Source organism: Streptomyces sp. NPDC005963, assembly GCF_040638655.1.
Classification (GTDB): Bacteria; Actinomycetota; Actinomycetes; order Streptomycetales; family Streptomycetaceae; genus Streptomyces.
Window position 1 is genome coordinate 346,030 of record NZ_JBEXVD010000001.1, and the last position, 57,671, is coordinate 403,700.

The following is a 57,671-nucleotide window of genomic DNA, read 5'->3' on the forward strand; positions in this document are numbered from 1 at the left end:
CCCAGACGGCGGTCTTCCTCGGTTTGAAGGCTCGCACGCACCAGCTCGGCTCGGGCGGATGGGCGGGATTCAGGATGGGGTCTTTGATCGTTTCCAGCTTCTCGGCCAAGATCCCCAAGCTTGTGATGACCGGACCGAACACGACGGTCGCGGCGATGACCACGATCGCGATTCCCGCGGAGGCGAGTACCAGACCCGCCCAGAGCCAGTCCCTGTCGGAGCCCTCCACCCTTCCGATGTTGGTGAAGGGCAGGGAGCCGAAGATCAGCAGACCGAACGCGGCGAAGACGCTCAGGATCCACATGCAGGTCTTCTCATAGCTCTCGCGCGCCTTGCTCGCGACGCTGTTGAGGCCGCCGGGGTCCAGGCTCATGTCCGTGGCAACGGGCGGCTCGGACGGCACCGTCGGGGGCACGGACGATCCCTTGGCGTTGCCGTCGGACTTCTCGCCCACCACTTCTTCGACGGTAGCTTTGAGCATCTTCGCCAGCGTCTCGCTCACATCGGTCATGCCCTCGCCCATCTCTCACCCCTGTACCAGCCGGGGCTCCATACCTTTCACGGCGCAGCAGCCCCGTCCCGCGCCATCCACCGGCGTCACCCCTGTGCGCAGCGGACGGCCGGACGCACCCCGCTCCCACCGGCCGGAATGGCCGTAGGGCGCCGCTGCGGAGCAGCGGCGCCCTACGGCGTCAGATGTCGGCTTCAGGTGTCAGCCGTCAGGGGCGGTGCCCCTTCTGGGCGGGCTGCTCCTCCTGCCGTGCCCGGCGGGAGGAGATCAGGGCGTAGCAAGCGAGGAGCACGACGGTGAACGCGAGACCGATGCCGGCCGCCTGGCGCATGTCGGGGACCTCCACCGCGGTGGCGGCGACGGCGAGCACCCCGACCACGGCCACGACCGCCAGCTTGCCGCCCGCCGGGACGCTGAACCCGGTGAACTCGTCGGGGTTGGCCTTCCGGTGGCGCCGGAAGGCGATGTACGAGGCGAGGATCAGCAGCCACACCAGCAGGACGGCGAAGATGGCGATCGACATCATGATGTTGAAGAGGCCGCTGACGTCGTAGAAGGCGAGCAGGGCTGCGGCTGCGATGCCCAGGGACGAGACGGCCAGGGCGATCGCGGGAACGCCGCGCTTGCTCAGCTTGGCCGTCGGCGCCGGGGCCAGGCCGTCGTCGCCGAGCGAGTGCAGCAGCCGGGATGCGCCGTACAGGTGGGCGTTGGCGGCCGACATGGCCGCGATGAGCACGACCGCGTTGGTGAGGGTCGCCGCGGCCGGCACGCCGACCTCGGAGAAGACCCGCACGAAGGGGCTCGTCTCGACGCTGCCGTCGCCCGCCGCCAGCTTGCGCCACGGGATCAGTGCGAGGACCAGGGTAATGGCGAGGAGGTAGAAGAAGCTCAGCCGCCAGGCCAGCTGGCGCATCGCGGTGCGGATGGTGCGCTGCGGGTCGACCGCTTCCGCGGAGGCGATGGCGACGACCTCGAACCCGGCGTAGGCGAACATCACCACGGACATGGCCAGCCAGATGGAGTCCAGGCCGTGCGGCATGAAGCCGCCGTCGTCGGAGAGGTTGGCGAAGCCGGATGCCTCCGTGTCGGGCAGGCCGAAGAAGACCAGCAGCGCAGCGCACAGGATGAACGCGCAGAGCGCGACCACCTTGATGCTGGACAGCCAGAACTCCGTGGTACCGAAGGACTTCACGCTGATGATGTTGACCGCGAGGACGATCGCGGCGATCGCCAGGATCGCCACCGACATCGGCACCTCGGGCCACCACCAGCGGATGTAGAGCGCGGAGGCGACGACCTCCGTCCCGATGACGACGACGGCGCTGAACCAGTACAGGTACCGGCTGAGGAACCCGGCCCACGGACCGAGGTAGCGGTGGGCGATGGTGCCGAACGAGCCCTGGACCGGGTGGGCTGCGGACATCTCGCCGAGCAGGACGGCGATGATGGCGACCAGCACCGCGCCGATCGCATACGCGACGATCACGGCGGGGCCGGCCACGGATATCGCGGTGCTGGAGCCGAGGAAGAGGCCGGTGCCGAGCGCGGAGCCCAGCCCGATCATGGTGGTCTGTCGGTGGGTGAGGGAGCGGACCAGTCCTTCACCGGCGGGCGACGGTCTGGCGCCGTCGGCTTCGGGGGACGGGGTGGGCGGTGCGGAGTCGCTGGGTGCGGCCATGGCGGTGGTGCCCTTCTGGAATGTGACGAGGGTGGGAGAGGGGCAGCGACTCAGAACTCGCTGTTGCGGAACGGCTTGGCCGGTGCGTTCAGGTCCGGCTTGCCCAGGACCTTCGGCGAGGACAGTGCGTAGATGCCGTGGTTGGTCAGCGTCCATGCGATGTTGCGGTCCCACTCCACGTACACGCCGTGGGTCTGGTTACCGTACGCGTAGTCCGCGGTGGACGGGCCGTACGCCTTGGGAACGAAGTACGCGGATATCTCCGGCTTTGCCGGCTTGGAGACGTCGAAGAACTGGACGCCCGCGTTGTAGAAGCCGTAGCTCAGGACACCGGCGGTGTGTCGGCCCGGGTTGGTGTAGTAGCCGGTGCGCTTGGGGCCGAAGCTGCCGCGGCGCTGGCAGTAGTCGGTGATGCCGGCGGCCTTCGGCGGGGTCGGGCGGGGGAGGACACCGACGACGCGGGGCTTCTTCGGGTCCCGTGCGTCGATCTGGTAGATGTCCTTGTAGGGCTCGTAGCAGTCCTCGGTGAGCGGGTAGCCCGAGTAGTAGATCATTCCGGTCTTCTCGTACTGGGAGACGTCGATGTTGTCACCCTCGGTGCCCGCCACGGAGGCCGGGAGGTCCAGGTGGCTGACGGTCTTCATGTTCGAGGGGTTCGAGACGTCCAGTACCGTCAGGCCGTAGCCGCCCATCGCGGCGAAGGCGTAGCGTCCGCCCTTCTCGACGGGCTTGGGAAGGAAGAGCGGCATCCGGGCGCCCATCCAACTGGTCCGGTTCCCGCAGCGCGGGTTGTTCCGGTACGCGGCCTCCTCACCGGTCCGCTGGCCCGGCAGGTGCCAGGTGTCGAGGAGCTTCGGGCGGGCCGGGTTGGACATGTCCCAGGACTGGTAGCCCGCCGAGTGCAGATTGGTCGGGTACTCGGTCCCGGAGTAGGTGTCGTTCGGCGCCGTGGCGATGAACATGTACTTCTCGCCGGTCCAGTGCGGCACGTCGATCGAGCCGGAGCCCTGCTGTGCCTTGGCCGGATCGGTGTTCAGCGGGTTGGCCTGGGTGGAGTCGGTGGAAACCGTCGTCAGCAGCTTCCAGTCCTTCTTGCGGGGGCCGTCCAGGCGGAACACCTTGAAGCCCTTGAGCCCCGGCTTGGCCCGCAGCTTCGCGACGCCCTCCGGGTTGTTGTACTTGTCCTTGGGCGGGTGGTCGGAGAGTTCCGAGATCTGACGTCTGCTCTCGAAGCTCTGGACCATGACGTACGCGTTCAGCTTCTTGTTCCACTGGATGGTGGAGGCGCCCCAGTAGTCGTGCGCCGCCCAGTCGCCGTTCGCCCGGGTCTCGTCGCCGCCCACGTCCTTGCGGCTCATCCGCTCGACCACCCTGACCTTCTTGATGTCGGTGATGTCGTAGACGCGGCCGTCGGAGCGGCTGTACTGGAAGAGGTAGCGGCGGCCGTCGAAGTCGACGATGTTCTGCCAGGTGTGGAAGTAGTCGGGCGTGAAGTCAGCGCCCTCGTAGGCGGCCTCGACCTTCATGTTCTTGATGTACGAGCGGGTGTCGTACTTCTTGTTGCGGCCCGGGAAGGGGTGCTCGTTCTGCTCGTCGACCGGAGTGAGGGCGGGGTGCCGGAAGCTGCCGTCCAGTTGCATGCCGTACGAGCCGGGGTCGGCCGGCCCGGGGCGGCGGTCCTCGCAGGCGTCGAGGACGTTCGGGTCGGTGGCGGGGGTGGCCGTGGCTGCGGTGTCCGCCCCGGACACACCGGGAACGAGGAGGGTGGCCGTGGCGGCGGCAGCGACCACCGCGGCAAGGGCGGCATTTCTGCGGAGGGGACGCATCTAACGGTCCTTTCGGAGCAGGAAGGGAGCGGGACGTGCGGTGTGCCCCTGGGGACGGGCGGAGTGGGGCCGAATCAGGTGACGGTGGGGCGCTGCCGGAATTCGGGGCTACGGTGCTCGCCGTCGGTCACGACGGCGAGCAGTTCGCGGACGGCGTGCAGGACGTCGGCGTGGGTGACGTAGAGGGCGTTGAATCCGAAGCGGAGCAGGTCGGGGGCGCGCATGTCGCCGATCACTCCGCGGGCGGTGAGCGCGGCCACCAGCGGGTACGCCTCCGCGTGGCGCAGGGCGACCTGGCTGCTGCGGTGCGCCGGGTCGCGCGGGGTGGCCATGGTGAACCCGAGGCCGTCGAGGAGTTCGTCGGCGCACTCCTGGAAGAACCCGGTCAGGGAGAGGTTCTTCTCCCGTACGGCCGTCATCTCCACCCCGTCGAAGGCCGTCAGCGCGGCTTCCAGGGCGAGGAGTGACAGCAGTGGCGGGGTGCTGATCCGGGCCCGGCTGATGTCCGCGCCCGGGGTGTACGTACCGGCCATGGCGAACGGCTCCGCGTGTCCGTGCCAGCCGGTGAGGGGCTGGTCGAAGTCGGGCTGGTGCCGCCGGGCGACGTAGGCGTACGCGGGTGCCCCCGGGCCGCCGGAGAGGTACTTGTAGCCGCAGCCGACCGCGAAGTCCGCTTCGATGGCGTCGAGTTCGACGGGCAGGGCGCCCGCCGCGTGGCACAGGTCCCAGTGCATCAGGGCGCCGGCGGCGTGCGCGGCGGCGGTGAGCTCGGCCATGTCGTACAACTCGCCGGTGCGGTAGTCCACCGGGGCGTAGGCGGCGACGGCGACGTTCCCGGCTTCGGTGGCCAGCACGGCGGCGGCTTCGCGGGCCGGTACCCGGCGGACGTCGAGCCCGAGGAGTCGGCCCACCGAGTCGGCGATGTACTGGTCGGTCGGGAAGTGGTCGGGATCGGTCAGGAGCAGTCGGCGTCCGGGGCGCATCCGGGCGGCGGCGAGCAGGGTGTTGAACAGTTGGACGCTGGTGGAGTCCCCGACGACCGTCTGTCCGGGTGCCGCGCCGATCAGTCGGCCGAGCGCGTCGCCGGCCCGTGTCGGCGCCTCCCACCAGCCGTTGCCGTTCCAGGAACGGATCAGGTCGGTGCCCCACTGTCGGTGCACGGCGTCCTCGACGACCGCCGGGACGGCGGCGGGAAGGGCGCCCAGGGAGTTGCCGTCGAGGTACACGACCCCTTCGGGGAGGAGGAAGCGGGCGCGGACGTGGGCGAGGGGGTCGGCGGCGTCGAGCGCGGCGGCGCGTTCGGTCAGCATGGGGTGTCTCCGTCGTCGTGTGAGGGGGCGGTCCCGGCAGCGGGGGCGGCTTCGCGGTCCCTGGCGAGATCGAGCGCGATGTCCATGAGCAGGTCCTCCTGCCCGCCGACCAGCCGTCGCCGTCCCGCCTCGACCAGCAGGTCGCGGGTGTCGAGCCGATGGCGCAGGGCCGTGTTCTCCGCGTGCCGCAGGAAGCTGGAGTACACCCCGGCGTATCCGAGGGTGAGGGTCTCCCGGTCGACGCGCACGGGCCGGTCCTGCGTCGGCCGTACGAGTTCTTCGGCGGCGTCCATCAGCGGGAACAGCGTGCAACCGTGTTCCCAGCCCATGAGGTCGAACACCGCAACCGTCGGCTCCAACGGCGCGTTGCCGGCGCCGGCGCCCTGCCCGGCGAGGGAGGCGTCGACGCGGTACGCCCCGGCCTCCACCGCCACGATGCTGTTGGCCACGCCCAGACCGAGGTTGTGGTGGGCGTGGATGCCGATCTCGGTGGCCGGATCGAGGGCGTCGCGGTAGGCGCGGACCCGGTCCCGTACGCCGTCCATGGTCAGCCGGCCGCCGGAGTCGGTGACGTAGACGCAGTGTGCGCCGTACGACTCCATGAGGCGGGCCTGTGCGGCCAACTCGGTGGGCGGGGCCAGATGGGACATCATCAGGAAGCCCGACACGTCCATGTCCAGTTCACGGGCCAGGCCGATGTGCTGGGCCGAGATGTCCGCCTCGGTGCAGTGGGTGGCGACGCGGACGGAGGTGACGCCGAGGGAGTGGGCGCGGCGCAGGTCGTCGGCGGTGCCGATGCCGGGCAGCAGCAGGGTGGTGAGCCTGGCCCGGTCGAGCACGTCGGCCGCGGCCTCCAGCCACTCCCAGTCGGTGTGTGCCCCGGGGCCGTAGGTGACGGACGAGCCGGACAGGCCGTCGCCGTGGGCGACTTCGACGGCGTCGACACCGGCCGCTTCGAGGGCGGCGGCGATCGACCGGACCTGATCGAGGGTGTAGCGGTGCGACACGGCATGCATGCCGTCCCGCAGGGTGACGTCCTGGACGTAGACCTTGGTCATCGGACCCGGCTCCGTTCGGCCAGGCGCTCGGCGGTGCGCAGCGCGGCGGAGGTCATGATGTCGAGGTTTCCGGCGTAGGCCGGGAGGTAGTGGGCGGCGCCCTCGACTTCCAGGTAGACGGAGACGAGGAGTCGCCCGCCGCCGGCGAGTCCCGTCAGCGGGTCGTCGGGCGCCAGGGCACGGAACTGCGGCTCCTGCTTGAGCCGGTAGCCGGGCACATAGGCGGCGACGGAGTCGACCATCGCGTGGACGGATGCGGTCACCTGCTGGGTGTCGCAGTCGTCGACGACGCAGTGGACGGTGTCGCGCATCAACAGCGGCGGTTCGGCGGGGTTGAGCACGATGATCGCCTTGCCGCGGGCCGCGCCGCCCACCTGTTCGAGGGCGCGGGAGGTGGTCTCGGTGAACTCATCGATGTTGGCGCGGGTGCCCGGGCCGGCCGACCGGGAGGAGATCGAGGCGACGATCTCCGCATAGTGGACCGGTGCCACCGCCGATACGGCGGCGACGATCGGGACGGTGGCCTGTCCGCCGCAGGTGACCATGTTGACGTTGCGTGCGTCGAGGTGCTCGTCGAGGTTGACGGGCGGGACGACGTACGGGCCGATGGCTGCGGGGGTCAGGTCGACGATCGTCTTGCCGTACGGCGCGAGCGCTGCGGCGTTGCGGTGGTGGGCGGCGGCGGACGTGGCGTCGAAGACCACGTCGATCTCGTCGAACCCGTCGAGGGCCAGCAGCCCGGTCACTCCGTCAGCGCTGGTGGGCACGCCGAGGCGGCGGGCCCGTGCGAGCCCTTCCGACTGCGGGTCGATGCCGATCATCGCGGCTGCGGTGACGTTCCCCGACCCTCTGATGATCTTGATGAGGAGATCGGTGCCGATGTTGCCCGATCCGATCACGGCTGCCTTCATCGGACGGCCTCCTTCGAGAGCGGGGCCAGGCCGAAGAAGCGGACGGCGTTGCCGCCGAGGACGGCGGTCCGCTCCGCCGGGGAGAGTTCGCTCTCCCGGACCAGTCGGCCGATCTCCTCCTCGCCGAGCGGGAAGGGGTGGTCGGAGCCGAGCAGCACCTGTTCGGCGCCCATCACGTCCACGAGGAGCCGTAGCGCGCCGGGGTCGAAGACGGCCGAGTCGACCGAGAAGCGGTCGGTGTAGTGCGAGGGCGGGTGGGGGCTGTCGGCACGCACGAGGTCTCGGCGGTGCCAGGCGTTGTCGGCCCGTCCCAGGAGGTACGGGAAGCTGCCGCCGCCGTGGGCGAACATCAGCCGTAGCGACGCCGGGAGGCGTTCGAAGGCGCCGGACAGGATCAGCGACAGGATGGTCAGATGGGTCTCGCCGGCCATGCCCGCGAGCCACGCCAACATGTACCGGGAGAACCTCGGCCCGGACGGCAGGTCCCAGGGGTGGACCAGGACGGCCGCGTCCTCTTCGGCGCAGTGCGCGAGGAACTCGATCAGCGCTCCGTGGTCGAGGTCGTGATCGCCGAGGTGGTTGCCGATGTGGACGCCGTGGAAGCCCTGCCGCATCGCCTCGCTGAGCATCGCGCAGGCGGCTTCGGTGTCCTGGAGGGGCACCTGGCAGAGCGGGGCCAGCCGGTCCGGGGCGTGTGCGGCGTACCGCAGCAGATGTGCGTTGACGGTCCGACACCAGTCGGCGGCGCGCTCGGGTTCGAGGTCGTAGCCGAACAGCATGGGGGTGCTGGACAGCACCTGTACGTCCACGCCGAGCCGGTCCAGGTCGGCGACGCGTTCCGCCGGGTCCCACAGGGTGCGGCTCACCGGCCGGTACTCGGTGGCACCGGCCATCATCATTCCGGTGCCCGGTCCGTCCGTGGTGCGCAGCCAGGGGCCGTCGTCGGAGCCGGTGAGCAGCCGGGATTCGGCGCGGCCGATCTCCGGGAAGACGTGGGCGTGCACGTCGACGACGGTCACGCGCCGGCCTCCTCGTCGCGGCGGGTGCGTGGACGCAGTTGTTCGGGCCAGTCCCGGCCGGGGTGCACTGCGGTGCAGTTCGGGCAGGTGCGGGCGGCCGTGTCGGCGTAGAAGGCGCCGAACACCGGTGGCAGGTCGTCGACGATCGAGGTGAGCTGGACCTCGCTGCGGTGCACCAGGTGGTGGCACTCCATGCAGTACCACTCGAAGGCGTCGCGGTGTCCCTGCGGCCGGGCGAACTCGACGACGAGGCCGATGCTGTCCTCCTCCGGCCGCTGCGGGGAGTGCCGCAGGTGCGCCGGGGCGAGGAACACGTCTCCCTCACGGATGTGGATGTCGCGCGGCGGTCGGCCCTCCTCCTCCATGACGCGGAGCACCATGTCGCCCTTGAGCTGGTAGAAGAACTCCTCGATGGGGTCGTCGTGGAAGTCGGTGCGCCGGTTGGGGCCGCCCACGACCGTCACCATCAGATCGGCGTCCTGCCAGATCTGGACGTTGCCGACCGGCGGCTTGAGCAGGTGCCGGTTCTCCTCGATCCAGGACTGGAGGTTGAACGGTCTCATGGTCATCGGCGCTGTTCCTTGCTCTGGGGCAGATGAGCGCTCTGGAGAAGGCGGGCGCTCTCGGGGAGGTGGGCCACTCCGCTGATCTCGATCAGCAGGTGGGGGTGGGGCAACTGGTGGACGGCGACGGTGGTGCGGGTCGGCCCGTCCTCGTCGAAGTGCTCGGCGTAGACCTCGTTGTAGCCGCCGAAGTCGTTCATGCTGACGAGGTACGTGGTGACCGACACCAGGTCGTCGAGGCCGCCGCCGGCCGCGGCGAGCAACGTCGCGATGTTGTCGAGCACGGCCCGGGTCTGGGCGCGGATGTCGAGGTCCGTCACGCCCATCGGGTCGACGTTGGCTCCGACGAAGGTGCCGTCGGGGCGTCGGGAGCTCGTGCCGGATACGAAGACGAAGTCGCCTGCGCGACGCAGATGCGGGAAACGGCCGCGGGGCGGGGCGGCGCCGGGGACGATCATGCGCCCTCCTCGGTGGCGGTCCGTGCGGTGGTGGCGGTGAACTGGACGGCGCCGAGACCCGTGACCGTCGCCCGTACGTGTGTACCGGGGGGTAGTGGTACGGCGGCGGTCGCCGCGCCGGCGAGGATCACGGTGCCGGGCTCCAGCGGACCGCAGAGCCGGACCGCGGCTGCCAGGGCGCGCAGCGGGTGTCCGAGGATCGCCGCGGTGGAACCGGTCTCGGCCGGGCGTCCGTCGAGTTCCAGCAGGACGCCGAGGTTGCCCAGGTCGCTCGGTCCGCCCGGGGAACGCAACGCGCTCCAGGGCCCCACGACGTAGGCAGCGGCCGAGGTGTTGTCGGCGATCACCTCGGGCAGGGAGAACCGGAAGCCGTCGTACCGCGAGTCGATGACCTCAAGGGCGGGCGCCACCGCCGCAACGGCCGCCGTCGGATCGGCGCCCGGCCGCAGGGTGTCCCCCAGGAGGAACGCCACCTCCGGCTCGACCCGCGGATGGATCAGCCCCGAGAGGTCGTACTGTCCCCCGTCGGGGATCTCCATCCGGTCCGTCAGCCGTCCGTGGATCAGATCCGCAACGCCCATCTGCCGCATCTTGGCGAGGCTGGTGAATCCCAGCTTGACGCCGGTGAGCCGCTCGCCGCGGGCCAGCCGTCGCACGATCAGGGCGTCTTGGACGGCGTATGCCTCGGTGGTGTCCTCCAGGCCGGTGACACCCCCCGGGAGCGGGCGCGCGTTCAGCGCCGCACGGTCGAGGGACTCGGCGAGTGCCGTGATGGTCATCGGACCGCCCCTTCCGTGTCGAGGTGCCCGAAGGCCGCGCGCACCGAGCCGAGCCCGTCGACACGGGCCTCGAACACATCACCGGGCTCGACGGTGGCCATGGGCCCGAGCGCCCCGGTGAGCACGGTGTCCCCGGCCCGCAGCGGACTGCCGAGCCGTACGAGCGTGTCGGCCAGCCAGATGGCCGCGTGCAGTGGGTTTCCGAGGCAGGCGACGCCCGCACCGGTGGAGACGGGCTCGCCCCGGCGCTCCAACACCATGCCGGCGGTCCGCAGATCGAGTTCCCGCAGCAGCACGGGCCTGGTGCCCAACACGTACGCACCGCTGGAGGCGTTGTCGGCGATGGTGTCCACGGCCGAGATGTCCCAGTCGCGGATCCGGCTGCCGACCACCTCGATGGCGGGCAGTGCGAAGGCGGTCGCCCGGATCACGTCGGCCACGGTGTGCCGCTCGTGCAGGAGATCGCGTTCGAGGACCAGGGCGACTTCGGCCTCTGCCCTGGGCTGGAGCACCGAGCCCCACGGGATCTCGGCGCCATCCGGTACGGCGGTGTCGTCGATGAGGGCACCGAAGTCCGGTGTGTCGACGCCGAGTTGTCGCTGGACGGCGGTCGAGGTGAGGCCGATCTTCCAGCCGGTGATGCGGCGGCCCCGGGCCAGGCTCCGTTCGGTCAGGAGGGACTGGACGGCGTAGGCGGCCTCCAGGTCACCGGGCGGAAGGAGGTCGCGGACCGGTGCACACGGGACGCCTGTGCGGTGCGCCTCGTCGAGGCGCTCGGCGGCCCTCGTCACCGGGTCGCGCGGCGCGCCCGCCCTGTTCGCGGTGTCGTCCGTCGTACTCACAGCTTCACGCACACATTCATCGGTTCGGAGAAGAAGTCGAGGGAGTGGTCGCCGCCCTCACGGCCGATCCCGGACGCCTTCACACCGCCGAAGGGCGTACGGAGGTCACGCAGGTTCCAGGTGTTGACCCAGGCGGTGCCGACCTCCAGGGCGGGGGCGACACGGTGGGCGCGGCTCACGTCACCGGTCCACACCGTGGCGGCCAGTCCGTACGGGCTGGCGTTGGCGAGGGCCAACGCCTCGTCCTCGGTGTCGAAGGGCGCGAGGTGCACGACCGGGCCGAAGATCTCGTCCCGCACTGCCGGGTGGTCCTCCGGCAGTCCGGCCAGCACGGTGGGTTCCACCCAGAACCCGCCGTCCCGCTCGTCCCCGAAGCGCGGCACCCCGCCGCCCGCCAGGACGTCCCCGTCGGCGGCGGCCCGCTCCAGATGACCCAGCACCTTGTCCCGGTGGGCGGCGGAGACCATCGGGCCGTAGCCGGACAGTTCCTTCGCACCCGCGGCGAGCGCAGCCGCGAATGCGTCGAAAACAGACCGCTGCACGTACAGCCGCTCGGTGCACAGACAGACCTGCCCGCTGTGGGTGAAGGCGGAGCGGAGGGTGCCGGCGACGGCCTGCTCAAGATCCGCGTCGGCGAAGACGAGTCCGGCGTTCTTACCGCCCAGTTCGAAGGAGACCGGCGCCAACCGGTCCGCGGCCGCTCGCATGATCATCGATCCGGTGCGCGACTCGCCCGTGAAGGCGACGGCGTCCACCCCGGGGTGCTCGGTGAGCCACTGGCCGGCCGCGTCCGCGCCCGGGCCGTGCACGAGGTTGAAGACGCCCGGCGGAACCTCCGCCTCGGCCATCACCTCGGCCAGCAGACAGGCCGTGCCGGGGGTGAGTTCCGACGGCTTGGCCACCACCGTGTTGCCCGTCGCGAGGGCGGGCGCGACCTTCCAGGTGAGCAGGAGCAGCGGCAGGTTCCACGGCGAGATCACCGCGACGACGCCGAGCGGCTTGTGGACGGTGTAGTTCAGCGCGCCACGGCCGTCCGGGGTGGTGGTGTGCCAGGACCGTTCGCTGCGCCCGGCCAGGAGGTCCGCGTAGGAGCGAAAGTTGGCCACGGCCCGCGGGATGTCGACCGTCGAGGCCAACGCGCGCGGCTTGCCGGTGTCGGCGCATTCGGCTGTGACGAACTCATCGAAGCGCTGCTCGATCCCGTCGGCGATCCGGTGCAGCAACCGCGACCGCTCGGCCGGGCTCCATGCCGCCCACGGCCCGCGCAGCGCCTCCCGGGCTGCACGAACCGCCCGGTCGACCACCTCCCGGGACGCTTGCGGTACCTCGCCGGCGACGCGCCCGGTGACCGGGTCGACGAGCGGAAGCGGCACGCCGGACGCGTCGAACCCGCCTCCTACGTAATGCCGCACGGGTGAACTCACGCTGTAGACCTCCGTTACTGAGCCGGGGTATGTCCGAAAATCACCCCGGGGCGTGCCGGTATATTGCACCCACCCAGATATGCCGATCCAATGCCGATCGGCACGCGAGATATAGCAATCCTGGTATGGCACGGGCACACCGCCCCACCTCCCCGGAAGGAGCCCGCTGCGATGGACCTCCTGGACGGCCGGTTGAAGTTCCGACACCTGACCCTGCTCATCGCGGTGTACGAGCACGGGAGCGTCGTACGGGCCGCCGAATCGCTGCACCTCACCCAGCCCGCCGCGACCCGCACCCTCCACGAACTGGAAGCCATCGCCGACCTGCCGCTCTTCGTCCGCGTACCGCGGGGGATGCGGCCCACCGTCTACGGCGAAGCCCTGGCGGATCACGCCCGCGCCGTGGTCGCCGAAATACGCCGGGCCGGGGACCACCTCACCGGACTCCGTCAGGGCCTGGATGGCACGGTGACCGTGGGAACGCTGCTGGCCGGCGCCAATGTGCTCCTGCCCCGGGCGGTCGCAGGGCTCAAACGAGAACGCCCCCGGCTCACCGTGGTCGTACGGGAGGGAACCCCGGACGTCCTCCACCCGGCGCTGCTGGCGGGCGAACTGGACGTCATCGTGGGACGGGTGGGATCGACGCCCGCGGAAGGGGACGGGCTCCGGCAGCGGCGGCTGTACCGGGAGCCCATCCGGCTCGCCGTCCGCTCCGGCCACCCGCTCCTCGACGCCGTGGGCGTCACGCTCGCGGACACCCTCGGATTCCCCTGGATCCTGCCCGTCGAACAGACCGCTCTGCGCCAGGAACTCGGCGCCCTCTTCGTGGACCGGGGCCTCGCGCTGCCCGCGGACCGCGTCGAATGCACGTCCATCCTCACCATGCGGGCGCTGCTGCTCCAGACGGACATGGTGGCGCTCCTGCCCGAACTGGTCCTGCGCGAGGACGAGCACCTCGCCGCGCTACCGGTCGAACTCCCCTCGGTGGGACGCACGGTGGGCACCACGGAGGCGGCCCACCGCACGCGCACCCCGGCCCTCCAGGCGCTGCTCCACCACCTCGACCAGGAAGCGATCCTGCTGCGCGAGACGCTCGGCGGAACAGCGACGGCCCGTTAGACGAGAACCGGGCGGCCTGGGCGCATCGCGGCTTCAGGCGATGTGGACGCCGATGAGGCAGGTGTCGTCGTCGGTGTCCGACCGGCTGCGGTCGAGCAGGTCGTCGAGGCGCTGCTCAAGGGGCTGGTCGGGCCCGGTCGCAGAAGTGAGGAGTTGGGTCAGCGCGTCGTCGAGGGCGAGGTCCCTGCGTTCCACGAGTCCGTCCGAGTACATGAGCAGCGTGTCGCCCGCCTCCAGTTGCATCTGCTGCTCGCTGTAGGAGACGTCGGCCACGGCTCCGAGGAGGAGTCCCCGTCCCAGCGGGAACGACCTCGCCTTCTGGTTCCGGATCAGTACGGGAGGGAGGTGCCCCGCCCTGGCCCAGCGCAACACACGTGTGCGGCGGTCGTAGAGCCCGCAGACGGCGGTGGCGGTGATCTGTTGGTCGAGGTGGTGGGCGACGAGGTTCAGCCAGGTGAGGAGCTGCCCCGGACCGGCTCCGGTGACCGCGAGCCCCCGGAGCGCATTGCGCAGCACCACCATGCTGGTGGCGGCTCCGATGCCGTGTCCTGCGATGTCACCCACGCAGAGCAGGATCTGTCCGGAGGGCAGGACGACGCTGTCGTACCAGTCGCCACCGACGAGTGCGTCCGTCGCGGCGGGGCGGTAGCGCACCGCGACGCTCAGTCCGGTCAGATCGAGCGGTCCCCGCCTGGGAGGCATGATGGCGTGTTGGAGTTGCAGGGCGAGCCGGTTGCGTTCCTCGGATTCGGCCTCGCTGTGCGCGAGCCGGTCGCGGGTGGCGTGGAGGGCGACCTCGGTCCAGTGTTGGGATGAAATGTCCTGGTAGGCACCGCGTACCGTGCTGATCCGCTGTTCAGCGTCGAGAACCGGTTCCGCGATGACGCGGATGTGTCGGGTGATCCCGTCGGGACGCCGCAGCCTGAAGGTGACGGACGAGGGCCGCCGGTACTGGAAGACCGTGTGCAGCAGACGGTCGATGACGGCCGCGTCGTCCGGGTGGGCATGGGCGGCCAGGCCCCGCAGCGGCAGTGGCGCCGAGGTGGGCTTGCGGCCGTGGAGTTCGAACAACTGGCTGTTCCAGATGATCTCGCCCGTGGTCAGGTTCTCCTCGAACGCACCGATCCTGCCGAGGCGCTGGGCGTGCTGCAAGAGGCTCGCGAGCCTCGCGCTCTCGTCCTCGATCCGCCAGATGAGCACCAAAGCCCCGCCGTGGCGGCTGATGCTGACATCGGCGACCGCCATCAGGGCGACCTGGTCGACCAGGGCCGTGAGGTTCATGTTCCGGGCCCGGAAGGGCTCTCCGGTGGCATGGACCCGTTCGATCCTCCCGTAGAGGCCGTGCTCCTCGGCGGCCAGCGGGTACGCCTCCAACAGCAGGGCGCCCCGGACCTGGCCGGGTGGGCGGCCCGCGGGATCAGTGAACCGGCTGTTGACGTGTCGAATGCGGAAGTCGGTGAGGTGTCCTCGGGAGTCCAGATGGGGGGTGAGGATGAGCACCGGATCGCTGAGACCCTCCGCGAGCTCGATCAGCTCGGTGACGGCAGGGGGCGCGACCGCCGCCGACGTGGCGTGGACGGGCCGGGTCTCCAGGCTGTGGGCGCACAGTTGGGCGAGTGCCTCGATCTGGCGGATGATCTGCGGGGGCTGCGGTGACAGGGGTCCCGGCCAGCAGATTTCGAGTACGCCGTGCAGGCGTCCCCCGGTTCCGGCGGGCACGGCCATTCTGCCGCCCTCGGGCCACTCCGCCCGACCGAGGGAAGGGGTCGCCGCGTCCGTGAGGCTGCGGATGGTGATGAGCCTGCGTTCGTCCAGAGCACGACGGGCGAGGGTGGCGACACCGGGCGGGACGTGGTGCCAGCGGGCAGCCTCCTGCGGAGTGAAACCCGCGGAGCCACCGAGGGCGAACGATCCGTCTCCCTGTGCGGTCCATATCGCCACCGCGCACGCGCCCAGCGGACGCGCGGCGTTGTCGAGCAGCGCGTGCGCCATGGCCTGGGTGTCACCGGCGGCGAGGATGCCGCTCTCCGCCGTCCGCAGACGGACGGCGGCGGTGGGCGTCTCCCGGTCGGTTGATGAAGGGGCGGTGCGCTGGAGGAACTCGGCCGCGACCTGGCTGACGTGGTCGCGGGCGGCTTCGTTCACGATGTCCGCGGCGAGTTCCAGGAGGCCGAGGCCCGCGCGGTCGGCGAGGGCCGCCAGTTGGCGGGCTGCCTGGGCCGGTCCACAGCCGAGCCGCTCGATGAGGATGCCCTTCGCCATCTCCACCAGGGCGCGGCCGTCCGCCGCGGCATGAGCGGCCTGGACCTCACCCCTCAGCCGTTCCACCGTGGCCGCGAGTCTGCCGAGGGGCGAACCGACAGGGGGCGCCTTATCGGCCGTGGCGGTTTCCTCCCCGGATGCGGATGCGGATGCGGATGCGGATGCGGATGCGGATGCGGATGCGGATGCGGGGAGAACGCCCGGGTCGGCCGCCCGTTCCTGCGGGGCGGTTCTGCGGGGGCTGTCAGCAGTGCTCACCGTGGATGCCTGTTTTCTGGACGTCAGTCGTCATGGGGCTGGAGGGGGCGACTAGCTGCCCTTCTTCGGTCCGCGTGGGGAGAGCCACCGCCGGACGCAATCGATGAGGTCGTTCGCGTCCACCGGCTTGGTCACGTAGTCGCTCGCTCCCGATGCCAGACTCTTCTCCCGGTCGCCCGGCATCGCCTTGGCGGTGACCGCGATGATCGGCAGTTCGGCGTGGGCGGGCATCCGACGGATCTCCTCGGTCGCCGTGTAGCCGTCCATCTCGGGCATCATCACGTCCATCAGGATGAGATCGACCCGGGGATGTCGGGCCAGGGCCTCGATGCCCCTGCGGCCGTTCTCCGCGTGCACGACACGGATGCCGTGCAGTTCCAGGATGCCGCTGAGCGCATAGAGGTTGCGGGCGTCGTCATCGACGACGAGGACGGTGCGTTCGGCCAGCGACGCATCGACGGGTTGGGCCGCGAGTCGGCCCGCGTCCTCGGCACGGACCAGCGGCAGCACGCTGCCGGGCTGCTCGGCCGCCAGATGGAGCGCGATGCGCTCGCGCAACTCGTCCAGGCTGGAGAGCAGTTCCAGGGGCCGGCTCTCGGCCCTGCGCAGAAGTGCCTGTTCCTGTGCCGGGTTGAGGCGCCGGTTGTTGTGGGCGAGGACCGGCAGGGCGGTGAGCGCCGGGTCGCCGTCCATGTGTTCCAGGAACCGCAGCGCTGCACCGTCCGGCAGTTCGAGGTCGAGGACGACGCAGTGGACGGGCTCGGCGGCGAGCGCGGTCGCCGCCTCCTGCGCACCGAGCGCGGTGATCACGGAGGTGTCCGGCTGGTGATCGGCCCGCTCGTGCCCGGCCGCGAGATTGGCGGCGGCACTCTCGGCGACGAGCGAGAGCAGGCCGTGGGGGCGTTCCTCGATCACCAGAAGACGGCGCTGCTGGCGCGGCATCGGAACGGTGGGCTGCTCATGCGGTGATGGGCCGGCCGTGTCGGGACCGTCGGTCTGGTCCTCGAAACCCGCCCGGGTGAGGGGAAGGTACAGGGTGAAGACGCTGCCCATGCCCGGAGTGCTCTGCGCGGTCACCACTCCGCCGAGTACCTGGGCGATCTCCCGACTGATCGACAGGCCGAGGCCGGTGCCGCCGTACCGGCGGCTGGTGGTGCCGTCCGCCTGTTGGAAGGCTCCGAAGATCGCTTCGAGTTGCTGCTCGGCGATGCCGATGCCGGTGTCCTTCACCCGGAAGGCGACGACGGGACCGCTGTGGTCCATGCCCCTCGGCAGCTCGGATTCCAGGGCGGGCTCGATCTGTAGCTCGACTCCCCCGTCCTCGGTGAACTTGACGGCGTTGGAGAGGAGATTGCGCAGCACCTGCCGCAGCCGGGAGTCGTCGGTGACCAGTTCGCCGGGGACCCCGGGAGCGGTGGTGACCGAGAAGCTGAGGCTCTTGTGCGTGGTCATCGGGCGGAAGGTCGCCTCCACGTAGTCGAGGAGTTGCCGCAGCGGGATCCGTTCCGGATGGATGTCCATCTTCCCGGCCTCGACCTTGGAGAGGTCGAGGATGTCATTGATCAGTTGAAGCAGGTCGGAGCCGGCCGAGTGGATGATCCCCGCGTACTCGACCTGCTTCGGGCTGAGGTTGCGCGTGGGGTTCTGGGCCAGCAACTGGGCCAGGATCAGCAGGCTGTTGAGCGGTGTGCGCAGTTCGTGGCTCATGTTGGCCAGGAACTCCGACTTGTACTTGGAGGCGAGGGAGAGTTGCTGCGCCCGGGTCTCCAGCTCCTGGCGGGCCTGTTCGATCTCCAGGTTCTTGGTCTCGATGTCGTGGTTCTGCGTGGCGAGCAGGGCGGCCTTCTCCTCCAGTTCCGCATTGGAGCGTTGGAGTTCGTCCTGTTGGACCTGGAGCTCCTCGGATCGGGCCTGGAGTTCGCCGGCGAGCCGCTGGGACTCCCCGAGGAGTTCGTCGGTACGGGCGTTGGCGACGATGGTGTTGACATTGACGCCGATGGTCTCCATCAGCTGGTCGAGGAAGTCGCGGTGCACCGGGGTGAACGAGGTGAACGAGGCCAGTTCGATGACCCCGAGGACCTGGTCCTCGACCACGATCGGCAGGATGATGAGGCTGCCGGGAGTGGTCTCGCCGAGCCCCGACGAGATGACGTAGTCACCGGGCACCTCGTCCGCGGCGATCGTGCGGCGGCTGCGGGCCGCCTGCCCGACGAGGGACTCCCCCGGCCCGAAGCGGCCGGTCACACTGCCGGGCGGGCGCCCGTACCAACCGACGAGGGTGAGTTCCGTGCCGTTCGCACCGTCGTCGGCGAGGTAGAACGCCCCGTACTGGGCGGCGACCAGCGGGGTCAGTTCGTCCATCACCAACTCTGCGACCAGGGACAGGTCCCGGTGCCCCTGCATCAGCGAGGAGATCCGGGCCAGATTGGACTTGAGCCAGTCCTGTTCCTGATTGGCCCGGGTGGTCTCGCGGAGGGAGCCGACCATGGAGTTGATGTTGTCCTTGAGTTCGGCGACCTCGCCCGAGGCGTCCACCGTGATCGAGCGGGTCAGATCGCCTTCGGCCACGGCGCTGGCGACCTCGGCGATCGCCCGTACCTGCCGGGTCAGGTTGCCTGCGAGTTCGTTGACGTTCTCCGTGAGACGCTTCCAGGTGCCGGAGACGCCCTCCACCTCGGCCTGCCCACCGAGCCGGCCTTCACTGCCCACCTCACGGGCCACACGCGTCACTTCGGCGGCGAAAGCCGACAGTTGGTCCACCATCGTGTTGATGGTCGTCTTGAGCTCCAGGATCTCGCCCCGCGCATCGACGTCGATCTTCTTCGACAGGTCTCCGTTGGCGACCGCCGTGGTCACCTGGGCGATGTTCCGGACCTGTCCGGTGAGGTTGTTCGCCATCGAGTTGACGTTGTCCGTGAGGTCCTTCCAGGTGCCGGCGACGTTCGGAACCCTGGCCTGGCCACCGAGGCGCCCTTCCGTGCCCACCTCCCGCGCCACCCGCGTGACCTCGTCCGCGAACGCCGACAGGGTGTCGACCATGGTGTTGATCACCCCCGCCAGGGCCGCCACCTCCCCCTTCGCCTCGACGGTGATCTTCTGCGAGAGGTCGCCTCGGGCCACCGCCGTGGCGACCTGGGCGATGGAGCGCACCTGCCCCGTCAGATTGGACGCCATGACATTGACGTTGTCCGTGAGGTCCTTCCAGGTGCCCGAGACCCCTCGTACGGTCGCCTGCCCGCCGAGGTTGCCCTCGGTGCCGACCTCGCGAGCCACCCGCGTGACCTCGTCTGCGAACGCCGACAGCTGATCCACCATCGTGTTGATGGTCTCCTTCAGCTCCAGGATCTCGCCCCGCGCGTCCACGCGGATCTTCTGGGACAGATCCCCCTGCGCCACGGCAGTGGTGACCTCGGCGATGGAACGCACCTGTGCGGTCAGGTTGTCACCCATGACGTTGACGGACTCCGTGAGGTCCTTCCAAGTCCCGGAGACGCCCTTGACATCGGCCTGACCGCCGAGCCGGCCTTCGGTGCCGACCTCGCGGGCCACCCGCGTGACCTCGTCCGCGAACGCCGACAGCTGATCCACCATCGTGTTGATGGTGTTCTTGAGCTCCAGGATCTCCCCGCGCGCCGTCACGGTGATCTTCTGCGAGAGGTCACCCTTGGCAACCGCCGTCGCCACCTGCGCGATTGAGCGCACCTGTGCGGTGAGGTTGCCGGCCATCGAGTTCACCGAGTCGGTCAGATCACGCCAGGTGCCGGAGACGCCCTTGACATCGGCCTGACCGCCGAGCTGGCCCTCCGTACCCACCTCGCGCGCCATTCGGGTGACCTCGTCCGCGAACGACGACAACTGGTCGACCATGGTGTTGATGGTGTTCTTGAGCTCCAGGATCTCGCCGCGCGCATCGACGGTGATCTTCTGGGAGAGGTCGCCCTTGGCGACCGCGGTGGTCACCTGGGCCACATTGCGGACCTGGTCGGTGAGGTTGCCGGCCATGAAGTTCACCGAGTCGGTCAGCTCGCGCCAGACACCGCCCACGCCCGGCACCTCGGCCTGCCCGCCGAGCCGGCCCTCGCTGCCCACCTCGCGCGCCACCCGTGTGACCTCGTCGGCGAACGCCGACAGCTGATCCACCATCGTGTTGACCGTGCTCTTGAGCTCCAGGATCTCCCCGCGCGCATCGACGTCGATCTTCTGCGACAGGTCACCCTTGGCAACCGCCGTCGCCACCTGCGCGATGTCACGGACCTGGGTGGTGAGGTTACCGGCCATCGCATTGACGGAGTCCGTCAGATCCGCCCAGGTGCCGGAGACCCCAGGCACCTCCGCCTGCCCGCCGAGCGTCCCCTCGGTACCCACCTCGCGGGCCACCCTGGTCACTTCGGAGGTGAACAGGGACAACTGGTCGACCATCCCGTTGAAAACGGTGGCGATCTCACCCAGGAGCCCGTCGGCCTCGCCCGGCAGACGTGTCCCGAAATCCCCGTCGCGCACCGCCGTCAGCCCGGCCAGCAACTGCCGGAGCTCCAGTTCGCCCACGCCGCCGGAGTCGCCCGACCCCCGTGACCCCTGCTCCATGTCCTGGGCTCTCGCCTGCACCTTGCCCCACCTTTCCCGATCGCCGGCCGTTCGGTCCGGTCAGGGGACGCACGACCGCCGCACAATGAAGGAGCGGCCACACTGCCACCCACGCCAGCCGGGAATCACCACCTACCCGCACAGCAAATACGAGAGAGGATACCGCCGAACTACCTGTCGGTACGCCTCAACCACCTTGCGCAGGAACCTGAACGGGGCGCGTGGTCCACCACGTCGACATCGACGGCCGAGAGCCGTGTCCTGGACAGTCAGACCGCACCGCTTTGCCCACGCACGCCACTACCCGCCCCCCCACCCGACAAGGACCCACACCATGAGCCCCCCGCCCGGCTTCCCCTTGGAGCCCACCCCCATCCATGTGTCCGACGAGGCCCTGGATGACCTGCGCGCCCGTCTCGCACGGACCCGTCCGCCGCTGGACGAGGGGAACGGCGACTGGTCGTACGGCGTCCCGGAGAGCTACCTCCGGGTACTGGTCTCCTACTGGCGGGACGGCTACGACTGGCGCAGGGCCGAGGCCGAAATCAACGCGTACGAGCAGTACCGGGTGAGCGTCGCCGGTGTCCCGGTCCACTTCATGCGCAAGCCCGGCCGCGGCCCCCGTCCGATCCCGTTGGTCCTCACCCACGGCTGGCCGTGGACGTTCTGGCACTGGTCGAAGGTGATCGATCCGCTCGCCGACCCGGCCGCGTTCGGCGGCGACCCCGCCGACGCGTTCGACGTCATCGTGCCGTCCCTGCCCGGCTTCGGTTTCCCGGGCCCGCTGACCGGCTTCTCGGACGTCAACTTCTGGAAGGTCGCCGACCTCTGGCACACCCTGATGACCGAGACCCTGGGCTACGAGAAGTACGCCGCCGCCGGCTGTGACATCGGTGGGATCGTTTCCAGCCAACTCGGCCACAAGTACGCCGACGCGTTGTACGGCATTCACATCGGCTCCGGTCTGCCGCTCGACTTCTTCACCGGGCCACGCGCCTGGGACTTCGCCCGGAACCGGCCCCTCACCGACGACCAGCCCGCCGACGTGCGCGCCCGCATCATCGAACTGGACCACCGTGCGGCGGTCCACCTCGCCGTGCACATGCTCGACGGTGCCACGCTGGCCCACGGCCTGAGCGACTCCCCCGCCGGACTGCTCGCCTGGCTGCTGGAGCGTTGGAACGCCTGGAGTGACAACGGCGGCGACATCGAGTCCGTCTTCACCAAGGACGACCTGCTGACCCACGCCACCATCTATTGGGTGAACAACTCCATCGCCACGTCGATGCGCTACTACGCCAACGCCAACCGCTACCCCTGGGCCCCTTCCCATGACCGCACGCCCGTCGTGCAGGCCCCGGTCGGCCTCACCTTCGTCACGTACGAGAACCCGCCCGGCATCCACACCGCTGCCGAGCGCGTCCAGGCGTTCAAGACCGGCCCGCAGTCGGATTGGTTCCACCACGTCAACGTCAACGCGCACGACCGCGGCGGCCACTTCATCCCCTGGGAGAACCCCGATGCATGGGTGAGCGACCTGCGTCGAACCTTCCATGACCGCAGGCCCTGAACGGCGCTGGAAGACCGGGGCCGAGCTTGGCCGGGCGCCCAGCTATGCGCCGATACGGATGTGGGCGGCCCAGGCGTCGAATACATCATGCTGTGGGGCCCTTGCGGCCGAGGTTGTGCGCCCTGCCGGCCTGTATCCCGTCACACCGCTCTCAACTGTGTGAATGGCGGGAGAGAGCGTGGTGCGGCCGTATCGGGTCTCCTGCGGGGTGATTCAAATCCGGCCGACGGGGGAAAGGGTAAGTGAGCCATGTGGCTGGTGTGGCGGATGTTTCTCCCTTCCGTCGGAGCCGTCGGCCGAGATAACTGGGCGCAGTGGGTCATATGCGCGGCGTAGCGGTGGTCGGCTCCTCGGGGGCAAGGCCCGGCACGGCGGAGCGGCGCGTCACCTCAGTGAGGAGAGTGACAGCGAGATGACTGGTATGCAGTTCGGGATCTTCACCATCGGTGATGTGACACCCGACCCCACCACGGGCCGTGCGCCGACCGAGACGGAACGCATCCGGGCCACCGTGACCATCGCCCTGAAGGCGGAGGAGGTCGGCCTCGACGTCTTCGCAACAGGTGAGCACCACAACCCACCCTTCGTACCGTCCTCGCCCACCACACTCCTCGGATTCATCGCCGCGATGACGGAACGCATCATCCTGTCGACCTCGACCACGCTCATCACCACCAATGACCCCGTCAAGATCGCCGAGGACTTCAGTGTGCTCCAGCACCTCGCCGACGGGCGGGTCGATGTGATGCTGGGACGAGGGAACACCGGGCCGGTGTACCCCTGGTTCGGCCAGGACATCCGCAAGGCGATCCCCCTGACCGTCGAGCACTACGGTCTACTGCGGCGTCTGTGGCGCGAGGAAGTGGTCGACTGGGAGGGAAAGTTGCGCACCCCGTTGCAGAGCTTCACCCTGGCACCCCGCCCGTTGGACGGCATTCCGCCCTTCGTGTGGCACGGGTCCATCCGCAGCCCCGAAATAGCGGAGTTGGCGGCCTATCACGGGGACGGGTTCTTCGCGAATCACATCTTCTGGCCGGCCTCCCACACCCGCACGATGGTGGAGCTCTATCGGAAGCGCTTCGCGCACTACGGCCACGGCACGCCCGAGGCCGCGATCGTCGGGCTGGGAGGACAGGTCTTCATCCGCCCCAACAGCCAGGACGCGGTGAAGGAGTTCCGGCCCTACTTCGACAATGCGCCCGTCTACGGGCACGGGCCGTCGTTGGAGGAGTTCGCCTCGGTCACACCGCTGACGGTCGGATCGCCCCAACAGATCATCGACAAGACCCTGGGCTTCCGCGATTACGCCGGTGACTACCAGCGCCAACTCTTCGTTGTCGACCACGCGGGACTGCCGCTCAAGACGGTGCTGGAGCAGTTGGACCTGCTGGGCGAGCAGGTCGTGCCGGTGCTCCGCAAGGAGTTCGCCGTCGGCCGGTCCCCCGAGGCCCCTGACGGCCCCACCCACCAGTCGTTGCTACGGGAACACAACGCCGGAGACGGACCGTCCGGCACCACGGACGTCGACGCGCCGAGAGGAACCGGGTGAGATGACGACCACGATTGCGATCATCACCGGCGGGCTGCGGGAACCTTCCTCGACACGGCTCCTGGCCGACCGGCTCGACACATCGGTACGCAAGGAACTCGGCGCAGCGGGCGCCCCGGTCGAGTCCTCGTTCGTCGAACTGCGACCCCTGGGGCGGGCGATCATCGACGCCATGTTGAGCGGATTCCCCACGGAGCCGCTGGAGGAGGCGTGGGACAAGGTGGCCGGTGCGGACGGTGTCATCGCCGTCACCCCGGCGTTCAACGCCTCGTTCAGCGGGCTGTTCAAGTCGTTCTTCGATGTGCTGCCGGAGGACAGCCTCTCCGACATGCCCGTGCTCATCGGCGCGACCGGTGGTACCGAACGGCACTCCCTCGTGCTCGAACACGCCCTGCGGCCGATGTTCTCCTATCTCCACGCCATCGTGTCGCCCCGGGGCGTCTACGCGGCGACCGACGACTTCGGCTCCCGCGACGGCGGCACGGCCCTGGCCGATCGCATCAGCCGCGCGGCAGCCGACTATGCCCGTCTGGTCCAGGGCTGTGGCCCGCGCCGCCAGCGCGACGCCCTCACCGACGAGGTCGCCGCCATGGAGCAACTCCTTCAGCCCGGCCCGTCATAGAGCCGCCAGGTGATGTGACATCAGGTGCGGCCCGGCGTACGGCAGTCAGGTCTCGTCGTGGAGTTGTCGCTGTTGTGCCTGGGTGAGGGTGGGAAGGCTGATCGCGGCCAGGACAGCGTGGAGTTCGGTGCGTTGTGGCCATCCGACGAGGGCGGCGGCGGACAGGTCCCGCCATGGGGTGGTAGTGGGCAGGTCTTCCAGGTCGGTACAGCTCAGACCCGCGAGATCCAGGGGGATGACGGTGTGGCTCAGGTGCCAGATGCCGACGTCGACCTGACTGCGCAGTACGGCTGCCGGAACTTCGGGGAACTTGCAGGGGACGTAGACGTATCCGTCGCCGGGCGGATAGGCGGACTCGGTGAGCAGGACGTGGTCCGGCGAGTCGTGGTCGATGGCGACCCGCGCACCGGGCCCGGGTTCCGTGTCGCCCGTCCTGGTGACGGCGACGAGCCGGCGCGGCGCGTAGTAGGTGCCCGGGGGCAGAACGAGCGTCGGTGCCGTCTCCAGTCGTCGGGCCGCGTCGCCGAGCGTGCCCGCCGAGACAACGGCGAGATCGTACTCTCCGGCGACGATGGCAGCGATGCGGCGGGCGCCGCCCCGTTGGTGGTGAACGGTGTGGGGTACGCCCAGTGCGGTGAGTTCACCCGCGAGGGACTCGGTGAGGACGTCGATCTCCACCGGTCCGCCGGGCGGGAAGAGCAGCCGTAGCGGTGTGAGCCCTGCCAGGTGCCAGGCTGCGCCGATATCGAGCGAGTCCAGGGTGCGTCCGAGGTGGCCTCGCGAGGTGACGGTGAGTGCTCGCTGGTCCGCGAGGAGCTTCATCGCCCGCTGGACCGTCCCTGCGCTGGCGCCCAGCGTGTGCAGGTAGTGGCTGTTGGTCGGTAGGGATGCCCCGACACCGCCCCGGAGGGCATCGACGACGATCGCCTTCACGGCCTGGTCCAGCGGACGCTGCGCCGCCGGAGGGGTGAGAGGACCGGTGCGGTCGCTCACAGGTAGCTCCTCTTTCTTCCCTCGACTGCGGGGTGCGCGGTGCTCTGCACATCCGGCTCACCCAACGAGGTGGATCACGTTACAGGAACCCATTGACAGCGTTGCAGGACCGCCGTACGGTCGCTCCAAAATTCGAGTACTCCAAAAATGGAGTACTCTGTGGAGTGGCGTCGCATAGACGTCGCCTTGCGGAGGGAACCTGGATGAACCTCACGCTGGAGTCAATCGCCGCAGCCGCGGCAGGCGGCCTGTTCGCCGCGGCCGTGGGCGCGCTCGCGGCGTTCGTGCTGTGCGGGCTGATGATCCTGGTCGGCATCGCTGCCGTGATCGGCGCCGGGAACCCCTGGTTCCTGGAGCACGTCGCTCTCGGGGAATGGTTCGGACCGCACATCGCCTTCGCCGGCGCGATCGCGGCGGTCGCGTACGCGGCCCGCCGGGGCAAGGCCGGCTCCGGGCGCGACATCGTGTCCGGAATGGTCGGCACCGCAGACCCGGTGACCCTGGCGGTCGGCGCGGGATTCGGTGTCTTCGGCCTCGTCGCCCAGAGCGCCCTGAACCAGAGCGACTGGATGCTGACGTACACCAACACCACGGCCATCACCGTGGTGGTCTCCGCGGTCGTCGTACGGCTGGTCTTCGGCCGCACCGGATTGTTCGGCACAACGGACGTCACCGGTCTGAGAGCACGGCTTCGCACCACGGAGCAGGCAGTGTGGCTCAAGTGGCAGGAGACTCCGATGATGAGCGGACTGCTCGGCCTCGGCGTCGGATTCCTCGCCTCCTGGTCGGCGGTCGCCCTGGTGAAGACCGACCCGGCGCTCGGTGTCGCGGCCGGAGTCCTCGCCTTCGGCGTCTCCGCCCTCTCCCTGGTCTTCCTGGCCACACCGGTCGCCGTACCGGTGACACACCACATCACCGCGGTTGCCGCCGCGGCCGGCCTGGCGTTCTCCTCCGTGTGGATCGGAGCACTGGCCGGACTGGTGACGGCGCTGGTCGGCGAGCTGGCCTCCCGACTGTTCCTCATCCACGGCGACACCCACATAGACCCCCCGGCGGTGGCCATTGCCGTCATGACCCCGATCGCCCTCACCACGGCAGCCGTGCTGACCTGATAGTGCGGTCCACAGCACCACTCATCGACAGAAGGACGAAGCGTGTCTGACATCTCTACCGTTGTGGAACTGCTCACCGAGGCCCTCGGGGCCGATGCGGTCAGCACGGATCCGGCGGTCCTGGCGGCCACGAGCCACGACACCTGGCCGGTGTCCACCAAGTGGCACCTCCAGGACAAGCACCCGTACGCGGCACAGGTGGTCGTCAGGGCCCGCACCGAGCAGGAGGTCGTGGCCGTCCTGCGTACCGCGGGCACCACCGGCACCCCGGTGACGACCCGCGCCCTCGGCTCGTCGGTGACCGGCCAGCCGCTGCCGACCCGCGGAGGCATCGTCCTCGACGTGTCCGGGCTGGTGGGTCCCCATGTCGTCGACGAGGTCGACATGACCGTGACCGCTCCCGCGGGCAACAACGGCGGCGAGTTGGAGGACGCGCTCAACGCAGCGGGCTGGACCACCCGCTTCTCCCCGCAGTCCCTGTACCGCTCCTCGGTCGGTGGCTGGCTCGCCACCCTCGCCACCGGCCAGTTCTCGTCGCGCTACGGCGGGATCGAAGACCTGGTCGTCGGCTACCGCGTGGTGCTGGCCACCGGGGAGGTCGCCGAACTCAAGGCATCGCCCAGGGCGGCCATGGGTCCGGACCTGCGCCAGTTGTTCCTCGGCTCCGAAGGAACGCTCGGCGTGATCACTCAGGTGACCTACAAGATCATCCCGATCCCGTCCGACCAGCGACTGGAGGCGTTCCAACTCCCCGACGTCGCCGCCGGCCTCGCCGTGATGCGCGAACAGGCCGCCGCGGGACTGCGCCCGTTCCTGTTGCGTCTGTACGACACCGACGAAGCCCGCCACGCCATGGCAGACCCGACCGTCAGCCACCCGGTCCTGTTCGTCGGAACCGAAGGCGAGGCGAGCGTCTCAGCCGCCGAGCTCCAGGTCCTCACGGGCATCGCCACGGCCCACGGCGCCAGGGCACTCGGTCCTGAGCCGACAGCCGCTTGGATGGGCCGCCGCTTCGACTTCTCCACCGTGGAGAACCACCTCAAGACCCCCGGCGGCTACGCCGAGACCATCGAGGTCGCCCACACCTGGCGGCACATCGAGGGCCTGTACGACGCCATGAAGGAGGCCCTGGCCCCCCTCGCTGACGAAGTCCTCGCCCACTTCTCCCACGTGTACACCCAGGGCACGTCGATGTACCTCATCCTCCTCGGCCGCGCGGAGGACGACGCCGCAGCCACCGAGCGGCTGGAGAAGATCTGGTCCACGGCGATGGCCGTCTGCCTGGAGCACGGCGCCGAACTGTCCCACCACCACGGCGGCGGCCTCGCCCGCTCGCCGTACTCCCGCCGCTCCCTCGGCTCCGCCCACCTCGTCCTGCGCAAGCTCAAGCAGGCGCTGGACCCCGACGCCGTCCTCAACCCGGGAAAGCTCGGTCTCTGACCGTCAAGCCCCTGGTCTCCTCCTCCACCCACGCCGCCCCGGCGGCGCACTCCCAGGATCTGGAGCTCAACGATGAGTCACGCATCCCGTCTCCTCGTCATCGACGAGGGCACCACCGGCACCCGTGCCCTCGTGTTCGACGGCGCCGGCACCATCCGCAGCCGCGCCTACAGCGAGTTCACCCAATACCACCCCGCGGCCGACCGGGTGGAGCACGACCCCGAGGAGATCTGGCAGCTCACCTCGGCCCGCATCGCCGAGGCCCTGCGCCTCGACGGCACCGACCCGGCCGCACTGTCCGCGGTCGGCATCACCAACCAACGCGCCACGACGGTCCTGTGGGACCGGACCACGGGCCAGGCCGTCGCCCCGGCCATCGTCTGGCAGGACCTGCGCACCGCCCCCATGGCTGCCAACCTCGAAGCGGAGTGGGGCCGCAAGGTGCAGGCGCGCACCGGCTGGACGCTGGCGCCGGTCTACTCCTCACTGTCACTGTGCTGGCTGTTGGAGAACAACCGGGACCTCGCCCGCCGGGCGGAAGCCGGAGAACTGGCCTTCGGAACCATCGACTCCTGGCTCATCCACCGCCTCACCGGCGGCGCCGTGCACGCCGTCAGCGCCTCGAACGCAGCCGTCACCGGCGCCTACGACCTCCTCGCCGGCTCCTGGTACGAGGAATGGCTCGGCGCCCTCGGGCTCCCGCTGAGCCTCTTCCCCGAAGTCGTCGACGACTCCGGCACCATCGGAACCACCGACGCCTCGGTGATCGGCGCTGAAATCCCGATCACCGCGGCCATCGCCGACCAGTCCGCGGCCCTGTTCGGGCAGGGCTGCGTGCGGCCCGGCGATGCCAAGACCACGCACGGCACCGGTACGTTCCTCGACGTGAACACCGGCACCGAACCCGTCATCTCCCAGCACGGGCTCAGCACCATCATCGCCTGGCGCCGCAACGGCGTCACCACCTACGGACTGGAGGGATACGCCCCCGTCACCGGGTCCGCGGTCCAGTGGCTGCGGGACGGAGCCCAACTGCTCACCAGCGCGGCCGAGACCGAGGAACTGGCACGCGGCGTCCAGGACAACAACGGTGTCTTCTTCGTCCCGGCATTGACCGGGCTCGGTGCACCCTCCTGGGATTCCAGCGCTCGCGGCCTCCTCATCGGCCTCACCCCCGGCACCACCCGCGGGCATCTCGCCCGCGCCGCCCTGGAGGGGATCGTCTATTCCATCAAGGACTTCATCGAGCTCATGTCCGAGGAGTCCGGGCAGGCCGTGACGACGATGCGCGCCGACGGCGGCGCCTCAGCCAACGACTTCCTGCTCCAGTTCCAGGCCGACATGCTCGGCGCCACCATCCACCGCCCCGCCAACGTCGAAGCGACCGCCTCCGGCGCCGCGTACCTGGCCGGACTCGCCGCCGGAATCTGGTCCGACCCCCAGGACTGCTTCCGGGGCACCGACGACGACGCCGTCTTCACTCCTTCCCTGGACCACGCGTCCCGGGACGCCAACTACACCCAATGGCAGCGCGCGGTCGAGCGCGCCAAGGGATGGGCGGTCCAACCATGAAGCGCTTCACCGCATCCGACCTGCCGAACGAAGCCGACCTCCTGATCATCGGCGGAGGCATCACCGGTGCGTCCGTCGCCAGGGACGCTGCCCTGCGCGGACTCTCCGTGGTCCTCGTCGACCGCGACGACTTCGCCTCCGGAACCTCCAGCCGGTCCTCGAAACTCATCCACGGCGGTCTGCGCTACCTCCAGACCTACCAGTTCAGGATGGTCAACGAATCGGTCCGCGAACGCGAGGTCATGATGCGGATCGCCCCGCACCTGGCCGACCTCCGCCCCTTCCTCTACCTCGTCTACGACGGCTACCCCGAAGGCCGCGCCCTGCTCAATCTGGGCCTCACCTTCTACGACGCCTTCTCCCGCGCACCCCTCAAACGACGGCACCGGATGCTCGGCCGCGAGGCCGTACTGCGCCGCGAACCGCACCTCAACCCGCACGGGCTCAAGGGCGGCGGCCTCTACCACGACGCACTCACCGACGACGCCCGACTCGTCCTGGACGTCCTCGGCTCGGCGTCCCGGGCCGGCGCCCTGCTGGCCAACCACCGCGAGGTCACCAGCCTGATCCACGAACACGGCCGGGTCGCGGGCGCCGAACTCACCGACCGCCTCACCGGAGAGCACCTCACCGTCCGCGCCAAGGCCGTCGTCAACGCCGCAGGCCCCTGGGTCGACCGCGTACTGGGACTGGAACAGGCCCCCGAACACCCCACGCTACGGCCCACCAAGGGCGTACACATCGTCCTTCGCACCGAGGACTTCCCGCTCGGCACCGCCGTGTTCCTGCGCTCCCCCTCCGACAACCGCGTCGTCTGGCCCACCCCCGCAGGCGACGGTCGGCACGTCTACGTCGGCACCACCGACACCGACTTCACGGGCTCCCCCGACGACGTGGTCGGCAACGAGCAGGACTTCGACTACCTCCTGGAAGCCGCCAACCACACCCTGCCCGGTGCCAAGGTCGACAGCAGCCACATCGTCGCCTCATGGGCCGGGCTGCGCCCCCTGATCGCTCCGGCCCCCGGCACCGCCAACTCGGCCGCGTCCCGCGAGCACACCCTGACGACAGGACCCGGCGACATGATCACCGCCGCGGGCGGCAAGCTCACCACCGCCCGGCTCATGGGCGCCCAGATCGTCGACGCCGTCGCCGGACAGCTACGCGACCGCCACGGGATCCGCGGGCTGCCCCCGTCCACCACCGGCCGGGTGCCGATCTCCGGTGGCGGAGCCGGAGAGATCTTCCGGGCCCGACGGGAGCTTGCCTCGACTCCCGTCACACCACGGACCGGGGAACGATGGTTGCGTCGCTACGGCGGCAATGCCACCGCGCTCTGCGATGCCGTGGCCCGGGACCACGAGGACGGGATCACCATCGGCGACTCCGTCCTCACCCGGGCGGAGATCGAGCACTCCGTACAGCGCGAGATGGCCATGACCGTTGCGGACGTCCTGGTCCGCCGCACCGGCTCCTTCTTCTGGTCCGACGACGGTGACACCTCCGTGATCGACCATGTGTCGGACGCACTCGATGCCGCCCACGGCTACACACCACGACAACGGGAGGCGCAGCAGGCCGACTACACGCGTTGGGTCGAACGCAACCGGGGAACGCGATCCCTCTGACCCGGGCCGACTCGACCACCACCGGCACCCGCGAAGGAGGGCACGGTGCCGGCCCACCCGGACGGCTTCAGGCCGTAAGGCAGTCCTCGATGAAGGCGAGTTGGCGAAGACAGTACGAGCGGGATCGGTTGTGGAGTTCGATGCAGTGACCCGCGGTGGTGACGAGATCGACGTTCAGCGACGGCGCCTTGATGAATCGGCTGGCCGCGAGCGATCGCGCGGGTTCGTCGGACATCCAGATGTTGTCGTGCTCGGCGAAGGTCAGACCGACCGGAACGTCGATGTCCGCCGCGACGGTGGGAAACAGTTCGGACCAGCGCACCGCGTCGATCAGTTCTGGCATCGGCATGGGTCGGACCAAGTCGGCGTCAAGGGCACGCCGTGTCGGCATGTACGACCCCTGGGGACCGAGCATCACATCGGCGTGGGGTTCCGGCGGGACTTCAACGAAGGGATCACTGCCGATGAACGAGTTCCACATCTCGCGCAGCCCGGGCCGCCACACCTCGCCGATCCCGCTGACCTCCACGCCTCTCAGGCCGGGCGTTCCTCTCGCAGCCAGAGTGAGCGCGATCATGCCGCCTATGGAATGGCCGACGAGAACGGTTCCGTGTGCCGGCTGCACATCGTCCGAGAGGCGCTTCAACGCGGACTGGAGAACTGCGGCCTGGCCGTCGAAGGACTGGAGTGCGGACTCGCTTCCGCGGGCACTTCCGTAGCCGGGCCGGTCCAGTGCCACCACGCACAGATCCAGTGCGGGCGCGAGGGAGAGCAGCGAGGCGGAGTCGATGTCGTAGTAGGCCGAGTCGTACGTCCCGCCGTGCAGGGTGACGACCAGACCGCGCGGCCGTGAAGTGCGTCCGGATATCCGGCCGGACAATCCCAGGCCACCGGCCTTGAGGAAGTAGGGCGAAATCATGCTGCACCGCTCCTTGGGGTGTTGGGATCCTGCTCAGAATGAGGCGGAAGCCACGCTGGTGAATCGTTCGGCTGTCCAGCGCGCCATCTCCTCGCCGGCCAGGACGGCGCCGGAGGTCATGCCGTGGTGGAGCGGCGCGCCGAAGTGACGGCCGGGTACGCGTACGTGGGTGACGTCCGGGTGCGGAAGCAGCTCGGCGAAGCGCTTCGCATCGGCGGGAAAACAGGCCTGGTCGCCGGTCAGTTCGATGAGGAGGGCCGGGACGGTGACCCCCGGTGCGCAGGCCGCGAGGTCGGCGCGGGTGGAGTTGGCGGACCAGGTGGAGAGCCATGCCTCGGGAGTGGTGAGCCGACCGAAGCCGATGATCCCGTAGTTGGTGAGGTCCGGCCTCCGTCCGAACAGTGAGCCGTACGGCCGGTCGTTCGGGTCCAGGCTGAGATCGGCCGCTCGAAGGTCGGCATCGGTTCGGTGGACGGTGATCACACCGGTGGCCAGCGCCGCACGTCGATCGTGAGCCTCTTTGCCGGCGGCATAGCGCTTTCTGGCCTTCTGCGAAGTCTCGACCCGTTCCCGGGCGACCTCGTCGATGCGTTCGATCCGGGCACGTTGAGCACGGCGGTAGCGCTCGACGAACTCCGGTGAGTAGGAAGAGGATGCGGGCGGTGCAGCGAATCCGTTGGCGGGATCGTACGGATCCAGTGCGGGATCGGCCGAGAGGGGATCGGTCTCGTCGACGACCGAGGGGTCGATGACGCGTTGCAACAGCGCGCCTTGTCCCGGGTGGGGCGCCATCATGATCAGCCCGTCCGCCGACGGGAGTTCGGCCTCGGGGAGCGGCACCAGCTTTCCGCCGGGGGTACTGTCCAGCCGGGAAGCGGGCGTGGCCGCGGACTGCTGGAGGTAGAGGGCGGCCAGTGCGGCACCACCGGAGTGCCCCACGGCCACCACGTTCTCGAAGCCGTTGCGGCGGAGGAACACATGGCCGGCGGCCATGTCGAGCACCGCCTGCTCATGCAACAGCGTCAGATCGTTGCCCATCGACCGCGCACCCTGGGTCCAGACTGCGAAACCGTGCTTGAGCAGTTCGGGGACCAACACGTGATGGGAGAAGTCCTGCCGTGGGTGCATCAGGAACGCGACCGTGGTCGCGCCGGGCACCACGCGGAGCAGGCCGTTCACGGTGGCGCCGTCCTGGGTGGTCAGCTCGTGCGCGCTGGTCCGGGTGGTCTCAGGGAGGTCCGCGGGAGTGAGGTACCGGCCGGCGCCCAGAGGTGTGGTGGTCATCGGGCCTCCACCCGCAGGGCGTCCTTGTCGTGCTGCGTGATGACCGAGCCCTCCAAGCCGGCGACTGCGCTGTACCAGACCGCGTGTCGACAGCCGGTGGCACGTCGGTCGATCACGATCGGGCTTGCAGCGGTGATCCGGAAGTAGGGCCCGACGCTGTCGACGGTGTTGGCCGGGTCCTGACGGGCAATCTTGATCACACCGTCGTTCTCAGGGACTTCGAGCACATAGAAGCGGGCCATGGTCACACCGACTCCCGCAGGGTCTCGCGCGTACCTGGCCGGCCCGCTTCCCATGCGGCTGCCCGCTCGACGATGAGTTCGGCCTTGCGGGTCAACAGCTTGTCCATCGAGGGCGACTGCCCCGCGGTGACATCACAGAGCGCCTGGATGGTCAGCTCGGCGTCGAGGTCCTCCTGCGGGGTGACAGGACGCAGCTGGCGGGTGATTTCGAGCATGTAGCCGTTGGGGTCATGGGTGTAGATCGACTCGATGGTCTCGTGCATGACCTGCATCTCCACCGGCCAGTCCGACTCGTCCAAGCGGCGTCGGTACTCCAGCAGGTCCTCTTCGTCGGCCACATGGAGAGCGATGTGGCGAGAGTTGCGGAAGAAGTCCGGAGTGTCGTGTGGTAGACGGGCCCAGGCGTCTCCGGGTGCGGTCGGGTCGCCGGCGGGCTGCCAGCCGAAGTAGTAGAAGAACGCCATGCGGTCGCCGTTGCCGATGTCGAAGAAGAAGTGGATGAAGTCCGGGTGCCGCTCGGGGCCCCATCCGGCGGCGCAGATGGAGTGCACGACGGGGAACTTCAGTACGTCGCGGTAGAAGCGGACCGTGGCGCCCGGGTCGAAGGTCGGGAAGGCTGCGTGGTCCACTCCGCGGACCCGATGGGTCGGCTTCGGGGCCGCGGCCTGGATGAGGTCGGACATGGGGTTCCTTTCTAGGGCAGGGACATTCAGTGGGCCGGTACGGCGGCGTCGGCCATGAGCAGGGAACCCGCTCCCGGCACCCGCACCGGCCGGCCGAGGCTGCGCAGGATCGAGTAGGCGCCGGCGGTGGCCGCAGAGAGCACAGGCAGGCGAAGTTCGTCCTCGGCCGCCTGGATCAGGTCCAGTGACGGCATTTGCACACAGCAGGAGAGCACCAGTGCGTCGACCCCGGTGAGGTCGATGCTGCGTGCGGCCTCCATGATCCGCTCTCCCGGGATGCAGCCGACCTCGGAGTTGTCGGCGACCTCCAGTGCGCGCCAGTCGGCAACCTCGAAGCCCTCGGCCTCGATGTACTCCACCACCTGTCGGGCCAGCGGCTTCATGTAGGGCATGACCAGGGCGATCCTCCTGGCACCCAGATCAGTCAGACCACTGAGCAGGGCACCGGCACTGGAAAGGACCTTGGCACCCGAGCCGCCCGAGCCCAACTGCTCCGCGATGCGGAACTCGGCCTCCCGATGATGACCGGGCCCCATCGCCATGATCGCGACCAGGCAGGCGTAGAGCGCCACATCGACGCCGGCATCGCCGATCTCCAGAACACAACGCTCACGCTGTGCGTTCATGGCGCGCAGTTGCTCAGGGGTGACCGAGTGCATGCGCATGCGGGACCCGTGGAACGAGAAGTCCCCACCGGCCAGATTGAGGATCCGGGGGATCTCGGTCTCGACGGTCACATTGGTGCTCGGCACGATCAGGCCGATGCGGTTGAGGGAGGTCATGCGCTCTCCTTGTGTCTCGAATCGAGTCTAGACATGAATGTCGTAATTACAACACCCACGTCAGAGATGGGTGTGAGGAAGCTCTGAACGACCTTGGAAGGGGTTGTCGGACCCAATGCACGGGCCAGTGGTCAGCGCTGTCTGAGGACCCGGAGGTGTTCCGCGGTGCGCACGGTCTCGGCATGCATCGCCAAGGACCCGGCCACGAGTGTGAAGGGTCTAGAGGGGTGTCCGCCCGGACCTGAAGTCCGAACGGTGATCAGCGCTGCTGGTCGAGACGGTCCAGGAGGACCCGGATCTGCTCCACGGTGCGGGCGGTCTCGGCGTGCGTCGCCGAAGAACCCCTGGTCGTGAGCATCGCGGTCGCCAGATCGGTGATGGTGTCGACCACCGCGTCCACATCGGCACCCCGGGAGAACCACCAGGCGACCCAGTTGCACATGCCGAGCAGGGAAAGGGCGGCCGTGCGGGCGTCGACGCTACGGAACTCGCCGGATTCGATGCCCGCCTCGACGACCTTCACGACCTCCCGGAGAACCTTGCGCTTGGCCTCGCGGTGTTCGGTGCCCGCCGGCTCCGGAAGTACGGTCTCGGAACGGTCGAGGATACGGAACTGGTCGGGGTGCTCGGCACGCTGACGCACGAGCAGCGCCACCACGGTCATCAGCTTCTCGGTGGGCGAGAGGTCCGCACGACCTGACAGGTGCTCCAGCACCTCGGCCAGTCCCCTGCTCACCTGCTCGACGAGCATGCCGAGCAGTTCTTCCTTGCTCCGGACGTAGTTGTAGAGCCCTGGCCTGGAGATTCCGAGCGCGTTGGCGATGTCGAGCAGGGTCGTCGACTCGTAGCCCTTCTCGGCGAAGAGCTCGGTGGCCTTGTCCAGAAGCTCCGAGGTGACCAACTGCCGACTCAGGGCGCTGCGGTTCGTCCTGTCCCGCGCTGCCTTGGCCATGCCGGGAGTATACCGAGGCCGGGTGCCGACCACGGCAGCGCTGGTCACCGGGTCACCACGAAGTCGGCCCGGCCGGCGGCGATCGCCGTGGCGGCCAGTGACCGCTGGCGCTCGGGCAGCGCGACTCCGACCGGACGGCCGCTCTGGAGGCGCAGCCGCTCGGACATATCGATGCGCGCGGCTATGGCGTCCGGATCGGACGGACCGGTGAGCAGGATCGGCGGGCCGCTGGTTCCACCAAGCAGGCCGAGGGCCGCGTCCGCCGCATCCCCCCATATCTCGGAGTCGGTCCAGGTCAGCTCGTGGACGGCGGTGGCAGCATTCAGGGCCCGGCGGGACACCACTCGGGCCGGCAGCGTCAGTCCCGGGTCCCGCACCGGTCGTGCCAGCACCCAGCTCTCAAGGTCGTCGAGCCGCGCCGGCGCCTGTCCGCCCAGCGACGCGAGTGCGCGCCTGGCGCTCTCCGGCTGCTCGGCGGCGTAGTCGGCGAGACTGAGGTTGCCCGACCGTGTCATATAGGACACCGCGAGTTGCTCGGCGGACCATGATGCCCGGACGCGATAGCTGTCCCACCACGCCTGGCTGCGATGGGCGAGCTTCTTGAACCGCTCCACCGGAGGCCGTCGGGTCTGCTCGTAGGCGGTCAGTGCCTCCGGGACGGACGCCTCACCGGTCAGTGCGTCGGCCAGGGCGATGGCGTCCTCCAGCGCGAGCTTCGTGCCGGATCCCAGGGTGTAGTGGGCCGTGTGCGCCGCGTCGCCGAGCAGAACGATGTTGCCGACCGACCACCGGTCGAGCGTCAGGTTGGTGAACCGGCTCCAGCGGGTGCGGTTGGTCAGCAGCGGTCCTCCTCGGAGCTCGGACGCGAAGGCCCGCTCAAGCAGGGCCACGCTGGCGTGGTCGGTCTCCCCCCAGGGGACGCTCGCATCGAGTTCGTCGAGCCCCGAGGATCGCCAGGTCACGTCGTCGATCTCGATGAGGAACGTACTGCGATCGACCGCATAGGGGTAGGCGTGGGCGACGAACATGCTGTCGCCCTGTTCGACCGCGGAGAAGAACGCCGAGTCGACCGCGAAGTCGGCCCCGCACCAGACGAAGCGCGAGCGTCCGAGGGCGGCTCGCACCCCGAACTCGGCGGCGTACTTCTCGCGGGTGGCGCTGCGGACCCCGTCGGCGGCGACCACGACATCGGCGTCGGTCGACGCCACGCCGGCCGAAACGCCGGTCCGCAGCTCCACGCCGACCGCCGCGGCAGCATCGCCGAGTATGTCGAGGAGTCTCGCCCTGCCGATCGCGAGGTTACGGGCGCCGTGCAGGGTCACCGTGTCCGCGCGCCCCTTCAATTCCAGGCTGTGCCCGACGTATGAGGCGCGCCGCACCAGATCAGCGGTCTCGGGGTCGGCGGACTCCAGATTGCGCATCGTGGACTCGGTGAGCCCGACACCGAACCCGAACGTCTGCGCCGAGCCTTCCATCCGTTCGTGGACCACTACTTCGATGCGGGGGTCCTTCAGCCTGAGCAACCTCGCGGCGTAGAGCCCGGCCGGCCCACCGCCGATGATCTCCACTCGCCGCGTCATCGGTCGTCCCCCGTCTCGTCGGTGAGCTTCCGCTCGATATCGCCGCGCAGGGCCTTCTTCGATACCTTGCCGACGTTGGTCAGCGGTAGGGCGTCCACGATCTCCACCCGCTCCGGCAGCTTGTACTTGGCCAGCCCCAGACTCAGCAGATGATCGCCGAGGGTGGACACGGTCAGGGGTTCTGCACCCGGCTCAAGGACCAGATAGGCACAGCCCCTCTCGCCGAGCACCGGGTCCGGCATGGCGACCAGGGCCACGTTGTTCACCGAGGTGTGCTGGACGATCAGTTCCTCCACCTCCTCGGCGTGGATCTTCTCCACCCCGCGGTTGATGACGTCCTTGATCCGCCCCTCGATCGAGTAGAAGACCCCCTCCCCGGTGACGTGGCGGCGGGCGAGATCACCGCTCCGGTAGTAGCCGTCCGAGGTGAAGCTGTTCCCGTTGTGCTTCTGGGCCCTGTAGTAGCCGCGAATGGTGTACGGCCCGCGTGCCGCGAACTCGCCGATCTCGCCGTCCGCGACCTCGTCCTCACTGGCTGGCGAGAGGATCCGGACCTCGTCGCCAGGTGCGATCGGCGTTCCCACGCTGTGGTGTCGCACGGCCTCCGACGCGTCCGACGGGGTCAGCATGAACATGCCTTCTGCCATTCCGAACATCTGGCGCACCTGGAGTCCCAACTCGTCCTCCAGCCGCTGGGCGATCTCCGCCGGAAGCTTCTGGCCGCCCACCACGAAGTCACGTACGCAGCTCAGATCGGCACTGCGCACCGCGGGCGACTCCAGCAGGCGGATGGCCAGCGCCGGTGGCACCAGGGGCAGAGTGTCCGGCCGGTGCTCCTCGATGAGGTCCAGGAGTCCTGTGATCTCGGCCGAGGGAGCCAGCACGAGACAGGCACCGGCGAGGATGGCCGGCTGGACGGCCAGCGCGAGACCGGCGTTGTGCATGACCGGCAGCGGGTAGAGCAGCTTGGAGTTCGGGCCGTATCCCATCGCCTCGGCCCACGCGCGGGAGTTGTAGACGTACTCCTCGTGCAGTCGGGGTGCGACTTTGGGCAGGCCGGTGGTGCCTCCTGACAACTGGAAGACAGCGATGTCATCCGGCTGCAACACGGCGTACGGCAGTGGGTCGATGTCGCTCTGCCGACCGTCCGAGACAACGTCGTCATAGGAGTGGGCGCCGGGGGGCACGTCACCTCGGGCGACGACGACCTCCTCGACGCTCCCTCGCGCCCGCAGCTCTTGCGCCTGACCGAGAAGACGGCCCTCGCGGAAGTCTGCCTGAGCGATCAGAAACCGGGCGCCGGTGTGTTCGGCGAGGAGACCCACCTCCCGCACACCGTGCTGTGGCAGTGTGCACACGGGTCTGACGCCCGCCAACAGACACCCCAGATAGGCCACGACGGTTTCGGCCACGTTTCCCATCTGGAACACCGCCGCGTCGCCGGGCCGGGCTCCGACCCGCCCTGCGAAGCCGGCCGCAAAGGCGCGGGCCTCCTCGAACAGCCGGTCGTAGGTCCAGGTGACCTCGGGCGTCACGAGTGCGGGGCGGCTCGCGTGCTGCCGCGCCGCATCGACAAGCTCTCCGGGGAGAGTCTTCCCGTTCCACCAGCCGAGGGCGCGGTAGCGCTCGCGGCTCTCGTCGTCGTACGGCACCAGGCCCGGATCTTCCGCCCGGTTCTCTTTCACCATTGCTGACATGTCTTTGAGAGTAACGACGCCCCCAACACCTTGGCAACACTGATGTCGAAATTGCGACGCCGATGTCAGCGAACGTGTGACCGGCTACTTCGGCACCTCCGGACCAGTCCCCGCCCGTGTCCTTCGAAGCCGACCCCCCGTGATGACCGGTTGGCTAAGGTGACACGTCGAGACTGCTTCCCAGGCCCATGACCAGGGTGATGGACAGACCGACGGCTCCAGCGGGGGCCGGGGTCAGACACGACGGGGGTTCGTTGGTGGGGAGTTGGCGTCAGCAGGGGCCGGGGGCCGCGTCGACCGGCGTCCGGTGGTGGTGGACCGCTCCGACCGCGGCCCTCGCCGCGATCGTGCTGATCGCACTCGGTGTGCTGTACGGGGGCCGCAGTCAGCCAGCAGGGGTGGACGCGTGGATTCAGTCCGCGGTGGGCGATGTGCCACCGCCGTGGCGGCACATCGCTCTGGCCACGGACTTCCTGGCCGAGCCGGTCGGTGCGGCGACGCTGGTCGTGGCCGCCGTGACGGGCTGTCTGCTGCTTCGGCTACCTCGCGCCGCGGTTCTCATCGTGGTGGGAACCGGACTGACCGTGGTGGCCACCACACTGATCAAACCCGTGGTGGGGCGCACCATCCACGGCGACCACCTGTCCTACCCGAGCGGTCACACCGCCTTCCTCACCGCCCTCGCCCTCATGGTGGCGCTGTTGGCAGCCGACCGACTCGACCTCGGCAGGACAGCCGGCACGTTGCTCGTGTTCGGCGCAGCGCTGATTGCCGGCGCCGCCATGGGGTGGGCGCAGGTCGCCCTGGGTGCGCACTACCCGACCGACGCCCTTGGTGGCTGGTGCACCGCGTTGGTGGTGACACCGGCGAGCGCATGGCTGGTCGACCGGTCGGCTGACGCCGTTCGGCGGGAGGGTCTCTGACGTCACCTCACGCCAAGCGACGGAACACGGGCTTGACCGGTTGCCCGGCCAGCCAGGGGGTGGGGTCACCGGCGTCCAACGCCTTCCGGTACACCGCACACGCCTGGGCCACGGTGTCGACCGTGCGGTCGATGTCGGTGTCATCCAGCGCGCTGCTCACCACGAACGACGGGGCGAGCACCCCGCCGATGAGCAGTTGGCGCAGGAACAGGGTGCGGTACTGCTGCGACGGCTGCCCGTTTCCGTCGAGGGTGGCGAAGACCAGATTGCTGGCCCGGCCCCGGACCACGACATGGTCGCCCACGCCCATGCTGGCCGCGGCTTCGCGGACGCCCGCGGCCAACCGCTCGCCGAGGCCGTGCAGTCGCGCGGTGATGCCCTCCTCCACATAGGTGGAGAGCACGGCCATCGCGGCGGCCAGCGAGTGCGTTTCCGCACCGTGGGTGGTGGACAACAGGAACACCCGTTCGCGCGAGTGGCGCAGCCCGCCCCGTTCCATGAGTTCGCGGCGCCCGGCCAGCGCGGCGACGGCGAACCCGTTTCCCAACGCCTTGCCGAACGTGGACAGGTCGGGGACGACTCCGTACAGGCCCTGGGCGCCCGCCTCGGACCAGCGCAGGCCGGTGATCATCTCGTCGAAGACCAGGACGCAACCGTGCCGGTCGGCGAGTTCGCGCAGTCCGGCGAGGTACCCGGGCGGAGGCTCGGTGTGGGTGGCGGGTTCGAGGATCAGACAGGCGATCTCGTCCTGGTGGCGGGTGAGCAGTTCCTCCGTGGCGGCCAGGTCCCCGTAGGGGAAGGTCACGGTGAGCTCGGTGGTCCCGGCTGGAATGCCTGCGGACATCGGCGTGGTGCCGATGAACCAGTCGTCGACGGAGAAGAACGGATGGTCTCCGCAGATGGCCACCCGGGGGCGCCCGGTGACGGCGCGGGCGAGACGCACCGCGGCGGTGGTGGCGTCGGAGCCGTTCTTCGCGAACTTCACCATCTCGGCCGTCGGTACGGTGGCGAGAAAGCGTTCCGCGGCGTCGACCTCCACGATGGACGGCCGGACGAAGTTGCTGCCGCGGTCGAGTTCCCGCCGCACCGCCTCGATCACGCGTGGGTGTGCGTGGCCGAGGCTGACCGAGCGCAGGCCGGAGCCGTACTCGATGTAGCGGTTGCCGTCGACGTCCCACACATGGGCGCCGCGGCCGTGGCTGATGACCGGGGCCAGGCCCTCGGGGTACTGGTCGTCGCCCTTGGCGTAGGTGTGCGCGCCCCCGGGGATCAGGGCGTGCAGTCGCTCGTTCGCCAGCCGCGACCGGGGCAGGAGGAAGTCTTCGGTGCTCACACCGACCTCATCTCTCGTTGTGCAGGAGGGCCTTGGCGAGGCTCGGCGCCTCCCGGTCCCGTGGGGACATCGATGTGACCGGCAGCGGCCACGGAATGGCGAGCTCCGGGTCGTCGAAGGCGATCGTCACGTCCTCGGCGGGGTCGTGCGGGCGGTCGATCCGGTACGAGACGTCGGCGGTTTCGGTGAGCGCCTGGAAGCCGTGCGCACACCCCGCCGGGATGTACAGGGTCTGCTGTGTTTCGCCGGAGAGTTCGAAGAAGGCCCGGTTGCGGTAGGTCGGCGAGTCCGCCCGTAGGTCCACGACGACGTCGAAGATCCTTCCGTACGAGCAGCGCACCAGCTTGGCCTCGCCCGCTCCGGAGCGCAGGTGCAGGCCGCGCAGCACTCCCCCGACCGAGCGGGAGACGCTGGCCTGGACGAAGGCGTCCGGGTCGAGACCCACCGAGCGCACCACGTCGGCGTCGAAGGTGCGGCAGAAGAAGCCGCGCTCATCGGCGTGCGGTGTCGGCTGGAACAGGTATGCGCCGACGATCTCCGGGATTCCGATCGCCTTCATGAAGCCTCCTGTGTGACGTGGGCTCGGGTGCGGTCCGTTGCCGGGGCCGCGGGAAACAGGGCCGCGGTCAGGGCGGTGAACTGGTCCGCAAGGCGCTGGGCGGCGGCCTGGTTGCGTTCGACGAGGGTCCGCCGCAGCTCCGCAGAGCGCTGCTCCACTTCGCGGAACTGCTTGAGCAGCCCGTCGGCGTCGACCTCGCGGGCCGGGTGGCAGTAGGCGTCCAACCCCATCTGGGCCATGAGCGTGTCGCTCTTGGCCGCGTAGCTGAGGGCGAGCGTCGGCGTTCCGACCTTCAGCGCGCAGATCAGATTGTGGTAGCGGGTCGCCACCACGGTGTCGGCGGCGGCCATCTCCTGCATCAGGTCGGCGAGCGAGGTGGTCTCGGCGGCGGTGACCAGTGGCGAGTCGACCGCTTCGAGGATCGCGGTGACCACCGATGTGTCGACGTTGTCGCCGGTGAGGAGCCGGACCGGTCTGCCGTCGTCGACGAGCGCGCGGACGAAGCGGGTCGTCCCGTCGAGGTAGCGCCGGTGGATCTCGTCGGCCCGGGCGCGGTCGTCGTTGCCGCCGTGGAAGTCCATGACTCCGACGCAGACCGCACCCGGTGGGTTCGGGCGCTCACCGGGCTGCGGCACCGGCAGGGCGAATGCGAGGTCCGGATAGACCTCGTCGCGTGTGGTGTCCACGCCCATCGCCCGCAGCGCATCGCGGGACTGGGCGTCCCGGTACGAGCGGTACGTGGCCAGTCGGGCCGCCCAGCTCACCAGGGCTCGGGTGGGCCGGCCGCTGATCGCGCCGGCGCCGACGCTGACCAGCGCGACCCGGGTGCCGAACAGCCGGCCGCTGGCGCAGAGCAGGAACAGTGCGTACGGAAAGCCCCACGGTCGCAGCGGAAGGGTTGCCTCCAGCACGCCCATGCCCGGCACGATCACCACGTCGTGCCGGCGGACCCAGGCCGCGGTGCGGAAGGCGTCGACGAGTTTCCCGAGGCCCTTGGCCGCGATCGCGCCGGCACGCGACGCGGTCCGGTACTCCCCGCGGTACCAGTGCAGCCGTGTGGCGGGGATCCGGTACCGCTGCGTGATGCTCTCGGGTCCGCCGCACAGCGCGTCCACGACCGCGTCCGGGTGCTCGGCGCGCAGATAGCCGAGGACGGCTTCGAGCGACCCGTCGTTGCCGAGGTTGCCGGAGCCGAGCAGTCCGAACACTCCGACGCGCACCGGATTCCGCTTCGCCGACGTCATGTCCGCCGCCCTTCCCGGCCGGCGACGATCGCGTCGACGGAGACGGTGAGCCGGCCCGGGTCGACCGGGGCCCGGTCCTCGACCCGCTCACCGGCGCCGGGCCGGAACCGGCTGGTCATCCATGCGAACAGATGGCGGTAGCAGGCGCGCCGGTCGACCGGGGACAGCGGCGCCCGCCGGATCGCCGCGACGAAGCCCCAGACGTACTCGGCGAGCAGCCGGGGCGTCGGGTGCAGCGGGCCGGCGCGGCGCGGGTCCAGGTTGACGCACCGGGAGCGCTTGCTCGGGTTCGCCCGCTCGGCGCGTGTGGGGTGGTCGCGGCGGAAGTACAGCAGTTCCGGCACCTGGTGGAAGCGTCCGTGCAGGGTGATCTCGGCGACGAACGTGCGGTCCGCGTGGTGGTAGCTGTCGTGCGGCTTCACCCGGCGCAGCACGTCGGCGCGCATCACCCCGTAGAAGTCGTCGCCTCCCGGCTCGAACAGCAGACTGCGGAAGCGCTCGGGCGCGTGCGGCGAGTCGGTGGTGAGCCCGTACTCGTACGGGACCTTCACCTGGCCGTCCCCGTCGATGACCGCTTGGCCGGTGTGGGCGAGGATCACGTCCGGTCGCTCGTCCAGCGCTTCCACACAGCGTCGCAGCAGGTCCCGGGCGTATAGGTCGTCGTGCGATGCCCATTTGAACAACTCGCCGCGGCACTCGGTGAACACGTAGTTGTGGTTCGGCGCTGCCCCGATGTTCCGGGGCAGTCGGATGTATCGGATGCGCGGGTCCCGCGCCGCGTACCGGCGGCAGATGTCCTGGGTCCCGTCGGTGGAGGCGTTGTCGGAGACGACGAGTTCGAAGTCCTCGTAGGTCTGGCCGAGGAGGGCGTCGAACGCCTCGGCGAGGTACTCCTCGCCGTTGTACACGGGCAGGCCGATGCTCAACCGGGGTGGGGCGGTCATGAGGTCCTCACTTCACGGATGGAGTTCTGGTGGTGCTCGCGCAGGGCGGATCGCAGTTGGAGCCACCACACGACCGAACTGCTGACGGTTGCGGCGGCCACGCCCCAGGCCGAGCCGACCGTGCCGGCGACGGCCGCTCCGCCGAGCCCTCCGCTGACGTAGCAGGCGGAGGCGAACAGTTGGCAGCGCAGGCTGCGCCGGGCCGCGGCGAGGGCGCGCAACCCTGCCGCCGCTCCGACGCCGAGGCTGGCGCCCGCGACACCGAGGGTGGCGGGCACGATGAGCGCCGATGCGGAGTGCCAGACGTCACCGAGCACCAGCTCCCCGGCCCGGTCCGGCACCAACAGCAGCGCCGCGCCCCAGAGCAGCGCGCCGACGGCCTGCCCGCCGCCGAGCAGGAAGCAGAACCTGCCCAGCCGGTGCGGGGCCCGACGCAGCACCCGGGCCGCTTCGGCGACGGTGACCAGCGACAGCCCCATCAGCACGGCGAGGAAGGGGCCGAGGAGGAGTTCGGCGCCCCGGACCACCCCCACCGCGCTGACCCCGACGAGCAGGCCGAGTCCGTACGCCCGCAGTTGGGCCGCGCCGCTGACGCCGACGTTCTCGACCAGATAGCGGTAACCGAGGTCGCGGTGCTCGCGGAGCCATTCGCGCACCTGGGTCAGCCGGGGTCGGATGCCGGACTGGAAGCAGCCGTACCCGGCGGCGACCGCGGCGGCCGTGCCCCAGGCGAGCACGAAGGCGGCGACGCTGCCCACACGGGCCGCGACCACCATGGCCGGGATGAGCGCGATGCCTCCCAGGAGGTCGTTGAGGAACGCCTTTCGCCCGCTGCCGGCGGCGAAGAAGGAGAACCGCCAGGCGTCCTGGAGCAGCAGCCCCGGCAGGACGACACCGAGGCAGGCGAACGCGGACCCCACACTGCCGCCGAGGCCCAGCCCGACCGCCACGCAGACGGCGCCGATGGTGACGCCGACGCCGAGCGCGGTGCCCGACGACCGGGCCGCCGCCTCGCGCCAGGACGCGACGGACACCCCACTGAAGCGCACCATCAGCGGATCGGTGGCCAGCCCGCGGGAAACGCTGAGCACCACGCCGTAGGTCACCCAGGCCAGGCTGAACACACCGAACGAGACCAGTCCCAGCGAGTGCGCCACATAGATGCCCACCGCGAAGTTGGTCATGCTGCAGACGGCCTGGTCGGCGAGCCCCCAGGACAGCCGGCCGACGATGGCCCGCTTGGCGGTGGGCCGGGCGGAGGTGGCCCGATCCGCTGCGGGCTCCAGTGTCTTCGGGTTCTCCCCCCGGGTGGTCATCGGCGTCATGCCTTGATCAGTCCGGCGCCGTGCAGGGCGTCGGCCGCGACGGCGACGGTGTCGAACGACAGCCCGGACCGTTCGGCGACCTCCAGCAGACTGTGCTCACCGTCGGAGAGGTTGAGCACCCAGAGCATGGCCATCTGCGCCTGTTTCGCATCGCTTCGACCGCCGAGGGCGTCGTACAACCCGCGTCGGCCCAGCTGTGGTTCGCCGTAGGGACTGAGGTTGAGGTATCGCCGGTTGCGGTCCAGTACGGCGAACGCCTCGCGGCAGACGGCGAGTGTGTCCGCCATCGCCTCGGGGGAGACGAAGTCCGGGTTGTCCGCCGAAGTGTGGTACTCGGGGTAGCCGGCGTACGGGGTCCGGCTGAGGGAGCCCACACCGAGATCGAACCCGGGCGAGCAGTACTGCCGCTCGTCGTAGCCGTACGGAGTGAACTCGTTGATCTGGTACGGCCGTTCGGATGTGGACAGCACATGGCGCAGCACCCGGTCGATCTCCGCATCGCCGCGTCTGCTCTGTTTGTACGTCAGTCGGCCCGGGTCGCCGGCGCAGGCCAGCACGAGGCCGTGCTTCACCCGGTCGATGCGCTCCGCGTTGCGCGCCAGCCAGGTGATCGCCCCGATGGTGCCGGGAGCGAAGATGAACCGGTAGGTGTAGTGGGGCGTCTGCTCCGCCAGCGCGCGGGCCAGGAACGTCGCCACCGCGATGCCGGCCAGGTTGTCGTTGGCCAGTGACGGGTGGCAGACGTGACAGGAGACGATCACCTCGTCGGGGACCTGCCCGGGGACCACGTGCTCGGCATAGGTGAGGTGGCCGTCGGCGAGCGTGGAGTCGATGTGCACCTCGTACTCGCCGTCGGGCAGCGCGTCCAGGGTCTCCTGGGCCAGACAGAATCCCCAGTCCGGCTTGTAGTAGCTGGTGCGGTAGGGCACCCAGGTCGGGTGGTCCGGCAGGGTGTGCAGATGTTCGCGCAGCTCGGCCAGTGACAGGGTCGTCGACACCGGCACGCTGTAGCCGAGCACATGCAGGCTGGACGCGGCGAAGTCGACGACCCGGTTGCCCGCGGGGTCGGCGACGTACGCGTCCCGGATGTTCCACTCCTGGGGCACCGTCCAGTCGAGCACCTGCGTCCCGGTCGGCACCTCGTGCACGTCCAGCGGAACGTACTCGTCGACGATCTCCAGGGTGGCGCGCACGCCGTCGCCCGTGATGCTTCGGCACAGCGGGTACAGCCGCTCCACCAGCGCGTGCATCTGCTCGCCCGTCGTGGTCACCGGCGCCACCGCAGAGTGTCGTCGACGGTGCCGGCTTCGGATGCCGTGCGCAGCACGGCCAGTCGGGTGAAGCGGCGCTCGAAGTCGTTCTGGGTCAGTCCGTGCTCCCGGTAGGCGTCGGCGAGTTCGAGTGCGCCCCGCTTCACCGTCCACTCGCAGTCGAAGCCGGGCACCGCGTCCCGGAACCGGGAGAAGTCCACCCGGTACGACCGCGGATCGGCGCCGTTCTCCCCGGTGATCACCACCTTCGAGCCGGTCACCGCCTCGGCGACCTGCTCGGCGATCTCGGCGACGGTGACGTTGTTGGTCTCGCTGCCGATGTTGAACGCCCGGTCGTGCACCGCTTCGCGCGGCGCGGTCAGCGCGGCCGTGAAGGCGCGTGCGATGTCGACGGCGTGCACCAACGGGCGCCAGGGGGTGCCGTCGGAGAGCACGAGGACCTCGCCGGACAGGAGTGCGTGGCCCACCAGGTTGTTCAGCACGATGTCGGCGCGCAGTCGGGGCGAGTAGCCGAAGGCGGTGGCGTTGCGCATGTAGACGGGGCTGAAGTCGCCGTCGGCGAGCGCGTGCAGATCGTCCTCCACCCGCACCTTGGACTCCGCGTACGGCGTCACCGGGCGCAGCGGGGCGTCCTCGGCCACCAGGTCGCCACCGCCTGCGGCCCCGTACACCGAGCAGGTCGATGCGTACAGGAAGCGTTTCACGCCGGCGTCGTGGGCCAGCCGGGCCAGCCGTACGGAGGCGTGGTGGTTGATGTCGTAGGTGAGGTCCGGCGCCAGTGATCCCAGTGGGTCGTTGGAGAGCGCGGCGAGGTGGATCACGGCGTCCACCCCGGCCACGTGGTCGGCCGTGACGTCACGCAGGTCCACCCGGTGCCCCTGCGGGTCCGCGGGCGCCGGGCCCAGCACACAGTCGGCGAACAGGCCGGAGTCAAGGCCGACGACCTCGTGTCCCGCGGCGATGAGGACCGGGGCCATCACGGTGCCCAGGTAGCCCTGGTGTCCGGTCAGCAGTACGCGCAAGGTTCATTCCCCCAGGTTGAGAGTGAGTTTGGTGACGGCGAAAGCCTCGGCGTAACGCGCATGGCATTCGATGCCGCGTATACGTGCGAGGCCGAGGAACGCCTCCCGGTCGTACCAGGGCCGGTGCCGTTGCGAGGGGTAGTGCTCCTGCAACAGTCGTACCTTCTGTTCGGCGGTCTCCGGCGACAGCGGTTGGTACGCCGTCGGGCGGGTGAGATCGCCGTCCCACTTGACGATCTCGTAGCCGAGTACGAGGTGGTCGCGGAACGCGGTGGGGATCAGTTGCGCCAGGCCGCGGTGGTCCTGGTGCGCGTCATCGGTGCGCGGGGCAAGGATCAGGTCCGGGTCGGTCTGCGCGCGCAGTTCCTCGACCGCGGCCTTGGCCTCCTCCCAGTGCGCCGGCAGCCGGCCGTCGGGGAGTTTGTGCACGGTCACCCGGAGGTCGGCGCCCGGGCAGAAGGCGGCGAGTGCGGCCCGCTCCTCCTGCTCCCGCTCGCCGCCACCGCCGGAGAGCACCAGTGCGTCGATGCGGATGCCCGGTCGGGAAAGGCACGTCGTCAGCAGGGTGCCGCCGGCGCCGATGGCGATGTCGTCGCAGTGCGCGCCCACCGCGACGAGCCGGTTCAGGCTTCCGGTTGCGAGCTGGATCATGCGGTCCCCACTCGTCCGTGCGCGCCCGCCGCGTCCCGTTCCCACACGGCCCACGGGCGGTCGCCCCGGGCGTAGGCTGCGTCGAGCGCGGCCCGCTCCTTGACGGTGTCGGTGGGCTTCCAGAAGCCGCGGTGCTGGTGCGCCACCAGCCTCCCCCGCTTGGCGAGTTGGGCACATCCATCGGCGACCAGGTCCCCGTTCTCCGGGATGTGGTCGAAGACCTCCTGGCGGAGCACGAAGTAGCCGCCGTTCTCCCACAGCGGCAGTTCGCTCACCGCCGTGATGCCTCCCACCAGGCCGTCCTCGCCCAGCTCCACACAGTGGAACGAGGACTGCGGCGGCACCACCATCATCGACGCACCGGCGTCGCGCCGGGTGAACTGGTCGATCATCTCCGGCAGCGGGGCGTCGGTGAGCACGTCGGCGTAGTTGGCGAGGAACACCTCGTCGCCGTCCAGGTGGTGGCGCACCCGGCGCAGCCGCTCCCCGATCGGCGACTCGATGCCGGTCTGCACGAACGTGATCTTCCAGGAGGCGATGTCGGTGGACAGCAGCTCGGTCCGCCCGTTGCTCAGCACGAAGTCGTTGGAGAGCGTCTCCTCGTAGTTGAGGAAGAAGTTCTTGATGTGGTGCGCCCCGTATCCGAGGCACAAGATGAACTCCGTGTGTCCGAAGTGCGCGTAGTAGCGCATGACGTGCCAGATCAGCGGTCTCGGGCCGACCATCGCCATCGGTTTGGGCATGTCGTCATCGGGTGCCCCACTGCGCATCCGCAGCCCGTAGCCGCCGCAGAACAGTACGACCTTCATGCTGCTATCTCCTTCATGACGTGGCCTCGACGATGCTCAGTTCCGGGATGGGGAAGACCAACCGACCGCCCCAGTCGTGCACGAAGGAGAGCTGCTCCACCAGTTCGTCCCGCAGGTTCCAGGGGAGGACGAGCACGTAGTCCGGTTTATCGGTGCTGATCTGTTCGGGCGGCAGGATCGGGATGCGGGTGCCCGGGGTGAACCTGCCGTGCTTGTACGGATTGCGGTCGACCGTGTACGCGAGCAGGTCGGGCCGGATGCCGCAGTGGTTGAGCAGGGTGTTGCCCTTGCCCGGGGCGCCGTAGCCGACGACCGTCTCGCCGCGTTCGGCCGCGTCGATGAGGAACCGCAGCAGGTCCCGGCGGACCTTGGCGACGCGGGCGGAGAACTCGGTGTACCCGGACAGCTCCTGTAGCCCTGCGGCCTTCTCCCGTTCCAGTACGTCGGCCACCTGCTGTGACGGGTCTCCGGCCACCTCGGCCGGTCGGGCCCACAACCGGATGGAGCCGCCGTGGGTGGGCAGCAGTTCGACGTCCACCAGGGCGAGTCCGCCGCTGGCCAGCGCCCGGATCGCGGAGGCGACCGTGTAGTACTGGAAGTGCTCGTGGTAGATCGTGTCGTACTGGTTCTTCTCGATCAGGGTCAGCAGGTGCTGCACCTCGATGGAGACCCAGCCGTCGTCGGCGACCAGGGCACGCAACCCCCGGGTGAAGCCGACCACGTCGGGGATGTGTGCGTACACGTTGTTGGCCACGACCAGGTCCGCCGGGCCGTGTTCGGCGCGGACGGCAGCACCGGTGTCCGGGTCCAGGAACGCCGTGAGCGTGGGCACACCCGCGTCCCGCGCCGCTGCACCGACGTTGACCGAAGGCTCGATGCCGAGGCAGCGGATCCCGCGGTCCACCATGTGCCGCAGCAGATAGCCGTCGTTGCTCGCGACCTCGACCGCGAAGGATTCCTCGGAGCCGAGGCCCAGCCGCCGTACGGTGTCGTCGACGAACGTGCGCGCGTGCTCCACCCAGGAGGTCGAGTAGGAGGAGAAGTAGGCGTACTGCGTGAACGTCTCCTCCGGGCTGATCAGCGGAGGGATCTGCGCGAGCCAGCAGTCGGTGCAGACCTGTAGGTGCAGCGGGTACGCAGGCTCCGGTTGGTCCAGTTGGTCCGCTGCGAGGAAGCTCTCGCACGGCGGAGTCGCTCCGAGGTCGACGACGCTCGTCATCGCCGCCGAACCGCAGAGTCGGCATCCTGTCATCTACTGCCCCCATCCCTGCTCGCGCGGGTTTCCCTGCGCGAGCCTGTGCTCTCGTCTTCCAACGGCGACGGGCTGTCCCCGCCTCCGGACCGTCCCGCGATGGCGGTGCGGTATCCATCCAGCAGGCGCTCCAGCCCGACGGCCGGGCTGAAGCCCTGTTCGTAACGGCGCCGGGACGCCCTACCCATCTCCCGGTTCTGCGCCGGATCCGCCGTGATCCGGCGCAGACAGGACGCGAGCGAGTCGGGCTCGCCCGGCCGGTGCAGCAGCCCGGTCACCCCGTCCTCGACCAGTTCGACGAAGGCGCCGTGGCCGGCGACGACGGCCGGGACCCCCGCCGCCATCGCCTCCGCCGCCACCAGGCCGAACGCCTCCAGCCATGTCGAAGGCGCCACGACGGCGACCGACCGCGCGATGGCCTGCCGGCACTGGGCCGGGTCGTACAGGCCGACGTACCGCACGTCGTCCCGGTCCGCCGCCCAGGCAGTCACCTCGCGCTCCAGCGGCCCCGTACCGGCGATCACGAGCGGCACGCCCACACCGCCGTCCGCCGCGAGTCGGTCCCACGCGGTCATCAGCAGCCGCACGCCCTTGGCCTCCGCGAGTCGGCCTAGGTAGAGCAGGTGCTCACCGGCTCCCGATCGGCGCGCCTCAGGGTCGGGCACGAAGTTGTGCTTCACCGTCAGCTGCTCCGGTGACATGCCGGCCTCGACCAGGACGTCGCGCTGGGCGGCGGAGATGCAGAAGAACCGCTCCACGCCGGACCACCACCGCCGCCGGTTGACCGACAGGCTGACCGCGAGCGGCACCGTCGCCAGCCGGGAGTTGCGGTAGCAGCCGTGCCGGACGGCGGGCAGCGGCGCCTTGCCGACGCACTCGGTACACGGCCGGCCGTCCCGTTGCAGCGTGCCGGGCGGGCAGATCTGGGTGTAGTTGTGGAGCGTGGCGACCACGGGCACACCGACATCGGCGCACGCGGCCAGCACCGCGGGAGACAGCAGCGGAAAGACGTTGTGGACGTGCACGACGTCGGGCCGCTCGCTCCGGAGCCGAGCGGCGAGCTCCGTACGGACCGCCGGGTTCCACGGTACGAGCAACGGCACCGCGACCTTGCCCGGCAGCGACCGGGCGCCGATGTCATCGCTGCGCCGCTCGAACACGTCGACCCGGTGGCCGGCCGCGCGCAGCAGCCCCACCTCCTGGTCGACGACCTTGTTCTCCCCGCTCGGCTGCGCCGAGGAGTAGCGGTTGTGCACCACGAGTACGTGCATGTTCAGGTCACCTCCGATCCGCGGGCCAGGCGCGGAAGTCGTCGTCCGGGGGCCATGGGCGTCGAGAGCGTTGTGGCGGCAGGTGCCGCCAGCAGCGAGGCGGCCACGGCCAGGTGCAGCAGATACGGCGAGGCGTCGCCCAACCCGGCCTCGGTGTACGACGCGATCGCGCAGTAGGTGATCAGGAAGATCGCGCAGGCCCTGGGGAGCGACGGTGGCCGCAGCAGTGCGACACCGCCCAGCACGATGAAGATCGTCGCCACGGTGACGGTGCCGGTCAGGCCCTGTTCGTGGTAGACGGCCAGCCAACTGTTGTCGATCGGCAGCCCCCCGAACGACTTGTCGCCCAGGCCCACGCCGAACAGTTGCTCCGAAACCGTTCGGGGCGCTGCCAGCAGGGCGTCCCAGACCTTCGCCCGACCGGTGAGGTTGGAGAAGTTCTCCTGGCTCTGTCCGCGCAGGAACCACGCCTGGAGCGCGGAGCTGAACGCCACCGCGGCCACCGTGGCGCACACCACCGCCCAGGCGAAGAAGCGGCGGGCGGCGGCGCTGGTCAGGAGGAGCGAGCCGATCGCCAACGCCAATCCGATGAGGAGGCCCAGCGTCGCCGTCCGGGTGTGGGTCAAGGCCAGCAGCACGAGTGACGGCACGATGATCACCGCCGCGCTGGCCCGGTCGGCCCTGCGGCCCAGCACCAACAGCGCGGTGAGCCCGATGATCACGGCCGCGTACTGTCCGATCTGCGGTGGGGTGAGCGGCCACAACGCGCCAACCAGCCGCCCGCCGTAGAGCTCGGGCATGGCCGCGCCCGGTGAGATGACCGCGCCGGCGGCCACCGACCCGAGCACCGCGAAGTACATCCGGATGTGGTGCCGGACGAAGGTCAGACTGCCCTCCCACCACCGGCTGAGCAGCCACAACGTACCGACGAAGAGGGCCAGTCGGGTACAGCGGAACAGGGCTCCGAATCCGGACTCCAGGTACATGCTGGAGATCACGCTTGGCACCAGCAGCAGGGTGAGCAGCAGGACGTAGGCGCTGGCCCGGATGCGCAGTCGCAGATTGAGGGCGAGGGCCAGTGTGAACGCGGAGAGCAACGCGCCCATGGTGACCATCTGGATGAGGGAACGGGGCAGCGGAATGATGGTCTTCGCCCCGGCGGATCCGAGGGTGTTGAGGATCAGCAGTCCCCAGACGATCCCGACGGCCTTTGGGGTGCCGGTGTGCCGGGTATCCAATGCGTCCGGTCGGCCCGGCTGCCCCTTGCGCCGCAGTTGCTCACTCATCTCAACCACCGGCCCGTGGGTCGAGGGTGCTGCCGGTGTCCTGTTGGTAGGGCGCGCCCTGCCACTGCCCGAAGTCGAGCACCCGGCTGGGGTCGTGGGCGACGAACTGCCACGGTCCGATGTAGGCGTTGTCGTGCCAGCGGTTGTGCTGCCGGTGGGTGATCGCCTCGGCGACCTGTTCGCCCTGATACGGCGACCAGTCCGGGTAGGTGCCGTAGTTGGCCAGCACCGCCATGCGGTCACACTTCACCGTGCACCCGACGACGGCCGGGTCCAGTACGAAGCGGTTGTGGTGGATCTCCACCCGTTGGGTCTTCCACCGGCAGTCGGCGTGGAGCGGTGGGGTCGCGATCGCCGGTCGGGCGCAGCGTCTGGTGTCCGGCACCAGCAGGGTGCAGTCCCCGGACGAGGTGTTGGCCGGGCTGTTGCAGAACCGGTCGGCGTTCTCCCACAGGGTGATTCCTGACCAGTTGTTCTCCAGCACGTTCCGGTAGATCTCGATCTTGTCCGTGCGGGCTCGGACCCTTGGTTCGCCGCCGGCTTCCGACAGGTAGATGGTCGCGAAGGGGAAGCTGTCGCCGCGATCGGCGTATCTGCGGCCCTCGACCCAGTTGTTCCGCCGGATCGTGTTCTTCCTGATGACGGCGTTGTAGCTGATCTCATAGATCAGTGCGGCACCGTCGTTGTCGTCGAGCACGTTCTCCTCGATGCGGAAGTCGTTGTTGTTGGTGTCCGCCCACAACCCCGCTCCACGGTTGTCGTGCACCCAGTTGCCCCGTACGTCGGCACCGTTGACGGCCCAGAACTTGACGCCTCCGGTGCAGCCGCAGCCCGGCCGCCGCCGTTCCCAGTCGTCGGTGTTGTTGGCCGTGATCTCGTTGCCCTCGACCACCAGGCCGCTGACCCGGCCGGTGGCCTTGTACGCGTTCATGCCGTACTGGCCGTTGCCGCGCAGGCAGTTGGCGCGAACCTGCTGACGGGCGCCGGCCATCAGTCCGGCTCCGGAGTTGTGCTGGATCGTTGAGTGCTCGATCACCCATCCGTCGGCCGAGTCGTGGTTGACCACGCCCTCGTTCTGCGGGGCGACGAAGCCCTGCACGGTCAGATGGCGGATGGTGACGTTGTGGGCGGGCCCTCCGAACGCGTACTGGTTGGTCTTCCGGCCGTCGAGCACTGCGCCCGGCGCGCCGAGGTAGCGGTTCCCCTTCTTGGGGATGATTTGGGAGTAGCGGTCAGGATCGAGCGTGTGTTTGCCCGGTCGCAGCCAGAACGTGGTGTTCGGTGGGCTGTTCCGGGTCTTCGCCGCCAGGTCGTCGACCACGGCCGGGTCGACCGTCACCGCGCCTGCCGGTGCCTTGGCCGGTCCGGCGACGGGGTTGGCGCACACCCGGGCCATGGACCTGGCCACGGACGTGGATGGCGCAACGGTCGACTCGGCCGGGTCGGACTGTGTGCTCACACAGCCGGTCGACAGCAGGGCCAGCACCGCCACCGGCGACGCCCGGTTCCGCCACTTGATCCTCACGCGCCCTCCCTAACCGCGGAATCGGAGCACGGTGGTGAACTCCCCCGACGGCGCGGCGCCGTCGACGGATCCGGTGCCGAGCAGGGTCGTGGTGGGTTCCTTGCGCCCGAAGCCTGCGGAGTACCAGCCCAGCGGCGGATCGGTCTCGCCTCGGTGCGCTCGCCAGCTCAGTTGCTCGGGCAGGTCGAGCACCGCGGAGCGGTCCTCGCCGTCCCTGGTCCAGGTGAGCACGGCCCGGTTCCCCACCAGGTCAGCGGTGATCGCTGGCCCGAGGTGGAACGCCAGGTGTGCGGCCCGGCGCAGTCCGCGCACCTCGTCGACCACGCGCAGCTCCTGGTTCGCCGCGGAGAGTTCCACCCGGCGGCGGTGCACGGAGCGCTGGTATCCGTCGTGCTCGGCGCACCAGCGGGCCACGTCCGCATCGGACGGGTTCGCGACCAGGACGCGGGTGCGAGCCTGTCGGGTCCACAGGAACGGGCCGCCGGAGACGGACTGGTCGGTGCCGTCCAGTTGCAGGGTGTTGTGGCCGAGGGTCGACCGGAAGTACCGACGCCACTCGGGCTGTCCGTGGTAGCAGTACGTCCCCGGGTCGGCGAGGATGTCGACCCCGTCGTGCCGTACCTCCACGGAGAGCGCGTCCGCGTGGGCGTGTGCGGCGATGGACAGGAAGCCGTGCGGACCGCCGTCACAGCGGCACCAGATCTCCGACGGGCCGCGCAGGATGGTGAGCCCCGCATCGGCGAAGTGGGCGGGTCGGGTCGCCGGGCGGGCCTCGGGAGGTGCCGCGGGCCGGATGAGTGCGGCCAGGAGCGGGGTGCGCACATCGGTGCCGGTGACCGTCGGCCACCATTCGAGGCGACCGAACACGGCCTCGCCGGTGGCCAGGAGCGAGGCCCAGCGGTCGGTGCCCGCGCCGTCCACGATCAGACCGTGACCGTCGTCCGCGTCCCCTTGGCGCGGGGGCCGTAATCGGTTGTCCACGATGGCCGCGAGCGCGTCGGTCTTGCGCAGGAGCACCCGCCGGATGGAGTCGGGGACCGGCACGTCTGCGGCATCCCCCTCGGCCACCGCGGCGAGGCCGAGTTCCAGCACGAGTCCGTGGTACTCGGTGGCCAGCTCACGGTTGAGGCCCGACTCGAAGGTGTTGCTGCGCAGGTGCAGTTCCAGTGACCGCAGCGCGTCGGCTCGCCAACGCGCCGAGGAGGGGAACCAGCCGAACGCACAGGCCGCGGCGAACTGGCCGGCGGCCTCGGCGATGATGTGGTTGTTCGCCGACGATCCCCGGCTCGGGAAGGCGGCCAGCCAGCGCTGGTGGTGCCAGATCTGTTGAAGTGCCACAGGGTTGGACTCGAACAGCCCGGTCACGCCCGGCCAGCCGTCGAGCAGCCGGCGGATCCACACCCAGGAGATCAGCCGGATCCCCAACTCGATGCCGCTGATCCAGTGCGCTCCGCGCAGCGGTGCGTTCGCCGCCCACCACGACCGCAGGTGCTCGGCCACCCGCTCGGCGTACCGCTCCTCCCCGGTGATCGCGTAGGCGGCGGCGAGCACGGTGAGGTACTGGTGCCGGGACAGCTCCCAGATCTGCTTGATGTCCCCGGCCGCGTCCTCGTCCCGGTACGGCACGTCGAAGGCGTAGCCCCACGGAGCCCGGCGGCCGGTCTTCGGGTCGTACCACCAGTCCGGGTCGACGAGGTCGTCGCGCTCCACCCCGAAGTACTCGGCGTGTCCGGCCATCAGCAGGTCCGCATCGGCGATGAGGCGTTTCGCGGCGTCCGGTGGCACCGCGGCGATCGCCCCGGCGGGCAGTACGGCGGTGAACAGCGCGCCGGTCACGCTCGGGCCGTCCGGCAGCGTCGACCGCCACCGCCGTCTGCGGACCGCGTCGCCCACCCGGCCGCCGACCTCCTGCGGTCCCATGCGGGACAATCGCCGCAGGTACCAGCCCAAAGACGTGCTCGTGGTCATCGAGCCCTCGCCAACGTCACGGGGGCACCGCTGACCAGGCCGGTCTGTACGGCGAGGGTGGCCGCAGTGGTCGCGGCCACCGACTCCAGCGACACCGGCATCGGGCCGCCGGTGCGCACGGCTTCGAGGAACGCGTCCAGCTCGGCGCGCTGGCCCTTGTCACGGGCCTTGGACAGGCGCGGGCTGCTCCAGCGCTTGCGGCCGTACACGGCGGCACGGACGAAGTCGTCGAGCCGCAGCACCTTGCCGTCCGCGATCAGGTCCAGCGTCTCCTTGGGGAATCCGGACGAGCCGGTGGTGACGTAGCTGATGGTGGCGGTGGACCCGTCCGGGTAGCGCAGGACGACCTGGAGGTCGCCGCCGCCGTCGTTGCCGGGTGTGGTGACCGCGTACACCGAGACCGGGTCGGCACCGAGCAGCCAGCTCGCCGTGTCGATGAAGTGCCCGCCCTCACCGGCGAACCGGGAGCCCTCGGTCTTCTGCCGGAGGTACCAGCTGCCGTGGTCCAGCCGACCCGCGTTGACCAGATAGCGGAGGCTCGCCGGACCGGTTCGGGCGCCGAACCGCGTCTTGGCCTCCTGGAGCAGGGGCGCGAACCGGCGGTTGAAGCCCACTTGGATCCGGTCGTTGCCGGATTCCTCCACCGTCGCGAGCACGTCGGCCAGTTCGTCCTCGTCGAGTGCCAACGGCTTCTCCACGAACACCGCCTTGCCGGCCAGCAGCGCCTTCCGGGTCAGCTCGGCGTGCGAGCTGTGCCGGGTGACGACGAACACCGCGTCGACGGACGAATCGCCGAGCACGGCGTCGAGATCGGTGGTCGCATCGGCGAAGCCGAACTTCCGCTTCGCGTTGACCGCGGACAGCGAAGTCGTGGTGACGACGGTCGACAACTCGACTCCGTCGCGCCGGGCCAGGTGGGGCAGCAGCATCGACGTCGCGTAGTTCCCCGCACCGATGAACGCGAGGCGCACGGACGACTTGGCGGACCGCACCGGGGTGGACGCCGCGTTGGTGCGCCGCACCGCGGGCACGGCCACCGCAGGGGCCACCACTTCGGCCGG

Annotated in this window: 47 protein-coding genes (2 of these 47 only partly in view); 9 read left to right on the forward strand and 38 right to left on the reverse strand. The window is 69.7% G+C overall.

Annotated features, from left to right (window positions below; translation table 11 throughout):
* From ABZ348_RS01420 to ABZ348_RS01475, 12 genes are all read right to left on the reverse strand, one after another.
* Positions 1–523, reverse strand: partial view of a hypothetical protein gene (locus tag ABZ348_RS01420; RefSeq protein ID WP_358928124.1) — the 5' portion only. Its footprint begins 821 nt before the window's first position; the window shows 523 of its 1,344 coding nt (coding positions 1–523); its start codon is at positions 521–523; the stop codon falls past the left edge of the window.
* A gap of 196 nt (positions 524–719) precedes the next feature.
* Positions 720–2,189: an amino acid permease gene (locus ABZ348_RS01425; RefSeq protein WP_358928125.1), complete on the reverse strand. Its 1,470-nt coding sequence runs from the start codon at positions 2,187–2,189 to the stop codon at positions 720–722.
* Positions 2,190–2,239: 50 nt separating this feature from the next.
* On the reverse strand, positions 2,240–4,015 hold the full coding sequence (locus ABZ348_RS01430; RefSeq protein WP_358928127.1) for a hypothetical protein: 1,776 nt from the start codon (positions 4,013–4,015) through the stop codon (positions 2,240–2,242).
* A 74-nt stretch (positions 4,016–4,089) separates the two neighbouring features.
* Positions 4,090–5,325, reverse strand: a complete 1,236-nt coding sequence (gene kynU, locus ABZ348_RS01435) for a kynureninase (RefSeq protein WP_358928128.1) — start codon at positions 5,323–5,325, stop codon at positions 4,090–4,092.
* The gene (gene dmpG / locus ABZ348_RS01440; RefSeq protein WP_358928129.1) at positions 5,319–6,383 is read right to left on the reverse strand and encodes a 4-hydroxy-2-oxovalerate aldolase; all 1,065 of its coding nucleotides are present in this window, start codon (positions 6,381–6,383) and stop codon (positions 5,319–5,321) included. The genes kynU and dmpG overlap by 7 nt, the downstream gene beginning before the upstream one ends.
* On the reverse strand, positions 6,380–7,294 hold the full coding sequence (locus ABZ348_RS01445) for an acetaldehyde dehydrogenase (acetylating) (RefSeq protein WP_358928130.1): 915 nt from the start codon (positions 7,292–7,294) through the stop codon (positions 6,380–6,382). The genes dmpG and ABZ348_RS01445 overlap by 4 nt, the downstream gene beginning before the upstream one ends.
* On the reverse strand, positions 7,291–8,313 hold the full coding sequence (locus ABZ348_RS01450; protein WP_358928131.1) for an amidohydrolase family protein: 1,023 nt from the start codon (positions 8,311–8,313) through the stop codon (positions 7,291–7,293). The genes ABZ348_RS01445 and ABZ348_RS01450 overlap by 4 nt, the downstream gene beginning before the upstream one ends.
* Positions 8,310–8,882: a 3-hydroxyanthranilate 3,4-dioxygenase gene (locus tag ABZ348_RS01455; RefSeq protein ID WP_358928132.1), complete on the reverse strand. Its 573-nt coding sequence runs from the start codon at positions 8,880–8,882 to the stop codon at positions 8,310–8,312. Before ABZ348_RS01455 ends, ABZ348_RS01450 begins: the two co-directional genes overlap by 4 nt.
* Positions 8,879–9,334, reverse strand: coding sequence for a RidA family protein (locus tag ABZ348_RS01460; RefSeq protein ID WP_358928133.1), 456 nt, complete (start codon positions 9,332–9,334; stop codon positions 8,879–8,881). Before ABZ348_RS01460 ends, ABZ348_RS01455 begins: the two co-directional genes overlap by 4 nt.
* The gene (locus ABZ348_RS01465) at positions 9,331–10,113 is read right to left on the reverse strand and encodes a fumarylacetoacetate hydrolase family protein (RefSeq protein ID WP_358928135.1); all 783 of its coding nucleotides are present in this window, start codon (positions 10,111–10,113) and stop codon (positions 9,331–9,333) included. Before ABZ348_RS01465 ends, ABZ348_RS01460 begins: the two co-directional genes overlap by 4 nt.
* Entirely contained in the window at positions 10,110–10,955 is an 846-nt protein-coding gene (locus tag ABZ348_RS01470) for a fumarylacetoacetate hydrolase family protein (protein ID WP_358928137.1), read from the reverse strand. Before ABZ348_RS01470 ends, ABZ348_RS01465 begins: the two co-directional genes overlap by 4 nt.
* Entirely contained in the window at positions 10,952–12,328 is a 1,377-nt protein-coding gene (locus ABZ348_RS01475; RefSeq protein ID WP_358928781.1) for a 2-hydroxymuconic semialdehyde dehydrogenase, read from the reverse strand. Before ABZ348_RS01475 ends, ABZ348_RS01470 begins: the two co-directional genes overlap by 4 nt.
* Before the next feature lie 222 nt (positions 12,329–12,550).
* Between ABZ348_RS01475 and ABZ348_RS01480 the strand changes: the two genes are divergently transcribed.
* Positions 12,551–13,498, forward strand: a complete 948-nt coding sequence (locus tag ABZ348_RS01480; protein ID WP_358928138.1) for a LysR substrate-binding domain-containing protein — start codon at positions 12,551–12,553, stop codon at positions 13,496–13,498.
* A 33-nt stretch (positions 13,499–13,531) separates the two neighbouring features.
* On the opposite strand, the gene ABZ348_RS01485 is transcribed toward ABZ348_RS01480, so the two are convergent.
* Both ABZ348_RS01485 and ABZ348_RS01490 read right to left on the reverse strand, forming a co-directional pair.
* Positions 13,532–16,018, reverse strand: a complete 2,487-nt coding sequence (locus tag ABZ348_RS01485; protein ID WP_358928140.1) for a SpoIIE family protein phosphatase — start codon at positions 16,016–16,018, stop codon at positions 13,532–13,534.
* A 51-nt stretch (positions 16,019–16,069) separates the two neighbouring features.
* The gene (locus tag ABZ348_RS01490; protein ID WP_358928142.1) at positions 16,070–20,623 is read right to left on the reverse strand and encodes a HAMP domain-containing protein; all 4,554 of its coding nucleotides are present in this window, start codon (positions 20,621–20,623) and stop codon (positions 16,070–16,072) included.
* A 313-nt stretch (positions 20,624–20,936) separates the two neighbouring features.
* On the opposite strand from ABZ348_RS01490, the gene ABZ348_RS01495 reads away from it, so the two are divergent.
* From ABZ348_RS01495 to ABZ348_RS01505, 3 genes are all read left to right on the forward strand, one after another.
* A complete protein-coding gene (locus ABZ348_RS01495) occupies positions 20,937–22,172 on the forward strand; it encodes an epoxide hydrolase family protein (protein ID WP_358928144.1) in 1,236 nt (411 codons plus the stop codon).
* 421 nt (positions 22,173–22,593) lie between these two features.
* The gene (locus tag ABZ348_RS01500) at positions 22,594–23,721 is read left to right on the forward strand and encodes an LLM class flavin-dependent oxidoreductase (RefSeq protein ID WP_358928783.1); all 1,128 of its coding nucleotides are present in this window, start codon (positions 22,594–22,596) and stop codon (positions 23,719–23,721) included.
* A 1-nt stretch (position 23,722) separates the two neighbouring features.
* A complete protein-coding gene (locus ABZ348_RS01505) occupies positions 23,723–24,343 on the forward strand; it encodes an FMN reductase (RefSeq protein WP_358928146.1) in 621 nt (206 codons plus the stop codon).
* Between the two features lie 45 nt (positions 24,344–24,388).
* Here ABZ348_RS01505 and ABZ348_RS01510 read toward each other — a convergent pair whose 3' ends face one another.
* Entirely contained in the window at positions 24,389–25,336 is a 948-nt protein-coding gene (locus ABZ348_RS01510; protein ID WP_358928148.1) for a YhfZ family protein, read from the reverse strand.
* Positions 25,337–25,539: 203 nt separating this feature from the next.
* On the opposite strand from ABZ348_RS01510, the gene ABZ348_RS01515 reads away from it, so the two are divergent.
* From ABZ348_RS01515 to ABZ348_RS01530, 4 genes are all read left to right on the forward strand, one after another.
* Positions 25,540–26,448, forward strand: a complete 909-nt coding sequence (locus ABZ348_RS01515) for a hypothetical protein (protein WP_358928150.1) — start codon at positions 25,540–25,542, stop codon at positions 26,446–26,448.
* Positions 26,449–26,490: 42 nt separating this feature from the next.
* A complete protein-coding gene (locus ABZ348_RS01520) occupies positions 26,491–27,888 on the forward strand; it encodes an FAD-binding oxidoreductase (RefSeq protein WP_358928152.1) in 1,398 nt (465 codons plus the stop codon).
* A 72-nt stretch (positions 27,889–27,960) separates the two neighbouring features.
* The gene (gene glpK / locus ABZ348_RS01525; protein WP_358928154.1) at positions 27,961–29,460 is read left to right on the forward strand and encodes a glycerol kinase GlpK; all 1,500 of its coding nucleotides are present in this window, start codon (positions 27,961–27,963) and stop codon (positions 29,458–29,460) included.
* Positions 29,457–31,088 (forward strand): glycerol-3-phosphate dehydrogenase/oxidase, encoded by a 1,632-nt coding sequence (locus ABZ348_RS01530; RefSeq protein ID WP_358928156.1) that lies wholly within the window; start codon positions 29,457–29,459, stop codon positions 31,086–31,088. The genes glpK and ABZ348_RS01530 overlap by 4 nt, the downstream gene beginning before the upstream one ends.
* Before the next feature lie 67 nt (positions 31,089–31,155).
* On the opposite strand, the gene ABZ348_RS01535 is transcribed toward ABZ348_RS01530, so the two are convergent.
* The 8 genes from ABZ348_RS01535 to ABZ348_RS01570 form a co-directional block, all read right to left on the reverse strand.
* The gene (locus ABZ348_RS01535) at positions 31,156–32,007 is read right to left on the reverse strand and encodes an alpha/beta hydrolase (protein ID WP_358928157.1); all 852 of its coding nucleotides are present in this window, start codon (positions 32,005–32,007) and stop codon (positions 31,156–31,158) included.
* 33 nt (positions 32,008–32,040) lie between these two features.
* Positions 32,041–33,291 carry a hypothetical protein gene (locus tag ABZ348_RS01540; protein WP_358928159.1) on the reverse strand — a complete coding sequence of 417 codons (1,251 nt, stop codon included), beginning with the start codon at positions 33,289–33,291 and terminating at the stop codon, positions 32,041–32,043.
* Positions 33,288–33,539 (reverse strand): hypothetical protein, encoded by a 252-nt coding sequence (locus ABZ348_RS01545; protein ID WP_358928161.1) that lies wholly within the window; start codon positions 33,537–33,539, stop codon positions 33,288–33,290. The genes ABZ348_RS01540 and ABZ348_RS01545 overlap by 4 nt, the downstream gene beginning before the upstream one ends.
* On the reverse strand, positions 33,536–34,216 hold the full coding sequence (locus tag ABZ348_RS01550) for a VOC family protein (RefSeq protein WP_358928163.1): 681 nt from the start codon (positions 34,214–34,216) through the stop codon (positions 33,536–33,538). Before ABZ348_RS01550 ends, ABZ348_RS01545 begins: the two co-directional genes overlap by 4 nt.
* 26 nt (positions 34,217–34,242) lie before the next feature.
* Positions 34,243–34,998: an Asp/Glu racemase gene (locus ABZ348_RS01555; protein WP_358928165.1), complete on the reverse strand. Its 756-nt coding sequence runs from the start codon at positions 34,996–34,998 to the stop codon at positions 34,243–34,245.
* A 259-nt stretch (positions 34,999–35,257) separates the two neighbouring features.
* Positions 35,258–35,950, reverse strand: coding sequence for a TetR/AcrR family transcriptional regulator (locus tag ABZ348_RS01560; protein WP_358928167.1), 693 nt, complete (start codon positions 35,948–35,950; stop codon positions 35,258–35,260).
* 44 nt (positions 35,951–35,994) lie between these two features.
* Positions 35,995–37,530: an FAD-dependent monooxygenase gene (locus ABZ348_RS01565; protein ID WP_358928168.1), complete on the reverse strand. Its 1,536-nt coding sequence runs from the start codon at positions 37,528–37,530 to the stop codon at positions 35,995–35,997.
* Positions 37,527–39,227 carry an AMP-binding protein gene (locus ABZ348_RS01570; RefSeq protein WP_358928170.1) on the reverse strand — a complete coding sequence of 567 codons (1,701 nt, stop codon included), beginning with the start codon at positions 39,225–39,227 and terminating at the stop codon, positions 37,527–37,529. Before ABZ348_RS01570 ends, ABZ348_RS01565 begins: the two co-directional genes overlap by 4 nt.
* Before the next feature lie 344 nt (positions 39,228–39,571).
* Between ABZ348_RS01570 and ABZ348_RS01575 the strand changes: the two genes are divergently transcribed.
* Positions 39,572–40,150, forward strand: a complete 579-nt coding sequence (locus ABZ348_RS01575; protein ID WP_358928785.1) for a phosphatase PAP2 family protein — start codon at positions 39,572–39,574, stop codon at positions 40,148–40,150.
* Between the two features lie 7 nt (positions 40,151–40,157).
* On the opposite strand, the gene ABZ348_RS01580 is transcribed toward ABZ348_RS01575, so the two are convergent.
* The 15 genes in view from ABZ348_RS01580 to ABZ348_RS01650 are tightly spaced (at most 44 nt apart) and all read right to left on the reverse strand, a layout consistent with a single transcriptional unit that may run on beyond the window.
* Positions 40,158–41,483, reverse strand: coding sequence for a glutamate-1-semialdehyde 2,1-aminomutase (locus tag ABZ348_RS01580; protein ID WP_358928172.1), 1,326 nt, complete (start codon positions 41,481–41,483; stop codon positions 40,158–40,160).
* Positions 41,484–41,490: 7 nt separating this feature from the next.
* Positions 41,491–42,042: a dTDP-4-dehydrorhamnose 3,5-epimerase family protein gene (locus ABZ348_RS01585; protein WP_358928173.1), complete on the reverse strand. Its 552-nt coding sequence runs from the start codon at positions 42,040–42,042 to the stop codon at positions 41,491–41,493.
* Positions 42,039–43,286 (reverse strand): polysaccharide pyruvyl transferase family protein, encoded by a 1,248-nt coding sequence (locus ABZ348_RS01590; protein WP_358928175.1) that lies wholly within the window; start codon positions 43,284–43,286, stop codon positions 42,039–42,041. The genes ABZ348_RS01585 and ABZ348_RS01590 overlap by 4 nt, the downstream gene beginning before the upstream one ends.
* Positions 43,283–44,230 (reverse strand): glycosyltransferase family 2 protein, encoded by a 948-nt coding sequence (locus tag ABZ348_RS01595; protein ID WP_358928177.1) that lies wholly within the window; start codon positions 44,228–44,230, stop codon positions 43,283–43,285. The genes ABZ348_RS01590 and ABZ348_RS01595 overlap by 4 nt, the downstream gene beginning before the upstream one ends.
* Positions 44,227–45,555 (reverse strand): hypothetical protein, encoded by a 1,329-nt coding sequence (locus ABZ348_RS01600; RefSeq protein ID WP_358928179.1) that lies wholly within the window; start codon positions 45,553–45,555, stop codon positions 44,227–44,229. Before ABZ348_RS01600 ends, ABZ348_RS01595 begins: the two co-directional genes overlap by 4 nt.
* Complete coding sequence (locus tag ABZ348_RS01605; RefSeq protein WP_358928181.1) at positions 45,552–46,835, reverse strand: DUF4910 domain-containing protein; 1,284 nt, start codon at positions 46,833–46,835, stop codon at positions 45,552–45,554. The genes ABZ348_RS01600 and ABZ348_RS01605 overlap by 4 nt, the downstream gene beginning before the upstream one ends.
* Positions 46,823–47,848: an SDR family oxidoreductase gene (locus ABZ348_RS01610; protein ID WP_358928183.1), complete on the reverse strand. Its 1,026-nt coding sequence runs from the start codon at positions 47,846–47,848 to the stop codon at positions 46,823–46,825. The genes ABZ348_RS01605 and ABZ348_RS01610 overlap by 13 nt, the downstream gene beginning before the upstream one ends.
* 3 nt (positions 47,849–47,851) lie before the next feature.
* A complete protein-coding gene (locus ABZ348_RS01615; protein WP_358928185.1) occupies positions 47,852–48,499 on the reverse strand; it encodes a PIG-L family deacetylase in 648 nt (215 codons plus the stop codon).
* Positions 48,496–49,308 (reverse strand): glucose-1-phosphate cytidylyltransferase, encoded by an 813-nt coding sequence (locus ABZ348_RS01620; protein ID WP_358928186.1) that lies wholly within the window; start codon positions 49,306–49,308, stop codon positions 48,496–48,498. Before ABZ348_RS01620 ends, ABZ348_RS01615 begins: the two co-directional genes overlap by 4 nt.
* Positions 49,309–49,321: 13 nt before the next feature.
* Positions 49,322–50,560, reverse strand: coding sequence for a class I SAM-dependent methyltransferase (locus ABZ348_RS01625; RefSeq protein WP_358928188.1), 1,239 nt, complete (start codon positions 50,558–50,560; stop codon positions 49,322–49,324).
* Positions 50,557–51,831: a glycosyltransferase gene (locus ABZ348_RS01630; RefSeq protein ID WP_358928190.1), complete on the reverse strand. Its 1,275-nt coding sequence runs from the start codon at positions 51,829–51,831 to the stop codon at positions 50,557–50,559. The genes ABZ348_RS01625 and ABZ348_RS01630 overlap by 4 nt, the downstream gene beginning before the upstream one ends.
* Before the next feature lie 2 nt (positions 51,832–51,833).
* The gene (locus ABZ348_RS01635) at positions 51,834–53,117 is read right to left on the reverse strand and encodes an O-antigen ligase domain-containing protein (RefSeq protein WP_358928192.1); all 1,284 of its coding nucleotides are present in this window, start codon (positions 53,115–53,117) and stop codon (positions 51,834–51,836) included.
* Position 53,118: 1 nt separating this feature from the next.
* On the reverse strand, positions 53,119–54,642 hold the full coding sequence (locus tag ABZ348_RS01640; protein WP_358928194.1) for a right-handed parallel beta-helix repeat-containing protein: 1,524 nt from the start codon (positions 54,640–54,642) through the stop codon (positions 53,119–53,121).
* A gap of 9 nt (positions 54,643–54,651) precedes the next feature.
* Positions 54,652–56,562 carry an alginate lyase family protein gene (locus tag ABZ348_RS01645; protein ID WP_358928196.1) on the reverse strand — a complete coding sequence of 637 codons (1,911 nt, stop codon included), beginning with the start codon at positions 56,560–56,562 and terminating at the stop codon, positions 54,652–54,654.
* A 44-nt stretch (positions 56,563–56,606) separates the two neighbouring features.
* A protein-coding gene (locus tag ABZ348_RS01650) for a bi-domain-containing oxidoreductase (protein WP_358928197.1) crosses the window boundary here: on the reverse strand, positions 56,607–57,671 show its end. It continues 1,152 nt past the right edge of the window; the window shows 1,065 of its 2,217 coding nt (coding positions 1,153–2,217); its start codon lies beyond the right edge, outside the window; it ends in the stop codon at positions 56,607–56,609.

Excerpts from the sequence above, each read along its gene's own strand:
- ABZ348_RS01425 (WP_358928125.1), bottom strand. The coding sequence starts at position 2,189 with ATGGCCGCACCCAGCGACTCCGCACCGCCCACCCCGTCCCCCGAAGCC.
- ABZ348_RS01430 (WP_358928127.1), bottom strand. The coding sequence starts at position 4,015 with ATGCGTCCCCTCCGCAGAAATGCCGCCCTTGCCGCGGTGGTCGCTGCC.
- kynU (WP_358928128.1), bottom strand. The coding sequence starts at position 5,325 with ATGCTGACCGAACGCGCCGCCGCGCTCGACGCCGCCGACCCCCTCGCC.
- dmpG (WP_358928129.1), bottom strand. The coding sequence starts at position 6,383 with ATGACCAAGGTCTACGTCCAGGACGTCACCCTGCGGGACGGCATGCAT.
- ABZ348_RS01445 (WP_358928130.1), bottom strand. The coding sequence starts at position 7,294 with ATGAAGGCAGCCGTGATCGGATCGGGCAACATCGGCACCGATCTCCTC.
- ABZ348_RS01455 (WP_358928132.1), bottom strand. The coding sequence starts at position 8,882 with ATGACCATGAGACCGTTCAACCTCCAGTCCTGGATCGAGGAGAACCGG.
- ABZ348_RS01460 (WP_358928133.1), bottom strand. The coding sequence starts at position 9,334 with ATGATCGTCCCCGGCGCCGCCCCGCCCCGCGGCCGTTTCCCGCATCTG.
- ABZ348_RS01465 (WP_358928135.1), bottom strand. The coding sequence starts at position 10,113 with ATGACCATCACGGCACTCGCCGAGTCCCTCGACCGTGCGGCGCTGAAC.
- ABZ348_RS01480 (WP_358928138.1), top strand. The coding sequence starts at position 12,551 with ATGGACCTCCTGGACGGCCGGTTGAAGTTCCGACACCTGACCCTGCTC.
- ABZ348_RS01495 (WP_358928144.1), top strand. The coding sequence starts at position 20,937 with ATGAGCCCCCCGCCCGGCTTCCCCTTGGAGCCCACCCCCATCCATGTG.
- ABZ348_RS01500 (WP_358928783.1), top strand. The coding sequence starts at position 22,594 with ATGCAGTTCGGGATCTTCACCATCGGTGATGTGACACCCGACCCCACC.
- ABZ348_RS01505 (WP_358928146.1), top strand. The coding sequence starts at position 23,723 with ATGACGACCACGATTGCGATCATCACCGGCGGGCTGCGGGAACCTTCC.
- ABZ348_RS01515 (WP_358928150.1), top strand. The coding sequence starts at position 25,540 with ATGAACCTCACGCTGGAGTCAATCGCCGCAGCCGCGGCAGGCGGCCTG.
- glpK (WP_358928154.1), top strand. The coding sequence starts at position 27,961 with ATGAGTCACGCATCCCGTCTCCTCGTCATCGACGAGGGCACCACCGGC.
- ABZ348_RS01530 (WP_358928156.1), top strand. The coding sequence starts at position 29,457 with ATGAAGCGCTTCACCGCATCCGACCTGCCGAACGAAGCCGACCTCCTG.
- ABZ348_RS01535 (WP_358928157.1), bottom strand. The coding sequence starts at position 32,007 with ATGATTTCGCCCTACTTCCTCAAGGCCGGTGGCCTGGGATTGTCCGGC.
- ABZ348_RS01540 (WP_358928159.1), bottom strand. The coding sequence starts at position 33,291 with ATGACCACCACACCTCTGGGCGCCGGCCGGTACCTCACTCCCGCGGAC.
- ABZ348_RS01550 (WP_358928163.1), bottom strand. The coding sequence starts at position 34,216 with ATGTCCGACCTCATCCAGGCCGCGGCCCCGAAGCCGACCCATCGGGTC.
- ABZ348_RS01555 (WP_358928165.1), bottom strand. The coding sequence starts at position 34,998 with ATGACCTCCCTCAACCGCATCGGCCTGATCGTGCCGAGCACCAATGTG.
- ABZ348_RS01560 (WP_358928167.1), bottom strand. The coding sequence starts at position 35,950 with ATGGCCAAGGCAGCGCGGGACAGGACGAACCGCAGCGCCCTGAGTCGG.
- ABZ348_RS01565 (WP_358928168.1), bottom strand. The coding sequence starts at position 37,530 with ATGACGCGGCGAGTGGAGATCATCGGCGGTGGGCCGGCCGGGCTCTAC.
- ABZ348_RS01570 (WP_358928170.1), bottom strand. The coding sequence starts at position 39,227 with ATGTCAGCAATGGTGAAAGAGAACCGGGCGGAAGATCCGGGCCTGGTG.
- ABZ348_RS01585 (WP_358928173.1), bottom strand. The coding sequence starts at position 42,042 with ATGAAGGCGATCGGAATCCCGGAGATCGTCGGCGCATACCTGTTCCAG.
- ABZ348_RS01590 (WP_358928175.1), bottom strand. The coding sequence starts at position 43,286 with ATGACGTCGGCGAAGCGGAATCCGGTGCGCGTCGGAGTGTTCGGACTG.
- ABZ348_RS01595 (WP_358928177.1), bottom strand. The coding sequence starts at position 44,230 with ATGACCGCCCCACCCCGGTTGAGCATCGGCCTGCCCGTGTACAACGGC.
- ABZ348_RS01600 (WP_358928179.1), bottom strand. The coding sequence starts at position 45,555 with ATGACGCCGATGACCACCCGGGGGGAGAACCCGAAGACACTGGAGCCC.
- ABZ348_RS01615 (WP_358928185.1), bottom strand. The coding sequence starts at position 48,499 with ATGATCCAGCTCGCAACCGGAAGCCTGAACCGGCTCGTCGCGGTGGGC.
- ABZ348_RS01620 (WP_358928186.1), bottom strand. The coding sequence starts at position 49,308 with ATGAAGGTCGTACTGTTCTGCGGCGGCTACGGGCTGCGGATGCGCAGT.
- ABZ348_RS01625 (WP_358928188.1), bottom strand. The coding sequence starts at position 50,560 with ATGACAGGATGCCGACTCTGCGGTTCGGCGGCGATGACGAGCGTCGTC.
- ABZ348_RS01630 (WP_358928190.1), bottom strand. The coding sequence starts at position 51,831 with ATGCACGTACTCGTGGTGCACAACCGCTACTCCTCGGCGCAGCCGAGC.
- ABZ348_RS01635 (WP_358928192.1), bottom strand. The coding sequence starts at position 53,117 with ATGAGTGAGCAACTGCGGCGCAAGGGGCAGCCGGGCCGACCGGACGCA.
- ABZ348_RS01645 (WP_358928196.1), bottom strand. The coding sequence starts at position 56,562 with ATGGGACCGCAGGAGGTCGGCGGCCGGGTGGGCGACGCGGTCCGCAGA.